Raw genomic sequence first — 55,464 nt, 5'->3', positions numbered from 1 at the left:
TGCATATCAGTTTATCGCCCTCTGTCGGATTCTTGGAATTGAGGACTGCATGGTTGGCATGGAGTCAGTGCTTTTGAACGATACGGGGCTGCGAAAGCTGGACGAGTACAAGATGGATCTCATTGCTTCTGGCCGCTATCGTCCTACTTCGGAGCGATATACAGAAACTTACATTGAAATGCCAGTCAGTACACTGGCTGTTTCGGCTGGAGTTGGTGAATTCTTGGATGAAGGCGGGTTTGAGATGATTCGCTTTCCCAAAAGTGCTGTCCCCAGTAATGCCGATTTCGGGGTTCGAGTCAATGGGGATAGCATGGAACCAGTCTATCATGACGGTCAGATTGTTTGGGTGGAAAAAAGGGATACTTTGCAGCCTGGAGAAGTAGGAGTGTTTATTTGTAATGGAGAAGGATACCTGAAGGTGTATGATCATCAAGAACCAAGCGAGGAAAGTAAAGATGATTATGTGGACAGCTATGGAATACTGCACCAACAAATCATTCTGGTTTCTTATAATAAGCTGTATTCTCCCAAGCTGATTTCGCCCAGTGACACATTTTTTGTTGTTGGGCGCGTTATTCCGGTCTAATTTAAATTGGAGAAGCGATGCTGGAAATGCCCTAGCTCCAAAAATCTACACTTCCATGTACCATAATGCACCAAAACATGAGTTCAAACTTACGCAAAATAGCGAAGTGGATGGCACACGGGCCAAAATCCTCGTATTAAACTGAAAAACCGTGTGGTGCTGTTCTGTGACGAGTTGGGCACCATGCCCGCTTTTGACATCCTGCCCCTCTTCTCTGCCGGCCGGTCCCGGAAACTGACACTGGTACCCATCATCCAAAGCCTTGCTCAGCTGGAGAAGAACTACGGCAAGGAGGGTGCGGAGATCATTCAGGATATCCTAAACAGCAGATCCAGAGACAGGCCATGACTCATGCCGGGCGCTTCAACGGACGCGAGATGCTGGCGGCTAAGGCAACGATATCAAAAGAAAAACCTGAACGATGAAAACTACCCGCTGCGGATAGGGCAGGTTTATGGAATCCATGTTATACTGAACTGAAATGGATACTCCACGAAATGAATTCAATAAAGTATCCTGTTTCAACTGGCTTTTTTTACCCTCAGCAGATATAATGAAAACGAGGTGATGCGATGTGAAGGTACGAAGAATTGCGGCGTTTTTGCTGGCAGGTATCTTGCTGGCCTACTGCTGCGCGGGCTGTTCCGACACGGCCAAAAAAGAAGAGCCGCCGACCACCATTACGGTCTGGCATGTCTATGGCGGTCAGACAGATTCCCCACTCAACGACCTCATCGATGCGTTCAACCAGACGGTGGGAAAGGAGCAGCGGATCAACGTGCAGGTCACCTCCGTGTCCAACACCAACACCATCCACGAGCTGGTGCTGGCCGCCGCCAACGGAGAGCCGGGAGCTCCGGAGCTGCCCGACCTTTTCGTATCCTATCCCAAGACGGTGATGGCGCTGCCCGACGACAGCATTCTGGTGGACTATCAGGACTACTTCAGCGAGGAAGAACTGTCCGCTTTCCTGCCGGCTTTCGTGGAAGAGGGGATCGTCAATGACCGGCTGGTGGTCCTTCCCGTGGCGAAATCCACAGAGATCATGTATATCAACCAGACGATCTTCGACCGCTTCTCCCAGGCGACCGGCGTGACGCTGGCGGACCTGGACACCTGGGAGGGGCTTTTCAAGGCAGCAGAGGTCTATGCGGACTGGACCGACGCTCAGACGCCGGATATTCCGGGCGACGCCAAGTCCATGTTCGTTCACGACTACTATTTCAACTATTTCCAGGTGGGGGCGGAATCCCTGGGCGAGGATTTCTTCCAGGGTGACAAGCTGGCCTTTGGCCCCGCATTCCAGGCGGCGTGGGAGCCGCTGGCCCGGGCCGCGCTTCGGGGGGGCGTCTGGCTCAAGGGCGGTTATGCCACAGAATCGATCCGCACCGGCGACAGCATTGTGAGCGTGGCATCCTCGGCCAGCATCCTCTATTACAGCGATGTGGTAACTTATCCGGACAATACCTCCGAGGAGATCACCATCGTTTCCCGTCCCTGCCCGGTCTTTGAAAACGGGAAAAACCTGGTCATGCAGCGGGGAGCCGGTTTCTGCACCGTACGCTCCACCCCGGAGCAGGAGCAGGCCGCCGTGACCTTCCTCAAGTGGCTGACCGAGCCGGACCACAATGTGGAGTTCGTGACCCGAACGGGCTACATGCCGGTGACCCGTGCCGCCTTTGAAAACGAACTGCCGAAGGCCATCGAGGGACTGGAGAGCGCCAAATACGCCTCCCTCTATCAGGCGTACCTGGATACCCAGGCAAACTATGAGTTTTATGTGCCGCCCCAGCTGGAGAGCTATCTGAGTCTGGAAACGACCCTGGAAGATCAGGTGCGCTCACAGCTTGCGCTGGGCCGTCAGGATTATCTGGAGGCTGGGGAAACCGGGTTGGAGCAGATCAGCGCTGAGCGGCTCCAGGCCTTCCGGGAGATCATGGAGCGATAACCAAAAGAGAGGAGGAAACACCGTGCTGAACAAATTCCGGGAGCTGCGGGCGTTGAACGCCTTTGCCAAAAAGCAGAGCGTAGGGATGCAGCGAAAGCTGATGCTCTACTGGGTGTCCATGATCCTGGTGGTCTTCGCGGCGGTGATCCTTCTGCTGTCCATCGCTGGGGCCTTCTCCCGGGATGATGAGCAGCTCCATGAGGTAATGGAGCTCCACCTGAGCAACACAGGAGATACGCTGGCCAGCCAACTGGACCATCTGACCGCCCAGAGCCTGAATCTCTCCAAAGAACTCAGCCGCGAGATCGAAGGGGAGCTGGTACGGGAGGGCATCTCGCTGCAAGAGGTCAACGATGACTCGGAGCGGCTGCTGAAACTGCAGCAGATCATGTACCCGCTGGTCAATACCACCCTCCAGACCGCCAACTGCAACGGAGCTTATGTAATTTTGAATGCCACGGCCAATACCACCCTGGAGGTGGCAGATCACTCCAGAAGCGGGCTCTACCTGCGTTACACCAACCTCAGCGCCAGTAATCCGGTAGCCCCTACCGTGGTCTACTTCCGCGGCATTCCGGATATTGCCCGGCAAAAGGATCTGGAGTTGCACAATCGGTGGAATCTGGAATTTGACACCGATCAGATCCCAGGCTGCCGGGAGCTGATGGACACGCCCTTGGACCGCCCTGCGCAGCGCTATTTCTGGTCCCGCCGGATCGATCTAAAGGACACTTGGGAATCGGCTATGCTGCTGTGTGTCCCCATTGTGGGGAGCGACGGAACGGTGTACGGCGTGTGCGGGGTAGAGCTCAGCGCCCTGTATTTCCAGTTTTCCTATCCCACCCTGGAGGGAAAGTTCGGCTCCGCCGTTACCGTTCTGGCTCCCATTCAGGACAGCCGTCTTCTGCTGTCGGAGGGGTTGGTGGGCAGCGTCAGCGGTACCTATTTGGACAGCCGGGAAACTCTTGTGATCCATCAAGGGCGATACTATAACGAATATGACACGGGCGCCGAGAGGTACATCGGCCTGCATCAGACCATCTCCATCTCCAAGGGAGAGACGGAGGACACCGTCTGGGCCGTTGCCATCCTGATCCCCCAGGAGAGCTATGCCGCCTACACAGCCGGCGTCCAGAAGACCTGGATCATTGCGGCCCTGGGACTGCTCCTGGTGCTGCTGGCCCTGTCCTTCTTCCTGTCCCGGCGATTTGTCCGGCCCATCACCGACAGTCTGAAACGGTTCCAGCAGGCGGAGGGGCCGGAACAGGGGATGTCCTCGGGCATCTCGGAGCTGGATGAGCTGGCGGAGTTCCTCAATGCCCGGGCGCGGAATCAGCGGCTGGAGCAGGGAGAGCTTCCTCCCAACATTGCGGAACTGTTCGACCAGTTTGTGGAGCGGAAGGATCTGCTGACCGAGGCGGAGCGGAATATCCTGCGCTACTACATCGACGGGCACGAGATCGCGGAGATCCCGGACCTGGCCTTTATCAGCATGAGTACGGTCCGCAAGCACAACCGGAGCATCTACGAGAAACTGGGGGTGGCCTCCCGGGATGAGCTGATGCTCTACATCGATCTGCTCCGCCGCTGCGGAAGGCTTCAGGAGCTTTTCTAAGACAAGTTTCTACATCACAGCAAAGCGCACAAAACCGGTGCTATGGTTTTGTGCGCTTTCTCTATTATCCAATGGATACCTTTGCAAAAAGGCGGGAAAAAGTATCCGACAGACCATATACGCCCGCCCCTTACTCCTGTTATAACAGGAGTAGAAACGAGGAGGTGCGGAATATGACAAATCTCTTGTCCAGCCACTTAGAGGACCGGTCTACGCCCCAGTATTTCTGCTTTTCCATCCGCTGCGAGGTGTGCGGAGAATTTTGGTACAGCAGCAGCATCCCCTTTTCCAAAGCGCTGCAGGCGGCGGAACACCGGGAGAAGAAGGAACTCTATGACGCCATCTATCAGCGGGAGAAGCAGCGGGCCATGCAGGCGGCCGGTCAGGAGGCCAGGGAGCGGTTCAGCCAATGCCCCATCTGCCGGCGGCTGGTCTGCGACGCCTGTTTCCTCATCTGCGATGAGATGGATCTGTGCCGGGAGTGTGCCGGCCGGATGGAGGAGTCCGGGGAGCCGGTGGCGCCATGAAAGGGCGTTGGCTGCCGCTCCTCCTGCTGTGCCTGATCCTGGCCGGGTGCGGCACGGTGGACACAGGGGGCCGTCTGATCGCCGGAGCGGAGGGCGCTGAGGCATACAGCGCGGCTCTCGCCCCCTTCCTCCCCGGGTATTCCCTTCAGACGGCAGAGGATACCCTCTACGCGGAGGTGAGCCGAGGCAGCGCCGTGGCCTGCTTTGATGTACAGGCCATCCCGGCGCTGGAGCGGGGCATCGGCCGGTATTGGTATCCCCATGTCACGGCCACCGTGATCCTGGCGGTGGACCGCAGCCGGACGGACGCCGCCGTCACCGGCTGGAACAGCCTTCGGGAGAGTCCGGTCCCCGTGGGCATCAGCAGCAGTTCCGTGATCCGCAATATGCTGGCTCTGGGCGCCCTGTCCTACGGGCTGGACCGGGAGGCGCCCTCCAAGCGTGACGCTCTGGAGCTGCTGGAACACCTTGGTCAGAACGGAAACTTCCGGCTGGAGGCGCCGGACGCCCCCATTCTGATCTGTCTGGACTGCGAGGCTGCCGCGTGGAACCGGAACGGAGGAAATTATGAGATCATCGTGCCGGCAGAGGGCACGCTGTCCTACCGTATGGGGCTGCTTTCGGATACTCCGCTGACCCTGGAGCCGGGGCTGGATGAAACCCTTCTGTCAGCAGGGCTGCCCCTGGCGGACGGAGAGAGACCGGCTGATTTTCCCGATGATTACCGGCCGGCCCGTACCCTGAGCGAGGAGGACTACGGCTGGTTTCTGGAGTTGACCGGGGACAGCAGCCGGGACCTGCGCCGGCAGGTGCTCCACATCCGGCGCTATACCACAGCAGATCTCCGGGAGCATATTTTATCCGCCCTGCTCCTTGCCGCCGCCATCCTGCTGTGGAAGGGGACGGTATCCCATCGGATGATCCGCCGGGATGTCCGCCGGGTAGTCGGGGTCATGGGCTGGCTGATGGTGGGATGGCTGCTGCTTCGTCTGTTCAAATACCAACTGCTGTCGGAAGGAACCCTGTGCCGGATGTGCTGGTATGGTTACTACCTCTTCCAACTGGCCCTGCCGATGGCGCTGCTGTATCTGACGGGGATTCTGGACCGGGAAGAAGGGGAAAAACGGCTGGTGTGTCCCCCGTGGCCGCCCCTTGTGGTATATGTTCTATCGGTGCTGCTGGTCATGAGCAATGACCTCCATCAGTTGGTATTTCGCTTTACACCCGGTGGGAACTGGGGTTCAGACTACCATTACGGCCCGGGCTATTGGATCGTGATGGTGTTCTCCCTCCTGTTCCTGGTATCCGCCTTCTGGAACCTGCTCCGCAAGGGACATGGGAGCTCCAGCCGGAGAGGCCGCGTCCTCCCTCTGCTGTTCTGTACCGGCCTGCTGGTCTACCTGGTTGCTTATATCAGGCGGGTGCCTCCGGCATGGGAGAGCGATCTTACGGTCAACGTCTGCATTTTGTCCGTCCTGTTTTTTGAAACGGTGCTCCACGGAGGGCTGATTCCGGTAAACATCCAATATCAGCGTCTGTTTGCGTCCGCCCCCATCAGTCTGACGCTGCTGGATGGGGATGGCCGCACCGTCCTGTCCTCCCGGGGCGCGCCTCCCGTCTCCCGCTCCATCTGGCGGAGGATCTCCATGGATATGGCCCATCCGCTGCTGCGGGACAGCGACACCCAGCTTCACGCAGTCCCCATTCACGGCGGTATGGCGGTATGGCAGGAGGACCTCTCCCAGCTCAACCGGCTGCGCAGGGAGATCCAGGCTGTGCAGGCCCGTCTGGAGGCGGCCAACGCCCTGCTGCGTGAGGAGAGCGAGGTGAAAAAGCGCCTGCTGGCCGCGGAGACAAACCGCGCCATGTTTGAACAGCTGGACCGGGACATGGAGCGCCGCATCCAGACGCTGGGACGGCTGATCGAGGCTCTGCCGGAGACCCCCCATCCCCGGGGCCTGACCGCCTATATCACTCTTTGCCTGTGCCATATCAAACGCAGATGCAATCTGTTTTTCCTGGCACGTCAGGGAGATGGACTGCCCGGAGAGGAATTGAGCATTTATCTGGATGAGCTGGCAGAACTGGCCCGCTATGCGGGGCTGCAGCTGCTCATTCGTTGCGGGCAGCGTGGAGTGCTGGAGATCCGCAGGGCGGCACTGTGCTACGACTTTGCCTTTGAAGTCATATCCTGGGCCCTGGGGGAGAACGCCTCTCCTCTGCTGGGGTATCTGGAGCCGGAGGGCGCCCATCTGGTTTTCCGCTTTCTTCCGGGCGGTGATCCCGGACAATGGCGCTTTTCGGAGGAACTGACGACGGCGGCTGCCGCGCTGGACGGTCAGATCGCCTGCAAGGATCTGGACGATGCCGTTGGGATCTGCATGACGCTGCCCCTGGGAGGTGAGTCCTGTGGCTGAATTTTACCGGTTTCCCCATTGGGCGCTGACCACATTGGTGATGGCGGCCGCCCTGTGCATCGTGTTTCAAACAAGGGCCATCTCTTACAGCATCCGACGTCTGCCCACCGGCTGGGTGCGCCGGGTGGAAAATGGGATGGAGTGCGCCATCCTCGGGGTGCTGTTCCTCTTCGCCGCCCTTCTTGCACAGGTGCAGTATGGGCTGTTCTGCGGCTTTTTGGCGCCCAGCGCCTACGGCCTTGTCCGGCAGGCGGTGTTTTTGCTGACTGCGGTGCTGGGAACCACCGCCGCGGTGGGGATGGAACTGATCTGGCCGTTTTTTGCCGTGGGCGGGGCGGCTGTCCTGCTCCCCCTGACAGAGACGGTCACAGGGCCCGCCTATCCCGTCTTTTTTCTGATGAGTATGGCGTTCTTCCTGCTGCGCAGCGTACATATCTGCCTGCTGCGCCGGCGGGAGCTCTACACCCAGCTCTCCTCCGTATCCGTCAAGGAAGCCATTGATACCCTGCATACCGGCCTGCTGTTCTTCCGGCGGTCGGGGGAGCTCCTGCTGTGCAACCGCAGCATGGAGGAGCTGGCACGGCAGATGACGGGGCAGCCGGTACAGGACGGAAGGCAGTTTCAGCGGCTGCTGGAGTGCGGCCCGCTGTGCGGCGGCTGCGCACGGGAAGTTCTGGGTGGGCAGCAGGTGTTTCGCCTCCCCGATTCCTCCGTATGGAGCTTTTCCGCCCATGAGCTCCCCATGGGGCGCCGGACCATGCTTCTGCTGACTGCCGATGATGTCACGGAGCATTGGGACGCGGTGACCTTTCTTGCCCGGCAAAACCAGGCGCTGGAGCAGCGCGGACAGGAGCTTCGCAGTACCATTGCGCATTTACAGGCCATCTGTGAAGCGGAGGAGATCGCCCGAAGCAAGGCGAGGGTGCATGACCTTTTGGGGCAGCGGATCAGCCTGCTGCTCCGGGCGCTGCGGGATGACCGACAGATGGATGAGTCGCTGCTGCTGGACTTTGCCCGCAACCTTCCCACGGCCCTCCGGGAGGACCGCACGCCCAGCCCTGCCCATCGTCTGGAGATGCTGCGGGAGACCTTCCAGGGCATGGAGGTGTCGGTGGAGTTCCAGGGCGCGCTGCCGGAGGATGGGGCGGTGGCGGACAGTTTTGCCGAGATCGCCGTGGAATGTGTCACCAACGCCGTGCGCCACGGGTATGCCACCCGCATCCAGTTCCACTTTTTCCAGAATGACTGCTGGCGCATGACGGTCACCGACAACGGCATCCCGCCCGCCGGACCCATCCGGGAGGGCGGCGGCATCGGCGGGATGCGCCGCAGGGTCCGTCAGCTTGGCGGCAGAATGGAGCTCTATACTGTCCCCCGATTCCGAATTGAACTGTCTGTTCCAAAGGAGGCTGTGGAGAAATGACAAACGTTCTGATCGTGGAGGATCACGTTTCCATGCGGGAATCGCTGACCACGGCGCTGACAGCGGCGGGAGATTTTTCCGTGGTGGGCGAAGTGTCCAACGCAGACTATGCCCTGGATTTCTATAAGCATCTGCATCCGGAACTGGTGCTGATGGATGTCTGCACCGAGGGCGGCGCCTCTGGGCTGAAGGCGGTGGAGGCCATCCGCAAAACAGATCCGGAGGTCAAGATCATCGTCATGACCGCCTTTGACGAGATCACCTATATCCCCCGGGCCAGGGCCGCCGGGGCCAACGGCTTTATTTATAAAAGCCGCAGCCTGCACGATTTTCTGGAGGTGGCCCGGACGGTGATGGCGGGGGGCAGCAGCTTCCCGGAGCCCAGGACCATTCCCATGCCCCAGGGAGAGGCTCCCCTCACCGACCGGGAGATGGAGGTACTCCGGCTGATGTGCAGGCACATGACCAACAAAGAGATCGCCCAGGAGCTGTTTATCAGCGAAAACACCGTCAAGTATCACAAGATGAACATGCTGGGCAAGACCGGCTTTTCCAAGGCGGCGGATCTGGCCTTCTACATGATCTCCAACGGCTGGATCAATCCCCTGTATTAAAAAATTGCGCTTCCTATCCACCGGCTTTGTGCCGGTGGATTTTTTGTTTCAGGGAAAAGACTACCCGCAGCGGGTAGGGTGCAAATTCGAAATAAGCTCTACAATAAATCTGTAATACAGAAGGTATGGGAGGTGGGGAGGCTGAAAACTGTGCTCCTGATCATGCGGCGGGCATCGCTGGCTCAGGGCCTGATGGCGAAAGTGCGGGACGCCCCGGGAATACAGCTGTGCTATGAGCCGGACTATGCCAACGCGGATGTGGCCATCCGCAGCCATCTGGCCTCTGGGGCACTGCTGGAGGTCTCCGAGGACGGCGATCACGGCATCGACTTCTGTCTGGCCCTGTGCGCATGGCTGCGGGAAGTCACGCCCCACTGCCGGCTCATGCTGATGTGCCCCGAAGGACAGCCGGAGGCTGTGAGCCGCGCCATCGAGGCTAAGCGTAGGGGCGAGATCGACGACTTTGTGTTTTATGATGTATCTCTGGACTATTTGGCCGCCAGTCTGCAATCCCTTTGAGATAGGCAAAGATCATTTTGAAATGGGGGTATGCCGACGCGGTCACATGGGCGGCGAACAAGGGCATCACCGGCGGGATCGGCAATGGCCTGTTCGGTTCGGATAACAACTGCACCCGCGCCCAGATTGTCACTTTCCTCTATCGGTATATGGAATAATAACAGGATATTCTTACCAAGCGGAGCGGTAAATGCCGCTCCGCTTTTTTGCGTTTTGTCCGAAATACTACCCGCTGCGGGTAGGGCGCAAAACAGCGACACCCGGTAAAATGAAACCATAGTAGAGCGCAACGGAACAAAAACAGAAAGAAAAGAGGTGTCGTCATGCAAGTAACTGCAAACAGGAAAATGATGATGTCAAGGTGTGCAGTGAGATGAAACGAGTATGGAAGTCTATGCTGGTCTTGCTGTTGGTGCTCTGCCTGACGGCCTGCGGCGGCACCCCCGGCGGCGGAGAAGAAGGGCCGCCCGAGTCTCCTGATGACACAGCGACCTCCGCCCCTCCGTCCGACCATAACTCCGACAGTTCATTGGGCGGTACCTATTGGACGGCTGTACAGCACGAGTCCTACAACGATCTCTTTGACCGCACAGAGGTGAGCCAGATGCCCACGGAGCGGTGGTGGGCCGATCTCTTTCTCAACGAGGACGGAACGGCGCAATTCCGTGAGGTCCTGGGCGACAGCTTTAACAGCTATCTGGGCAGCGGGACCTGGTGGCTCGGCGCGGATCACACCCTGCGGCTGACAAGTTCGGACGGCGATGAAGATGGTGAGATGAATGGCCGCATTGAAGATGGCCGCATCATTTTGGAATCCTTCTATGGGGATCGATTCTATTTTGAAAAAGCGGAGCGGCCGGGCCCGGGCGGCGAACTGTGTATCGCAAACCTGCATGGGACATGGCACATGACCACAGGCGAGGTGGAGGGCTGGAGCTATAACGCCCGGGAAGAAGGCCTGGCCTCCACGCTGGTTTTTGAAAGCAGGTGGAGCGACGCCATCGAGGGATATGTGCTGAGAGCGGATTATTACTTTGCGGACTTTCTGGATACGGATGAGCCGGAATACCGGCAGGAAGCCGAGCTTCGGACGGAGCTGCTGGAGGAACCGCTGTTCCACGGCCTCTCCAACGAGCTTTGGAGCGTCCGGCTCTATCATGATGATACCGGCGCGGAGTTCTTTCTCACCCTGACCGATCCGGATACGCTGTATCTCCAGGAGCATTATGAGACGGACGGCGCTCCGGCGCTCCGCACGGCGGTCTATCAGAGAGTAGACGCATTCCTGCCAGAAACGCTGCAGACGGCTTTGTATGAGGAGCCCTCTGACAGCCTGATTTTCTACTGGCCCAACCCACCGGACGATGTATCCGCATGGCTGGAGGTACTGCCGGTCACAAAGCTGGAGCCGGATGGACTGGACAGGCTGCTGGTGGTGGGGCGCTGGTATGAAACACAGATCCGGTTCTGTACGGGCGAGCCCCTGTGGGATGACAGCGGACGGCTTCTGGATTGGGTCACGGACGAGATCCTGTACGACGAAACGCTCAACATTGATGAGCCTCGGTGGTTTTCCCTGACGATCCCGGAAGGCGTACCGAACCTGTGTCTGCACATCAAGCGCTCCTGGGAGGATTTTTGGTACCTCTGGCCCATCACCGACACAAACGGGTATCTGGTGGATGGGTGGACATTCCTGACACCATAACAAAATAAAACAAGAGAGGAGATCGCATTATGGGACTGATCAAAGCTGCATTGGGAGCAGCCGGCGGCGTGATGGCCGACCAGTGGAAGGAATTCTTCTACTGCGAAGCGATTCCCGCGGATGTACTGGCCGTCAAAGGAAAAAAGAAGGTCACGGGCCGCTCCAGCAACACCAAGGGGGATGACAACATCATCACCAACGGCTCTGTCATCGCCGTGGCCGACGGCCAGTGTATGCTCATCGTGGAGCAGGGCAAGGTGGTGGATATGTGCGCCGAGCCGGGCGAGTACACCTACGATATGTCCACCGAGCCCAGCCTCTTCACCGGCGATCTGGGGGAATCCATCAAGGGCGTGTTCCAGAACATCGGCAAGCGCTTCACCTTCGGCGGCGAGGCCCCCAAGGACCAGCGCATCTACTATTTCAACACCAAGGAGCTCACCGGCAACAAGTACGGAACCCCAAGCCCCGTCCCCTTCCGGGTGGTGGACCAGCGGGCGGGCATCGACATCGATATCGCCATCCGCTGCTTCGGCGAGTACAGCATCCGCCTGAAAAACCCCATGCTGTTCTATACCAATGTCTGCGGCAACGTCAGCGAGGACTTTAAGACCGAGCAGATCGCGGGGCAGATGAAGACGGAGCTGCTCACCGCCCTGCAGCCCGCATTCGCAAAGATCTCGGAAATGGGTATCCGTTACTCCGCTCTCCCTGGTCACACCCTGGAGCTGGCAGAAGCCCTCAACGAGCAGCTCTCCTCCCGGTGGCGGGACCTGCGGGGCATGGAGATCGTTTCCTTTGGCGTCTCCAGTGTCAAGGCCAATGAGGAAGACGAGCAGATGATCAAGGAGCTGCAGCGCAACGCGGCCTTTATGGACCCCACCCGGGCGGCGGCCCATCTGGTAGGCGCACAGGCCAGCGCCATGCAGTCCGCGGCCAGCAACCCCAATGCCGGTCCCGCTATGGCTTTTATGGGCATGGGGATGGCTGGACAGATGGGCGGCATGAACGCCCAGAATCTCTATCAGATGGGCGCGCAGCAGCAGGCTCAGCCCACCCCCGCACCTGTACCCACGCCCCCGCCTGCCGCCCCTGGCTGGACCTGCGCCTGCGGACAAAGCGGCATCACCAGCAGCTTCTGCCCTAACTGCGGCAGCAAAAAGCCGGAGCCCAAGCCGGCAGCAGAGAGCTGGCAGTGTACCTGCGGTGCAGCCGTCACCGGAAAATTCTGCCCGGAGTGCGGCAAGCCCCGGCCCGCAGCGGACGGCTGGACCTGTTCCTGCGGTGCGGTGAACAAAGGGAAATTCTGCGCGGAGTGCGGGGCAAAAAAGCCCGCCGGCGTGCCCCAGTACAAATGCGACAAATGTGGCTGGGAGCCGGATGATCCCGCCCATCCGCCCAAGTTCTGCCCGGAGTGCGGCGATCCCTTTGACGATGGCGATGTGCAGGGATGACCCGTGGAAGAAAAACCGCCGTATTTTCTGTTGTAGGTCTGTTCCTGCTTCTGGCGGCTGCGGGATGTTATTTCAGAGGTCATCAGGGAGGTGATTCATCCATACAGAAGAAATCTGCCGTGCCGCCCGGCATCTTGACCGGCGTCACATACAGCCACACCAGCGGCATGGTTGCCAGAGCGGATTTTGCCATCACGCTTTCGCCGGAGGCCATTCTGGAAACAAGCTATTATCCGGCCCTTGATCCGGATACGGCGGAGGACGAGGAGTGGTATCATCCGTCCACCAAAGAGAATGTCCCCATCACCGCGGCTCAGTGGTCGGATGTGGAGCAGATCATTCTGGAGCTCTACCCGCTGATGGAGCCCATCCCGGAAAACCGGCGTGAGGTGAAGCTGCCACCGGGGATCGAAGTCATGGATGGCGGGGACTCCACCAGCCTGATCCTGACCTGGAGCACAGAAGACGGAACACGGAGCATCCGTTATAATCCGCCAAACGACCGCCGTATCCATACGCTGATCGCTCTGCTGGAGGAGCTGGCCGACCCCATTGGACGGGAGATCCCCCGCTATGCCACGCCGGAGCTGAGCGGCTTCTATATGGGTCAGTCCGGGGCTCTCTTTTCCAAGGACTATTCCTTCCAATTCGACCGGAGTCCGTCTGTTGTGTACGGAGAGGACGCCCCCTATATCCTCCGGGCCAGATTTACCCCGTCCGGTCGGAAGCAGGAGATCTGGAGTGACTGGGTCGTGTCAGATGAGGAGTGGGATGCCTTCACCGCGTTTGCGGAGGAGATCCGTCTGGAAGAACAGCCGGACGGCAGCTCGGAAAAGCCGGCCTGCACCCTCTATTACTCTGACGGCAAACAGCAGCAGAAGAAATTGGATCAGGAAACAGCGAAGCAGCTCCGGGCGTATTTTACAGAGCTGGCCCTGTGCCTGCTGGATGAACAGCCATAGTACGCAAAGCGATCCATAAAAACAGAACATAGGAGGTACTACAAATGAAAGGTCAGAAGATTTTGAAAGTCACATCCATTCTCATGATCATCGGCGGCATCATCGCCGCCATCGCCGGCGTCATCGCCATTCTCGGCGTCAGCGCCCTGGCAGCCCTGTCGGGGAGCGCGGAGGGTACCGGCCTGCTCTATGCCAGCTCCATTCTTGTGACTGTGGCCTCTGTGATCCAGTTTATCGCGGGCATCAAGGGCATCGGGGCCTGCAGCGCACCCCAGAAGGCCGCTTCCTGCGTCAAATGGGGCATTATCATTGCGATCTTAGCGATCATCTCCATTATCATCGGCCTTGTAGGCGGAGGCCAGTTCAGCATCACCAGTCTGGTGCTCAATCTTCTGCTGCCGGGATTGTATGTCTACGGCGCCATGCAGATGAAGGGCGCCGCGTAAGCGGCTTCAGAAAGGGGTGCAGATGATGGGGCTCTTTGGAAAACTATTTGATAAAAAGGAATGCTCGGTCTGCGGCGGCGAGATCGGGCTGCTGGGCAACCGCAAGCTGGAGGACGGCAATCTGTGCAAGGAATGCGCCGCCAAGCTCTCCCCCTGGTTCAGCGACCGCCGCCAGAGCACGGTGGCGGAGATCCAGGAGCAGCTGGCCTACCGGGAGGCCAATCAAGCCAGGGTATCCTCTTTCCGCACCACCCGTACTCTGGGTGAGCGTACCAAGGTGCTGCTGGACGAGGATGCGGGTCTGTTTATGGTCACCTCCGCCAGAAATTGGGAGGAGGCCAATCCGGATGTGCTGTCCTTCTCCGATGTGACCGGCTGCAAGTTGGACATCGACGAGCGCAGGACGGAGATCGAATACAGGGATAAGGATGGAGAGCGGCAGAGCTTCAATCCCAAACGGTATGCCTATTCCTACGATTTCTACATCGTGATCAACGTCAACAATCCCTATTTCAGCGAGATCCGCTTCCAACTCAACAGCAGCTCAGTAGATAACGATGAGGAAACACTGCTGGATGGGCCCGACGCCATGCGCAGACCCCGCGGGGGTCTCCGGGCTAAAGCCGGCGGAATGGGCGGCGGCTCCCTGACCTCCAACGCGGAGGAGGTGCGCTCCAGCGTGGAATACCGGCAATATGAGGAAATGGGCTGTGAGATCCGGGATGCGCTGCTGCAGGTCCGGCAGCAGGCGCGGGAGGAAGCGGCCGCGGCAGCAGCACCCAAGGCGGCGGTGACCTGTCCGTACTGCGGGGCGACCACCACACCGGATGCCAGCGGCTGCTGCGAGTTTTGCGGCGGCGCAATCAACGGATAAGAATATCTTGGAGCAATAGAAAACAACGAAAATGAAAGGAGCTTCACCATGAAGAAGTATGAAATTTTAGGAGAAAATCTGCCGGTCGTCGTATGTGAATTGTCCCCAGGCGAATCCATGATCACGGAGAGCGGCAGCATGAGCTGGATGAGCCCAAATATGAAAATGGAAACCACCACCGGAGGCGGTATGAAGAAGATGCTGGGGCGGCTGGTGTCCGGTGATTCCGCATTCCAGAACAAGTTCACCGCAGAGGGTGGGGACGGGTTCATCGCCTTCGCTTCCAGCTTTCCCGGGGCCATCAAGGCTCTGAACATCAGTGCCGGCCGGTCCATGATTGTGCAGAAAAGCGCGTTTCTTGCATCTGAGGAGGGTGTGGAACTATCCATGCACTTCCAGAAAAAACTGGGCTCCGGCATCTTTGGCGGCGAGGGCTTCATCATGCAGAAACTGAGCGGAAACGGGATCGCCTTTATTGAGATCGACGGTCACGCGGCAGAGTATGACCTGAGCGCCGGACAGGAGCTTCTGGTCAGCACAGGGTACCTGGCGGCTATGGAGGAGAGCTGCACCATGGATGTGGTTGCGGTCAAGGGCGCAAAGAACATGCTCCTGGGCGGAGAGGGTATTTTCAATACCGTTGTCCGGGGACCCGGCAAGGTGATCCTGCAGACCATGCCCATCAGCAAGGTAGCCGAGCTGCTGACGCCGTTTTTCAGCAACAAAAAATAAGAAAGGACAGAGAGGAGAATGGCCATGAAAACCAAGTTCAAGCTGTCGTGCCTGTTCCTTGCGGCGCTGATGCTGTTCAGCCTCACTGCCTGCGGCAAGGACAACCCGGAGCCCAGCTCGACATCGGAAGGAACCGAGCAGACAAAGCCTCCTGTGGAAGCGGGAAGCGGAACAACGATCCATACAAATCTGTGGGATCTTACTTACGATGAGGCGGACGGCTGGGTCTATGAGGAGGACGACCTTCATGACGATGAAACATCCTCCAAGATCATCCTGACGCTTCCCAAGGAAGGCGAGGATGGAAGCATCGTCGATGCGGAGATCCGCGTTTCTGTGGAAGATCCGTATACCTTCCGGGACTATCTCACCAGCTACGGCTTTGACGAGTACGAATATGCAGTCGATCAGGCCTATGATCTTACTCCCGTCGGCGGCATCGATTGCCTCAAAGCAGAAGGAAACTATTGGGGTTCCCCCTGCCTGCGGTATATGAACCGGGTGGAGGGCGCGGGAGCCACCGTATTTATGGAGATCATCGGCGAGTACGAGGATGAGCGTGTAGACAAGCTGCTCTCCGGCCTGACGATCCATCTGGAGGATACCGGAAACGAGGATGGCCCCTGGTACTGGGAGGGTGAGCCCTTTTCTGCCCAGCCCCGCAGCGTCATGGTGGGTACGCACACGCTCAGCAGCCAGTGGCTGCCTATCACAGACTGCATCATCACAAAGGAGACCTTCAATCACGCAGCTGCTGTCACAGGAGATCAGGCTTACCTTCTGGTGGACGGAGAATTGAAGCGCTTCGATTACGACGGCGCATCTCTGAACTTTGCGGAGGATATTGTGCTGGACGCGGAATATGAGGATATTTCCGCCGACACCACAGGGACCCTCTGGCTGGCGAATTTTATGGAGCCGCTGATCAGCTGGAAGGACGGCGCACAGACGGCGTCCTATGAGGGCCCGGATCACGTCACCATGCACCCATCCGGGACCTGGGGCGTCAGCTGGTTCTCCGGCCCGGAATGTGAAAAGATCACGCTCTCCGGCGGAGCCCTCAAGACGGAGCCCATGGTATTCCAGGAAGTGGACATCCTCAGTCACCTGCTGATCGACGACAGCCACATCTATGTCTGCGGGTCTGCCGTGGATGGCAGCGGTCACAAGGTGTTTATCTATGACAGCAATGGCGCGCTGCAAATGACTTTGGCAGATTCCGACGGAAGCGGCCTGGGAAGCATTACCTTTATTACGCAGACCGCAAATGGCTATCTGGCCCTGGACGGAAATATGCGTGAGGTGGTGCTCTGGACCAAGGACGGCACCTATCTCGGCGAGGCGGATGACGGCGACCTGTTCGGCACGGACTATCCCTGGTTCTGCGGCGGCGCGAAGCTGGCTGACGGCAGCATCCTTGCCATTATGACCGAAGACAGAGCAGACGAGTCCGCAATGGAACTGGTGGCATTCAAACTCAGCGGCTTTTAAGGAGGATCTGACATGAAACGCACGAGGTTATTCTGCGTCCTGCTTGCGGCGGCGATGCTGCTCAGTCTGGCCGCCTGCGGCAAGGACGACCCGAAAGAGTCCAATTCGCTCCAGATCGGGGACTATGCGCTGCTCTACAAGGGGGCCAGCATCATGGAGGACTCAGATGGAAACGACGCGCTGGTCCTGACGCTGGATTTTACCAACAACAGCAAGGACAGCGGCTCCTATGTATGGTCCATCTCTGAAACAGCGATACAGAACGGCGCAGAATTGGCTATCGCCACCGTCTTTGCGAACAGCGACTCCTACGACACGGTGATCGACAGTCAATTTACGGATGTCGCGCCGGGTGAAACCCTTGAACTCCGCACCGCCTTTGTGCTGGCGGATACCACCAGCAAGGTCGAGGTGACCTTTGAGGAGGCGTTCGGCGACAAAACCGGTAAGATCACCGTCGATCCGTCCACACTCAGCCGGGAAGCGGCGGGAAGCGGTACGGGTCAGGATACTGGAACCGGAGATATACTGCTGGACTGGTGGAACGGCGACTGGTACGGCTGGTGGATCATGACCGGCTGCTCGGGCGACTACGAGGATCTGGAGGGCGCCTGGTGGGACATCTGCGGCGCCATTGACATCGGCGGGGACGGCACGGGCACTGTCACCCTCTGGGATGAGGACTACACGAAGTCGGAACCGATGGTCTCCGCGTCGGTCAGCCTCAGTGATGATGGGACCAGCATATATGGCACCATGACATCCGAGGGCGGCGCCTTCACGGATATTGCGCTGGAGCACGGGGACTGGATCGTTGACCCGGGACTGGTGGACTATGGGGACATGATCCACATTGACGGTGATTACGAAAACGGCGGAGATGCGTTCCACTATGATATCTACCTGCGCCCGTGGGGGACCTATTGGGTGGATGTGGACGAGGAGGATCTGCCCAATCTCTATGACAGCTGGTATCTGCCTCTGATCGATGCGGAGGAGCCTATGCCGGACAGCATCGGATGACACCAGAATGGGGATCGTTCCCGCCCCATTTGGGGCGGAGCGATCCCCGTTTGCGCAATGGTATGGAGCAGTGACGTTTGAAAGGAGCAGTTATGAAAAGGACATCAAACCGAGTGATCGCATTTTTTCTAATACTGGTTCTGGTGCTGTCTCTCTGTGCCTGCGCGCAAAAACAGCAAGCGGGAACAGACGAACCAAATCGAAGCGCCGATGGTGAGAAGCTGTCTGGTATGCCCGATCAGAAACTGCCGGAAAAGCTGCGCCCGGGGGCCGGGGGATCGGATATGCAGCCGACACCGACCGGATTCTCCGCGGAAGCGGAACAATCTCTTGTTTGGCTGCGGGAGAGAATGGCTTTTCCGCAGACCATGTTCGGCGCGGCCTTCCTGGGCTATACCGGAGAAGCGTCTGATGGAGATTGGCTGTCAGAAACAGACCAAGCGACGCTGCAGAAATACCCTTTTATTTCCGAAATCGATACGGGGCATACCATCGGGGACGATGATTATCTGTATTGTCTCGTGCCGCTTGATGAAAATGCCACGGTTTCCGTCAATCTCATGCGGTGGGATTCGAAATCAGATACTGAAGAGGTCATCGAGGTTCTCTACCGGTCTGAAGTTGGAGATCCGCTGCTGATCTTTGCAGCCGGCGGGGACGATGCATACGCATACCTGTCCTACATACAGGTCCAGATCGTAGACAACGCAGGCAACAGCTGCGTGTGGGAGCCGCAGCTCTATACATCAACGGGGCACATCGTGCCATGTTTCTCGGAAAACGGAGACTACCTCTCCTTCGACTTTACGGAATACGGCTGGCAGGGCGTTCCTTCCGAGCTTGCACCGTGGCTGGCAGACGGCTGGAGCGGCGTCTATGCCTCCGGGCTTGGCGGCAGCTGGACAACGCAGGCAGCGGCATGGGATACGGACCGTATCGCAAATTACTACCTGTGGTTCTTTCCCGAGGATGAGATGGGAGGAACGGTCGAACTGTATTGGGAATACGAGGGTGCCGATCCTTCTAAAACGACGTGGGAAGAGGTGTGGAGCGGTTTCTGGACGACCACATCCGTCATGGATGGGCCCAGTTATGTGACCGTCAGCCTGTCCCTTGTTGGCGGTGATAACTATGGCGTCACAGACGGCCCGTATTATATCTCGGAGACTTATCCGATTTTGATGAGTCCCAGCGGCGAGGAGATGGTGATCGGCGCTGGGGAGAACGAAGTCAGCCTGCCGTTTATGCCGAAGTACGACGCACAGCTGTGCGTCCTGACGCTGGACAGCTTGCTCACCGACCCGCTCGGCTGATCTTCTGCGGATTACGGCCTGTTTCGGTATAGACCGTTACAGCGCCGGCATGGGAAGGAGGAATTTCAGATGCCAACACAGGTAACAAATTATCAATGCCCCAGCTGCACGGGACCGCTGCATTTCTCCGGTGCGTCCGGCCGGTTGGAGTGCGAATACTGCGGCGCCAGTTATGATGTGGCGGAGATCGAGGCGCTCTACGCAGAGAAAGAAAAAAAGGCGGCAGAAGCCCAGCAGGCGACGGAGGAAGGCGGCGCCGGGCAGGGCGCGCCAGCCGCGGATGGAGGCGCATGGGACACCTCTGACTTTTGCGAGGATTGGGGGGCTGAGGGCGACGGTATGCGGGCCTACGGCTGCCCCAGCTGCGGCGCGGAGCTCATCTGCGAGGAGAGTACGGCGGCGACCTCCTGCCCCTATTGCGGGAACCCCACCGTGGTGCCGGGCCAGTTCTCCGGGGCACTGCGGCCGGATTTCATCGTTCCGTTCAAGCTGAGCAAGGAGGATGCGGTAAAGGCCCTCAAGTCCCACTACAAAGGGAAATTTTTCCTGCCGAAAAGCTTTACCGGTGAAAATCATGTGCAGGAGATCCGGGGGATCTATGTTCCCTTCTGGATGTTCGACGGCGAGGCGGAGGGCGATGCCCATTATGAGGCTGCCCGCTCCCGTACATACCGCTCCGGCGACTACGAGATCACGGAGACGAAACACTACGATGTCTACCGGGCCGGAACCGTCACCTTTGAGAAGGTGCCGGTGGACGCCTCCAGCAAGATGCCGGACGGCCACATGGACTCCATTGAACCCTATGACTACAAGGAGCTGAAGCCCTTTTCCACCGCGTATCTCCCCGGCTTCCTGGCCGATAAGTTCGATGTGACGGTGGAACAGAGCCGGCAGCGGGCGGATCAGCGCTGTGAGGGGACCCTTGCCTCCGCGCTGCGCGGCACAGTGAAGCGTTATGACCTCTGCGTTCTCAGAGAAAGCAGCGTTCACCTGCGCAGGGGCAAGGTGCATTACGCCCTGATGCCCGTCTGGATGCTGAATACCAAGTGGCATGGGAAGGACTTCCTCTTTGCCATGAATGGACAGACCGGAAAGCTGGTGGGCGACCTGCCGGTCAGCTGGGGGAAGTTCTGGGGGCTGTTTGCCGCCATCGCCGTCCCCCTGTCTGTGATCAGTTCGGCGCTGGTCCTATTGCCGTGAGAAAGGAGGCGGACCGGATATGAAGAAAGCATATACTGCTCTCGCGCTGGCGTTCCTGTTGGCGCTGTCCCTCTGCACTCCCGCAATGGCGGCAATGGAGTACGGCGTGATCTATGACGAAACGGAATCCTTGGGATCGCAGGAGCTGACCATGCAAGGAGAACAGGCCCTCCCCCAGCTCTCCCAGACGCTGGGCCTTGATCTGCGGGTGGATGTATTGACCCAAAACAGCTATGACAGACTTGGCGACGCCGCCGCGGGGATCTATGAGGAATATGATTATGGCTATGGCGAGCACAAGGAGGGCGTTACGCTGACCATTCTGCTGGAACCGCAGGATGGGGATACCTACAGGATGGTTGACGAAAATGACTGGTGTGTCTACGCCAGACTGAGCGATGAGCGGGGCAACGGCCAGGAATTGTCCGGCGCCGTCTACGATGCGGTACAGCCCTATATGGCGGCGCGGGCGTGGAACGGCGAGGACATGACCATGAGCGCCGTGGCGCTGACCCAGGCAGTGGACGCCATGGCAGAAACGGCGGAGGATTACATCCTCACAAATTGCCCGCCGGCCGGCTCCGGCGAGGATGTCGGCGTGGAAGAACCGGTGCAGGACAGTGCCACGATGCGGTATGTATTTGATGCGGCAGACCTTCTTCCCTATGAGAAGTGGGAAAAGCTGGAGGCTCGGGCCGAAGCTATTTCCCAAAAGCAGGATTGCGGCGTTTATTTTGCTCTTGTAGATGATTACACGGAATACGGAAACGGCAGCGTCTATGAGGTCACCTATCAGCTCTATCACGGCAGTGAGCTCGGTATGGGCAGCGGGCGGGACGGCATCATCGTGCTCCTGAGCATGGCCGAGCAGAACTATGCCATGTTCGTCTACGGCGAATACGCCGAGTATGCCTTTGATGAATATGGGCAGGAGAAGCTGGAGGAGCAATTCCTGGGCGATTTTGGGGAAAACGACTGGTATGGCGGCATTTCCAATTACTTAGACGCCTGCGAGGAATATCTGACGAAGGCCGACGCCGGCAAGCCGGTGCGCCGTCCTTACTGGATCTGGTTCGTCATTTCAGCAGGATGCTCCTGTCTGGCCGCGGGGACGGTTTGCCTGTGGCTGCTGCGTAAGATGAAGTCCGTCCATCAAAAGGCGGAAGCCGATGCGTACCTCACCGCTGGCGGCTTACACCTGACAAAGCAGTACGACCGGTACACCCATACCACTGAAACACGCACCAAGATCCAGAAAGAGAGCTCGGGCGGCAGCGGCGGCAGCACCTACAGCGAAAGCGGGGGCGGCGGCAGCGGCCGCAGCGGGAAATTCTGAGAAGGAGGCCGGATGATGAAGAATTTGCTCCGGCGCCGCTTTCTCCCGGCGATTTTGTGCATGGCACTGGCCCTTGGCCTGTCCGCCTGCGGAGGAGAAGACACACCGCCCGTTGAAACGAACGGTGCGATAGGCACCCTTTCCGGCAGCAAGGGAGAAAAAGATTCCGGGGTGGGTGTGTTCTCCGGCAGCGGGGAAGAAACAGCGGAGGCGGAATTGGCGGAGGAGTCCCTGAACCTGTTGTATGACGCCATGGCATACGATGACCAGTACGCCGGCGCGGTCGCCTATCTGGGATACAGGAAGCAGGGGGACTCCACCCCACTGTCGGACTGGCTGGTGGAGAATTGTGCCGGATTGGTGGAGGCCATGCCGTTTCTGCTGCATATACCGGCCGAATGTATCCTCGGCGCAGGTTGGGGTGATTTATTCTGCATCGTTCCCCGGGATGAGAATACCAGCCTTGCCGTGAACCATATCACCTGGGAATCTCTCGGTAACGGCGTTTGGCCTGTACCGGGTGAGGTGCTCTACCGGGAAGAGTGTGCCCAGCCTGTACTGATATTCGTAAATTATGAGCAATGGCGGGATGAACCGGACACGGAGATCATCCTTGTGACAAACGATGGCGTGGAGATGAAGTGGCTCCCACTGACCGATGAATACGGCATTCCCATCGTGCCCACCGGGGAGAACTACCTTCCCATGCTGATGGATTTCGGCATCTGGGGCTATGTGACCGGGTTGGACTACCCCGAGGACTGGGAGCCGTCCGGGGACGACTGGTGGCTGCCGCCCACAGACTGGGGGCTGGCTTACACAAATTGGACCTGCGAGCACTGGTACATGGAGTTCGGCTGGGGCGACAGCGACCCGGACTATTCCGGACGCATCGATCTCTACCATCAGCCGGAGGATGGGCAGGAGTATGCGTACTCGTATTCCGGCATCTGGCGTATGGAGGGCGACTGCCTGTATCTGGACCTCTCGGACGGCGCGGGCACCCGCATGAGCGGCAGCTTCCCGGTGCTGATCGACCCATCCGGCGAATCTCTCCATATCCAGCAGGATCGTGAAACCGGTGTGTGTCCACCCTTTTTTGGCGAGGGCATGACCTGTATGGATCTGATACGCGCCTATGGCTGAGAGAACATCAGGCGCACGAGTGTGGGACAGGCGTGAAAGGAGTATTTGTATGAGTATTTTTGACAGGCTAAAGCAGTCCGCCGTGGATGCCGCGGCGACGGCAGCCACAGCCATTGGAAACAAGCGGGAAACCTTTACCTTTGCGGCCCTCCCTGAGAGCCTTGCCCAGCTGCAGGCTCTCCCGGAGGCGGCCCTTGACACCCCCTTTCAGGCGGCGGCGCTGACCGTGCTGGCCCTGTGCGCCTATGCCGCTGACCGGCAGATCGGCACGGATATGCTGAATTGGCTGCGGGGGCCCCGTCCTTTGAGCGGACAGGAGATCTCCTTCTTAAACGACCGCTTCCGTGACGGAAAGACCTACCTTCCCTTCACCTACTTTGCCGGCTCTACCCCCGACAACAATTACACACCCAACCAGCCCTATACCATCCGGGTGGAAAGCAACCATGTTTCCGGTGAGGAGCAGGGCTATATGAAACTGTTTATCCCCTGCGGCGGCGCGGACAGCCCTCGCCCCATCAAACTCCGACAGCGGGGCAGCGATGGGAAATGGTTCCTCTGGGAGCAATATCTGCTCACCGGTGTCCGCACCCCTAAGTCCGCCGACCCCTGGGCTTGAGTCAGGCGGCGCGGCTGTGGAGGCTCGGCTCATGGAAGCCGGAGCAGGCGGGAGCGATCAGAAAACCATCTGTATTTATCGGATTGGATAGAGGGTGCCGATCATGAAAACAGTGCTGTTTATATCATCCAATAAGGTGCTGGGACAGGGGTTGTCAGCGGCCATCCAGGCAAAGCCGGAGCTTGACTTCCTGTGGGCGGCCCAGCTCCATTATCCGCAGGCTGTGGTCGGCGTTGATATCTTTCATGCGGATGTGGTGATATTGGATATTGTGGATCAGGCGGATATGGATCAGGCGGTCGGGATCTGCCAACCTCTTCGGCAGGTTGAACAGGACCTCAAGATCCTGCTTCTGGTCAGGCCGGAACAGTCCGCCGTATGCAGCCGTGTCATAGATGCAAAAAATGCCGGACTGATCGATGATTTCGTCTTCTATGATAGTTCTCTGGCATATCTGCTGGCGAAATTGGCGGCGTTTTCATAGAATGATTGGGTATCAATGAAGAAAAACCAACTGCAATTATCTAACTTGTAACTACGAATAAATGGGTGATTGCTATGCGGCATGAGTCAAAATGGATCTGCTGTCCTCAGTGCGTGTGTTTGTCAAACGAAAATGTGAGCAAAAGGGCCCCAAAAAAGTGAGCACCTTCAGCACCAGATTTCATGTCGTGAGCAATGTTTTTCCCAAGTACCAAATGCTCACCTTTTGAGTACCCGGAAAGATGAGGGCCTTTTGCAAGAGTGAGTGCCCTGGGGGCCTAATGCTCACATCGGTCCCCCGGAGGCCAAACGCTCGCATCGGTGCCAATAGGGGCCAAGTGCTCACATCGGTGCCCAAAGCCCTTTTGCACTAATTTTGAGTACCCTAAGTGTATGCCCTCTGGCGGTTCAGGGACTGGGTAAGCCGGTAGCTTTCCCCAGAGAAAATCACAATATGGCTGTGGTGGATAAGCCGGTCAACGAGCGCCGCAGTCAGGCGGTTGTCCCCAAAGGCAGTGTTCCACTGAGAGAACTCCAGGTTTGAAGTAATAATCAGGCTCTTGCGCTCGTAGCAATCGGAAATCACTTGGAACAGCAGTTCAGCGGCGTCCTTGTGCAGAGGGACGAAACCAATCTCGTCAATCACAACAAGCTCTACCTTTTTCAGCGTACCCAGGTAATTGTTCAAGGTTCCCTTGGTGTTCTTTTCCAGCAGTATGTTTGCCAACTCAGCCGCAGTAAAGAAACGGACACGCCGCCCCTCCTGGCAGGCTTTCAAAGCAATAGCCGTAGCCAGATGGGTCTTTCCCGTCCCAACGCTCCCCATAAAAATCAGGTTCTCTTTTGGGGCAAGGAACTGGAGGTCGGTCATGTATTCCTGTGGCAAGCCGCCAGGAAGTTCAATGGCGGAGTTCCACACAAAATCATCCAGTGTCTTCATCACCCGGAAACCAGCCGTCTTTACCATGCGGTTAATCCGGTTGGTTTCTCGTTCCTGCAATTCCAGTGTCAAGAGATCGGTCACATACTGCTCGGTATTTTCGTAGGGGACGCTCCGCCAGCCTTTCGCCATGCCGCCCAGCTTCACTTGCCGCATGAGCTGTTCAATCTGTTCAGCCATGAGCCTCACCTCCCATCAGGCCATCATAGGCTGAGAGGTTTGGATTGTAGTTCAGCAATGGGGCTCCGGAGAGTTTAAGCGGATCTGGGCGGTACTCCTTCTTGGCAATCATGTAATAACACTGCCGCAGGCTGTCCACATCGACCCGGCCATTGGCGGCTGCCATTTCCAGAGCATCATCACAGAACTCAGAGTTTCCGTCAGCAACGATTTCGCTGAGAAGTTGCAGGGCGCTCTTCCGCTCTTTTCCCTTGGTGGAAGCAAGATAATCCTGCCACCGTTGCGGCATTTGGTGGAAGAAACGGGTATGCTCAATCGCTCCTGGCTTTTTGCAGAGGGTGGACACATACTGCGTCCAGTCGTAGACCTCATCATTGGTCTTGTAGCTTCTGGGAAAGCGTCCAACCGGTCTGTGGTCGTGGTAAAACTCTACATGGTCTAGAAGATTTTGGCCTGTACTTTTTCGCCGGCCAGCATGGGAGATAGCCCGTATTTATTCGTCTCAATCGTTGCAAAGCCTGTTTTACTCACGGTAAGCGTCGTGTAAGAGCCACCACTATATCATCAGTTTTGACCCACGGGACGCAGCCGACAATGTCCTGACCGTTGACCGGGCGCAGGCGTTGGGGCTGGCCTACTGCAAAGAGCATTTTCCCGGACACCAAGCCCTTGTCTGCACCCACCCGGACGGACACAACCACAGCGGCAATATCCATGTGCATATTGTCATCAACAGTCTGCGGATTGCCGAAGTGGAGCGCAAGCCCTACATGGACAGGGCAAGCGACACCAGAGCCGGGGACAAACACCGCTGCACCGCAGCAGCCATGCGGTATTTCCGCAGCGAAGTCATGGAGATGTGCCACCGGGAGGGACTTTACCAGATCGGCCTCTTGGAATATCAGCGCCCAAAGATGCCCTGACTTCTCCTGTGCGATTTTGCTTGGTATGGAATGTGCCATTTTGAGGCGGCAATCCGCAAATGGATTGCCGCCTTTTCTATCCTTGTATTGCTTGATTATATCATTGTATTGCTATAAATAACAATTACGCTCCATAAATATTTTCTCATTTTAATGATACCCTTTTAATAAAAGGGGTGCATTATGGAGACAGCATATCGGGAACAATTCATACGGTTTGGCCTGAAAGTGCAATACTACCGAAAATTGCATGGCATGACCCAGGAAGCCTTTGCTGATGCAATCGGCAAATCATGGTCATTTGTGGCAAAAGTCGAGAGTCCAACAAGACCGTTCGGCGTATCTATGGAAACCATATTTAAGATCGCGGAAGTGCTGGAGATCCCAGTTTCCAAACTGTTTGAAGATTAAAAAATCTCACGGCGAGACCTTATTCCGAAAGGAATTTCGTCTCACCGTGAGATTTATTTTATTCCCCATAATACAGTGGACGTCCAATGGAGGTAAAGCCCTCCAGGCCGGTGATCACCACATTATTTTGGCTGAACGCACAGTGGATGATGAGCAGGTTTCCTCTTTCATCTCTGCCGCCTACGATCCCCACATGCTCGTCACCGGGATAGAATACCAGATCACCTGGCTGGGCCTCATTCCAAGAGATGGGGATACAGTAGGTGTGCTGCATGTGAGCGCCGCCGCCGTGGCCTATGACGTACTCTCCATCAGTGACATTGTAAAATACCCAATCGATAAATCCACTGCAATCTAGCCCGTAAGGCAGGTAGGTTCCGGTAGTCGAACTGCCGTCTGCCCATACCTTGGTGAGTTGGCCCCAGCGGGAGTCCCAGCCAATTACCAAAGATTTACCTCCCCAGAAGTAGTTGACCTTGCCTACCAGTCTGCAGGCGGTCTCAACCACAGCCCGGCGTTCTGGGTCTAGATCAGCGGGCAGGTCAGCCAGCAGCTTCTTTGCTGTGGCGTCTGAGATCGTGAGATCCCCGGCCAAGGCAGCCAGCATGTCGGAATTTTCCAGCAGTTCATCCAGAGCTTTGTTCTGTTCCTCTGTGAAAGAATAAAATACCCGCATATCATCCGGCGTCCTTGCGGTGATCGTCACAGTGAGTATTTGCTCTGTCCAGGCCGGAGTGTCTCCGGAGGCGGGATGTTCCACCTCTCTGGAGGAGGAGGTCAGCTTTGTCATGTCCCAGAAAACTGTGCGCAGGGCCTCCACATTGGCCGCATCCAATATCGCCACAGTCGTTCCATCAGAAGCGCCCGCCGTTTTGGCGGCAAACACCGCCAAAATATCAGACCAGAGGGGCGGCTGTCCCTGGATCTCCAGCGTGTCATATCCACCCTCCGCCTGCATACTGGAGATCTTCTCTCCCAATTCGCCATTGATCTGTGCCACCGCCTGGGCGGGAGAGATGGCTCCGGTTGTTTCATCAGGCCCGGCAAAAAAGATGCCCAGCGGTGAGGCGAGGATGATGCCGCACAGACAGATGACAACCACCACCGCAATCACTACTCCACCGCCTGCTGTGGCCGCGGCGGCCAGAGCCTTAGCTGCCCCGATCACGGCGCGGAGCGCACGATTTGCCGCCTGTGCGGCCTGCCTGGCGGTCACACGGGTTGCCTTTGCGGCCTTTTGAGTTCGCGCCAGTCTGGCTCCCGCCTCCGCCGCACGGCGGGCCTGTCGGGCCGAGAATGCCTTTGATGGCGGTTTCCCACCTGGCTTTCCGATCCCAGCTGTCTTGCGAACGGGATGGGCAGCTTGCTTGACCGGCGCGCCCCGTTCTTTCACTGCTGTTTTGGCGGTACCGCCCATGGCCTGTCTGGGGGTCTCCCTGTGAGGCTTGGACTGCACACGAGAACCGCCCGCCTGCCCTGACACCTGCCGTGGCTGTTTGTGGATGTCCATACCTTGTGGCCGTTTTCCCGAGGGAGGAGCTGCGGAGGGAACGTCCTCTCCTGCGGGCAAGCGCCGACCCAGTTTTCCGCTGCGGAGAAGGGTACCCTGGCGCTCCCGCACAAAGGACGCTTTTCCCTGCTGCAAGGCGCTTGGCGGTGTGACAGGCGCGGGATCGGCTTGCATCTTCAGATAGGCGTCCTTGGTCTTGATATTTCTTTTTTGAGGCGTGTGGAGTGCGGACTGCGGCTGGGGGCGGCTTCTGCCCGCACTCTGCGCCCGGAGCGGATCTCCCGCTTCCCTCCCATGAAGACGGTCCCTTGGAGGCAGAATACTGTCATCTCTTGGCTTTGCGGCTTCCGGAGTATCATGACTGCCAGGGTAGCTGTCCGGGCCTGCATCCGGGGTGTGCTTTGCACCTTTCTTTCGTTTTCCCAGCAGACGCTCGGCCAGCTGCTTCGCCCGTTTGACACCGCTCACCTCGGCATCGCCCAGCTGGTCACCGCCGAAGTTATCCCGTTGGCCGTGTTGGGCCGTGTCCCGCAGCTGGCCCCGCAGGCGCTCTGTGCCGTCATCCAGCCCCCGCCGGATCAATTCCTTCGGCGCGGACTTGACCCGTTCTTTCAAAGTGTGCTGCACCTGGGGTTTCTCTTTGATTTTATCGATATATCTCACCTCGATCCAGGAGGGAGGGGCCTTGGCCCCTCCCTGGTTTTATTACGCGGCCAAGTCAGAGGGCTTGGTGGTCATCAGTTTATAGAGCTGCGTATGACGGGGGAAATTGTCCATGAAGGGCACAATGGCGCTGCCGCACTTGATGAGACCCCGTCCAAAGTCCACATTGGTGATGTAGGAGAGCTGGTTGTCGGAGATGTTCAGCAGCCGGGCCAGCTCCAGCCGGTCGGTGCTGGCCTGGTTGAGCATGACCAGGAATTCACTGTTGGCCAGCATGGTCCGGGCTGTGTGGGACTGGAGCAGATCGTCCACATTCTGGGTCAGGCCGGTACAGCAGGCACCGTACTTCCGCACCCGCTTCCAAAGGGTGAACAGAAAGTTGGCGCTGTACTCATGCTGGAACAGCAGATAAATCTCATCGATATAGATCCAGGTATTCCGCCCCAGGCGGCGGTTGCGGGTGATTCGGTTGAGAAAGCTGTCCAGGATCACCAGCATGCCCATGGAGAGCAGCTGTTTGCCAAGCTTCCGGATGTCATAACAGGCGATGCGGGAGCTCATGTCCACATTGGTGGGTTTGGCAAAGGTGTTGAGACTGCCCTCCGTGAACAGTTCCAGGGCCAGAGCCACATCCCGCGCCTCTGCCTCCGGCTGGCGCAGCAGTTCGGCGTGAAAGTCCTGGAGTGTGGGGGCCTGGCCCAGGCAGCCGTCCCGCACATAGTCGTGGTAGCACTGTGCTGTACAGCGGTCGATGATAGACTTCTCCTTGGCAGACAGCTTTCCGGCCCCCACAGACTGCTCACAGAGAGAAAGCAGGAACTCCGATTTCAGCACCACGGGGTTTTCCCCCTCGCCGTAGCCCTGCTCCATGTCCATGGCGTTGATGTGGTTGCTGGAGGTGGCGGAGATCTCCACCACCTCGCCCCCCAGCCCTTCTACCAGAGGACGGTATTCCGACTCCGGATCGATGATCAGGATGTCATCCTGGGTAGAGAGAGCCAGGGCGGTAATCTCCCGCTTGGCAGTAAAGGATTTACCGGAGCCGGACACCCCCAGAACAAATCCGTTGCCGTTGAGGAGCTGCTTGCGGTCGGCAATGATGAGATTTTTGCTGATGACATTCTGGCCGTAGTAGATGCCGCCCCGGTCCCGGATCTCCTGGGCTTTGAAGGGCATGAGGACGGCCAGGGCCTCGGTGGTCAGGGTCCGCAGGGCGTCGATCCGCCGCAGTCCCATGGGGAGAGCGGTAACAAGGCCCACGTCCTGCTGCCAGTTCAGAGTAGTTAGCTGACACAAATGCTTGCGTGCGATGGATTGGAGGGTCTCTGTATCGCTGTCCAGCTCCTCCTTGCTGTCGGCCAAATGCACCAGAGTCACCACAGCGAACATCATCCGCTGATCCCGTGTGGTCAGGTCATCCAGCATTTCCCGCGTCTCTTTCCGCTGCTGCTCCAGGTCGTAGGGCACCACCGCGGAGAAGTTATTGTTGCTGTTCTGCCGCCTCTGCCAGTTGGTGACATTGGTCTCCACCCCCAGCAGGCGGTTCTGCATCTCCCGCACAGCCTCATCGGTGGGGACGGGGATCACATCTATGGACAGCATCATGGTGCGGTTCAGGCTGGTAAGCTCATTGATCATGGAGTCCTTGATATAGCTGGCATACTCCTTGAGGAACATGGCCCGGCCATATTTATCGCCCATGATGAAGTGATCCTTCCGAAACTCCATGCTGTCCGGGCAGATGGCGTCCTTAAAGGAACGGCCTGTTTTCATGCACTCCCGCAGATCGATATGGAACCGGGACTCCTCGCCCACCCGGTAAAAATCATGGAGCACACGCAGCCGCTCCACCGCGTCCAGCTCCTCACAGTGGGAATCCAGGTGATTGAGCCGGGTAGTCACATCATTCATGACCCGGTCAAAGAAGGTGCGTGCCTCCTCGGGCGTTTTCTTATGGGCGGATACTGTGACATATCGCTCCTGCACCATGCTGTTGGAGGAGTCGGTGACCTTGTCCAGCAGCATGGCGTTGTACTCCGAACGGCCCCCGTCCAAATGGTCCCCCTGGGGCGGGATCAGGATTTCCTGCTCAAAGTTGCGGCGGTTGAGCCGTTTGTTGTTAATGGTGATTTTGGTGGTAGAGCCGGTGTCCAGGGCATTGAGCAGTTCCGAGTAGCCCAGGAACATGGAGGTCTTGTCCTCTTTGGAAGCGATGGCGTAATTGATGTCGGAAAAGCGGACGGTTTTCGAGAATTTCCCGCCAAACTGAAAAAGCCCATCCGGCCAGAGACGGCGGATGGGGATGGTATCCTGTACGGACTTGGGCACCGAAAGGTGCTCTTTGTCCTGCTTCAGTGTATTTTGAAGGGTCTTAATCAAGTCGGATGGCCTCCTTTATTGATGCGTGTTCCATGAGTTTGACATAGAGATCCTCCGTTCGGAATAAGAGCCGTTTGGGCATGAGAAATTCCGAGCGGATATAAGCCATGAGAAAGCGTTCCAGGGTCATGCCGTTGTAGGTGAAAAAACCGCCCAGGGCAAAGGGGAACGCGGCTAGGATGCACACCCAGCCGATCTCGCCTGTCCCAAGAACCGGACGCAGGCAAAAGTACATGGCCAGCGCCACCAGAACGGCCAGAAGGGCAAACAAAAATTGCCGCAGGGACAGGCCGAAGAATAGGCTTTCCTGATAATTGCGTACCTCTTTATTGATACGGACCTCCAAGGTCTCACCTCCTACATTTCTGTTTGGTTTTCATGGACAGACCGTTGCAAAGTCTGCCTGGCTATGGTACCATTTGCTCAACTTAGAAAGGGAGTGGAGCGTATGGCATACTTGATGCTCGGGATTGTAATGATTTTTCTCTCCATTGTGTTCCGGTTGGCAGCCGTGTTTCGCCTGACCATTCCACTGCTATATGCGCTGGTCGTCCCCACCGTGTTCCATGAATGGTATTATGCCCACCAGACTCTGGCCAACGTCATCTGGTATGCGCTGCTGGCGGTGGTAGTCCTATCCTGGGTAGTTTCCCTGATTCGGAAGGTTCGTGGCATTCTGCTTCGGCGGAGGGAGGACAAGATGCTGGAGCTTATCGTGCTCAACCGTATGCGGGAGGCACAAATGTATGGGAAACCAGAACCGGATGGAGGATATAAGATCCAGGTGGATGACCTGTTTGACGATAACTAACCAAGCCCCATCAATTCCCGGATGATCCGGTCGCTCATCTTGATCGAGCCTACCAGCACCAGCATATTGAAGATCAATTCTCCAATGTAGTTCCAGACCAGTGTGGCCGGTGCTGTGGAAGCGTCGCCCACAGCAGGTGGGGCGGAGGCAAACTGCGAAAAAATGACGCAGGCCAGCACAATGATACAGCCCTCCAGGCAGATGGCGGCATAGCTTTTGAGGAAAGCGACGCCGATGCTGCTGGAGGGCTGTCCCGCAAAACTAGACAGAGGGATGGGTGCGATAGCGGTTGCCATATAGAGCTTGAAAAAGCGGGAGTAAACGGTTAGGATCATAATGAGGGAGAGAACCCAGATAAACAGAGACCCCAGCAGGGTGACCGCCCAGAGGGGGATGGATTCCAACAGTCCCACGCTTTCAATGGCAGTAATGAGTTCCTCCGGCAGTGTGGTGGGTGACATGGCAGTCATGCCGGATGCGTCCATGATGGTGGATACTGCACCCTGGGCTATTCGGAACAGGGCGTTCATCAGTTCCATGCCATAGGTCACTGCCGCCTGGGCCAATACAAAGCGGATAAAGCACTTGAAGGCCACCTCCGGGCGCTTGATCTCGGTAAAGCTGCCGCAGGTCTTGACTACGCCCATCACGAAAAAGAGCACCAGCAGAGCGTAGCCGATGGCTTGGAGCGCGCCGTTGATGCTGACGATCACGTTCCAGATCCCGCCGCCTTTGAATTCCTCCGGGGTGGTGCTGATCAAAGTCCAGATCTCCGCAAGTTTGTCGTTCCAGGTCTGCAGGGCGGAATTCAGATTGTCTACGATCCAGTTTCCACTGCCCAATTACATCACCTCCCGTACAGGCTGTACTTCATGTTGCAGCCACTCCTTTCTCACCCACGGCCCGCAAAATGGGCCGTGGGTGTTCATATGTTTCTGTCTCATCAGCCGGTAATGAGGGTGAGGATCTCCTTGGTAAAGGTGATTACGATGCCACCAGCGATGGTAAGCATACCATTGGCCCGCTGAGAGGGGTCGTGGCTCTTGAGGGACAGGCCCAGCTGGAGGACGCCGAAGCCCAGCAGGATCAGGCCGATGGCCCGGATCAGGGAGAAGATGAACTCGGAAAGGTTGTTGACGACCGTCAGCGGATCGTCCGCGGCAAAAGCCGGGACAACCATAACGGTCAGCGCCAGAACGAGGCAGGAAAACAGGGCGTACAGTTTCCGTGCGCGGCGCTCATACTTACGGGTGGTCAGATTGTGTTTCATTCTGCAATCTCCTTTTCTTTGTTGGTTTCATCGGCAGAAATAACCTGGAAAAACGGTGTGCCTGGAATGGCCGGTGTGGTGTGATGTCCATGGTGAATATACGGCGCTCCGCCTCCATCCACAGTGTGACGGATTGCGGGGTGCTCGGTCAGTTCATACTTCAGATCCATGATGGGTTTTGCGCCTCGGATGAACAAGATGCAATAGCGATTATCCAGCGCACGGACCTCATCGGGGGTAAGCAGTTCCCGTCCACTCATCTGGAAATTGGTGGAGTAGGAGCCCGACTTGCCCTTGGTCTGTCCATGGGTTTTTGTGTCGATAGTGGCTTTACCCAGCGACTCAGAGATGTACTTGTGGGTGCTCTGCTCATTGCCGCCCAAGTAGAGGATGCTGTCTGAGTTACCAGGGATAGTTTCCCAGGAATCCTTATACAATTCCTTGATCTGAGCCATGTTCTGGATGATGGTGCTGGCAGAGATATTGCGTGAGCGCATGGTAGCCAGTTCTCGGGTAAAGCCAGGCAAAGGCATGGCCGCGAACTCATCCAATACAAAGTGGACGTGCTGGGGCAGCGCCCCATGATGGATCTGGTCCGCGCTGTAATAAAGCGTCTGAAACGCCTGGGAATAGAGCAGGGACACCAAAAAATTGAAGGTGTTGTCATTGTCCGGGATCACGGCGTAAAGAGCGCATTTCTTTTCTCCAAGAGTATAGAGGTCCATTTCGTCGTGATCCGTGATGGCCCGGATCTGGGGTAGGTTAAAGGGGGCCAGACGAACCGCAGCGGAGACCAAAATACTCTTGGCTGTCTTGCCCGCGCTCTGCTTGAATACTTTGTACTGCCTGAGAGCCACGCTCTCCGGGTTCTCCCGTTCCATGGCCTGAAACAGTAAATCCAGGGGGGAGAGATACTCGTCATCCTCCTCTCGGACCTCCGCGTATTCCAGCACCCGCATGACCATGGAGAAGTTCTGCTCATACTCCGGGGCCTCCTGGAACAGCATGAGGATGATGGCTTGGAGGAGCGCCGTCTCGGCTTTGGTCCAAAACGGATCAGATTCATGGCTGCCCTTTGGTGTGGTAGCTTGAATGAGGTTATTGACCAGCTTGAGGACATCTTTTTCATCTCTCAGATAGCGGAATGGGTTGTATCCGTCCGAATCCTCCAGGTTGACCAGGTTGAGTACCCGGATGTCATATCCCTTGCTTTTCAGCCACCCTCCGGTGGCTGTGAGCACCTCCATTTTCGGGTCGGTAATGACATAATTGGTGTTGGCCTCCAGAATGTTTGGTTTCACATAGCTGCGGGTCTTGGCCGCGCCGCTGCCGCCAATAACCAGGACGTTGAGGGAGCGGCGGTGTTTGTGGGTGTCCAGGCCCAAGCGGACATGGCGGGTCAGGATCTTGTTCTCTTTTTGGCGGAACATGGCGTTGACCTGCCGGGGAGAACCCCAGGCGGCGGAGCCGTGCTCCTCGCCGTCCCGCGTGCGCCGCTGTTCCGAGGCGTAGACGCATAGACCCATGATATAGAGGCCGGTGCAGATCAGGATGGACAGCAGGCTTTTGTCTGTCCAATGGATATCCAGCGGGTGCTGAAGCGCCGCTGTCAGGTTGGTAAGAAGTTCCGGCAATCCACGCCCCAAGGATTGAGCAATGAGCAATGCGCCCCAGACCACCGGAACATAGAAAAACAGGGCCAGGATAATGTCCCCGGCCCTGGAGCTTTGTTTCAGGAAAATTCACCTCCTGATAATTCTCGTGTGTCATAAAGTAACACACAGAAATTTGACAGGCAACTACTTACTATCTCGTATATTTTTATGTCTTTATTTTGAATTATGCGTATACCAAACATTAAATATTTTTCTAAACAGTCGATAATATTTTATAGAAAGAATTTTGTGACAATTGAAAAGCTTTTCTTGTTGCTTTTTATACTGTTTAAGGACAAAGAGGAGGAATCGAAAATGAATGTGTCCACAGCATTTATTCCTGGTACATATCATAACTCGAACACTCACAATGTCGCTGCAAAAGGTATGTCACAGGCAACCAGCACCAAGTTCAGCAGAGAGGACACCGTGGAAATCAGTGGGAAAAAAGCTGTCAAGGATACCTCTGATACTACAGAGATTGAGAACAATACCTCGTTGCCGGACACAGTTGTTGAAAATATTCGAAGAATGGCGAGAGAAGATGCCAAAAAGGGCGTTTATATGGATGAAGAATATGTTGCATATCGGTACGCCTATAAAAATCAGCATATTTCTCCAGACCGTCCCAAACTTTTAATGGGGTTAAATAAAATTCTTTCTACCTTGCCCCGTATCGTCAATCGGTTTCAGACTTTTTCTTTGATGGGCTGCCGGGCGACTGTCGATTTTTATAGCTCTTTTTCCACGTTTTATAACAGTAATGGAGAAAAAATTATGACTTGTGATTCCGATGGCGATGTTATGGAATTTCCAACAAAGGCGGAAAGCAAGTATTACAGTGAAACGACAGCCGTCTATGCCGAAGCCTATGATGCGGCCCGTGCGGAGATGAAAGCTCAGGCTGCTGGTAGTACTGAAGCATCGCTGGCCAGTGTGGATGTTAAAGCCTGATTGTGTATCGGAATAACCTCGGGTAGTTTAGAGGCGCTATGAGCACATGAGAGTTTGGATAATTACGGCTAACTTTGGACACTCCTATTACTTTTTTCATACAGAAGCAAAGACGAAGAGGACTCAGCAGTTGGATTCCACTGCTGAGTCCTCTTTTCTTATGGCATAATCATAACACATGGAATGTGCTGTTGTTTGGCATAAGCGATGGTATTTCTGGTTCCACCACGCTCACCCGTATAAACCGCAATCACCCGTCCGGAGTGATCTACCATCCATTCATTGCGACGCTGGTATGCGGAATAGGAGAACTCCCTACTAATGCAGCGCACCATATCTGCGTGCCGTATCACCTCCACATAACGATCAGTCCACGACGCACTCCAATGAAGTCCGAAATTTTCATACGGAAGTGCGCAGAGCAGCTTCAGTCGGGCATCTGATACTCTGCGTTTAAGAACCAGCTCTGCCGCGCAAATATCTACCCCCTTTGCCATCCCTGAAATAAATGTAGTAAACCCATCCTCTATCGCTCGGTCGATTTCCAGTCCTAATCGTACACATAACTGTTCTTCTGAGATGTTCAGCTTTTCTGGTCTGTGTCCCGTAAAGCAGCAACGATGCTGCCGTAGTTCTTGCTCATGCATAAACCACCCCTCCCTTGGTATAGACTATAACATTATCTAATGCAATAGTCTATATCCTCAAGTGAGCAATTCCTTATTATCTAACCATAACATTAGATAATAGGAGCATAAGATATGGTGAAACTGAATGTGTTGGAATTGCTGGAGAAACAGGGCAGGACAAAATATTGGCTCTATAAGCAACTTGGAATGAGCTATCAGAATTTCAACCGTATGGTGAACAATGAAACTCAGTCTATCAAATTGGAGCGAATTGAAACCCTGTGTTTATTGCTAAACTGCACACCAAATGATTTGTTTTTAATTGATTGTGAGTGTGAACATACGCCCCAACCGTAGGGGCATTATCTCTGCTTGGGGCGTCCTTTTTGTTTGCTTCTGGCCGGAGCCGCTTTGTGCTGCCGATTTAGCTGTTCCCGGTATCCCTTCAGCTGTGCCAGAACAGAGGGGCGCTCATGAGTCGTCTCCGTACTGATTTCGCTCTTGGATATACTGGAGCTGTCGCTGATACCGGCCAAGTCGAACTCCGACCGAGACTCTTTTTTTGGCGTTCTTTCCTCCCGGATCACGGAATCCCGCATGGGGGCTTGCTCCTTGGTTGGTGTACTCTGGCGATCCTGCGGAAGGTATCGAATGCGCTCAAAAATGAGATTGGCTCGCTCCAGCTCTGTGACTGGCATGGCCACATCTACCACCTTGCCCCGCCCATCTGAATCCCGGATGACAGAAAACAGGATCTTCTGTTTGACCGCTCTCTGCTTGAATGCCTGATACTGTTCCGGCGACATGGGGAACATTCGGATATCCCGTGTCTCCCGGAGCATTTTTCCCATGTTGACCTTCCCGGACAGGGTCTTGTGATGCTTTGCCAAAGCCAGCGTGATGGCCAGTAGATTTTTGAGAGCGGATGCACCCAGCCGAACCGTCACTTCTGTGCCGGTCAACATCATGCGAACCATTTGGTCGGCAGCCTCACCGCCTCCGATGTTCATCGTGTTCCACCTCTTTTCCTCTTGTTTCGGTTTTGCGGATATCTTCTTCCATCTGCTTGCTTGCCGTCTGGATCTCCCGACACAGAGCCAGCTTTTTGCGTTCTGCGCGGATCTGCCGGTTCAGATCGGCAAGTTGGTTATACACCTCCGTTTTTTCTTTTGTCAGATGCTCTAAAGGGATGCCGCACTGTTCCAATAGGCGTACGGCTTGCATGTAGCGGGCAAACTCATCTTCCATGCCGGACAGCCCGTTCTCATAGAGTGCCTTGGCCGGTGCCAGGGCCTCCACATCCGCCAGGGCGTCGTACAGCGCCTGCCGCTTCTTTTTGCGCACATTGAGGATGGTGCGCTGCTTCATCAGATTGGCCAGAGTTTCCTCTGTGCGGCTTTGGTAGGCGGTCATTTCGTCAGTGGTGGAAATGTTGTTCTCTCGCAGGAAAGCGAACTGTGTTCGGTACTGCTCAAACTTCATGACTTCCTGCCGCAGGTGCGGCGTCATCCTGGGGGGATACTGTCGCTGTTCGATTTTTCCCAGCAGGTAGAGATAATGAACGTACAGGGCCAAAAAGCCCGTGTATTTGGGGTGTCTGCGGTAGGGACGAAACATGGGCCTGTCAGAAAATGCGGCCCGTTGACCCGTCTCGATTTCCTCCAAATTGCCCAGGATGGCGGCACGGATACCGTTCTCTGTGAAGGTGGCATTTTTTCTGCCTGGATACTGAAACCGCTCCTGGCCCCGCAGACGGAATCCCAGACGGTTTCCGTGGCGGATCTCGTAGCCCTTGTGCTCCATGAGCAGGAAGAAGTGCCCCAGGTCATTGGCGTCCTCAATGGACTCCCGGAGATCCGCCTCCAGCATGGAGCGGAAGGTGGGTTGACCTTTGGATTGACGCAGCCACTCCACATAGCTCATGGATTTGGAGGTCTCTCCGGATAGGATCACAGAGAGGCCGTGCTCCCGGCACAGCCGGTCTGAGATGGCCCGGATCTGGCAGTAATAGCTTCTGGCATTGCTATGATATTTCTCGCCGGTGTCCGCGTTCACAGAGTTGAACACAATGTGCGAATGGATATGCCCCCGATCCACATGGGTGGCAATTACCGCCTCGTAACCGTCCAGATGCTCCGCAGCGAAAGTCTTGGCAATTTTCAGAGCCAGCTCGGGAGAGATTTCACCGGGCTTGAAGGACTGGACAATATGGTAATACTGGACGCCCCCCATGTTTTCGGTGTCCCGTTTAGTCTCCAGCATCTGACGGCATTCCCGGCCTGGCTCACAGCCCTGATGGGCGGTGAGGATCTTCTGCTCCGTCTTATCGCCGTTGAGGATGTAGTCGATCCCGATATCCAGCCGACCTTTTCGGGCCAGGATCTTGGTGACAGCCATTACGGATTGGCCACCTGGTACATCAACTCATAGACTTTATCCAGCAGGAACAGTCCACGCCTGGCATCCTCTGCCGTGGCGATACCGGCATTGACGCTGCGGGCGATCTGGTTGATGTTATTGCCGATGTGATGGATCTCCGTGCGGAGGTCTTTGATTTCCTGGGAGGGTCTGGCCCGGATCGGAGTCCCGTCGATGAGCCGGACGATATAAGCTCGTTTACACAGCCCGCAGAGTTTGGCCTGACGGCAGAGCTGCTGATACTGCTCCGCCGTCAGCTCAATGTGCAGATGGTGTTTTTCTTTTGGGAGCCCCAAGCGTTCCTCCTTTCTGCGGCTCTGCCGCAAACCTTCCGCCCGCAGGCGGCATTGGGGTCAGGGGTTTCCCCTGCAAGCGCGCAAAATGTACATTTGCGCTATGCTTGCCCAACGCCGCCCAGGCGGCGTTGGCTCGGCCCCGCCGAAGCGGGGCCTGCCTTCAAGCGGTAGGTGGATTATGATCATGGCAGGCCGGGCCTGCCAACTCCATAGAAAAGAAAAATTACCGCTCTGGACCGGAGCGGCGATGCTTACTTTGTGGCCTGGCATACTCGATATCCTTCAGTTCCAGTGCGGAACGGCGGGGGATGTAGGCGGCATATCTGGCGTAACTGTATCCATCACTGTTCACAAGGATGCCGTCCTGCTGCTCTCGACAGCATATCAACAGGCAGCGAAGCGCACCGTTATGCGGATCTACGCCGGTGAGTGCCGTGTTGTCTCTCAGAAAGGGGACATCCTCCTGTAAATTGGCGGAAAAACAGCGGTATTGCTGTTCGGTCAGATGGATGACTTTCACGACCTGGAAGGGTGTGAAGCCTACCATGCTGTTGTCCTCCTGCAACGCCCGAACATGGTTTGGCTTCCGGTAGAATTTTGCAGAAGCTATTTTCTCTGTCATAATCATCTCCATTTCGATGCAAGGGTGTCTACTGAAACACCCTGAAGGTAAAAAAATCCAAGCAGGGTGTCTGTTGTGACACCCTGCTTGGATTTTCCTGTTCAATTATCGTTCCGGGGAACGGCTCTTTTTCCGTGTTGTCCGTGATCCCGTTGGAGGATTTGGTCGCTCGATCTTGGGCAGTGGCTCCAAGGATATCTCGCTTAGATCCACGTCCAAAGGTTTGGACGCATTTTCCAAGACATGCTTGAGGCTGTGCTGGACTCCGATATTGGTCACGTCAATCTCATTGACACACTGACTCAACCAGGGAAACTGTTCCGCCAATTGCTCCATCAGACCGATCACATCCAATGTAGTCAGTTTTTCTGCTGAGACATACACAGAATACTGGCGATGTTCAAATCCGTTGGCCGTCATAAATCGGCGGATATCTTGATACGCCTTTTTATAGTATTGCGCATTTTGAGGCGGCTCCGTATGCGGGTAGAGCTGTTTCAATGACTCCTGGTGCAGATCAAATGTAATCTGCTTTCTACTGCCGGTGTTGGACATATTAGGCCATCTTCCGTCTTTGGATCTTCCACGCTTGGGACAGCACATCCTCCTGAGTGCCATCATCATCATGCCAAGTGCAGGAAGCTGCAAACTTGGGGAACCAATCTGTCCGAAGCAATGCCATCAAAATGGCCCACATATTGGAGAAATCTTCTTCACCGCCACAGCCCGCAAAGGACAGCCTCTCTCCATTGGAAATGCAGTGCAATCCTTTTGCTGCAAAGCTTTTCTGGATCGTCTGCCGCACAGCCTCCACAGTATATCCGTATTGCTGGATCTGTTCCTTGTCAAAGGTGAACTCGACTTTCATGTGCGTACCTCCTCCTATTGTCTCATTATACCTGCCTACTGGGAAGTTATCAAGGGCAATCGGCAGACAGTGGGCCGTCACGCGCTCTGGGCCAGCTCCCGCACAATCCGTTCCTTAGACAAAGCAGCATAGGCATCGGTGACCTCGATGCCGGTGGCAGAATATCCTTCCAGCACAGCGGCCAGCACCGTGCTACCGGAACCGGCAAAGGGGTCCAGGATACGTCCACCCGGTTCGGTGATCTTCACCACATCCCGCATGAGCTGCAAGGGCTTTTCCGTCAGATGGATGCGGTTCTGGGGATTGCCGTACTTGAATACGCCGGGCAGACAGGGGACGGGTCTGCTGATAGGCATATCCCCATTGGAACCCCAGACAATGTACTCGGCCTGCTGGCGGAAACGGCCCTTCTGGGGACGGCTGTTACCTTTGTCCCAGACAGCTGTGCCGCGCCAGATCCACCCCGCCCACTGGAGCGCATCGGTGGCTGCGGGGAGTTGACGCCAATCGATGAACATGCACACAGGGGCACCGGGTTTACAGACCTTGCGGGCGTCATAGAGCCATTCAGCGGCCCAACGGGTCCAGGATCGCTGATCCTTGGAGTCGCCGTCAAAGGGAGGGGGCGCGCTTTCTCCCATGCTGGAATATTTCTTGTCGGTGGACTTGTTTTTCTCAGCCTGGGTTCGGCCCCCGGAGGCATAGGGGGGATCGGTGATAACCGCATCGAAGGTGTTAGGGGCGAACTCGCGCAGAACCTTCAGCGCGTCGCCGTGGATGATCTCCCATTTATCGTTCATGAGAATCCCTACCTTTCTTTTTGTTGGATTTTTTTGGGGGTTGTTCAGCGGAGAGCTCCGTCTCCACATACTCGCTGATGATATGCAGCGCCTGATCATAGTCACGGCAGGAGGTGACTCGATCAATCATCTCCTTGTTCTGATCATGCATGCCTGCCATTTGGAGCAGTTGGGAGGCAGTACCCATAATAGAGAAGATATTGCCATCTCGGCCCAACAGCTCCATTTTGGGCTTTACGAGCTTCTGCTCCTGGATAAACCCGCCCAGCCGGTTGGGTACATAATCACTGAGCCAAGTGCCGCCAAATTGACTGTGCGTCTGAATCCGCCACAGCGCAAGCTTTCCCACATTCAGCTGTACCCCCTCAAAAGAGAACATCAGGTTTGTGAGACCGTCGTGCTGAAATGTGGCTGCATGTTCAAATTTGGTCCCATTCAGCAGGATTCCTTCCTGGGTGAGCAGATCATTGATGCCGTCCACCCATTCCTGAAGGTCGCCGCCGCAGCCCTGGAGGATCAGCCCCTCCTCGTTGGTCATGTGCCGCAGGTCCTCCGTGGTCTTTTCTTGGATCATTTGACCTCCTCGCGCTTGGCGCTTTTCTTTCTTCTGGGCGAAGTGCGTCCCTTCGGTTTGGAATCTGTCACAACGGGGATGTCCAGTTTATTGGCACGATGGATCTCCGCCCACATCCCTTCCGTGACCGGCCCATAGACATTGACTTGCTGGCACTTTTCTACCAGCCGCAGACCCATCTCCCGTGCGGCCAGGTCCTGCGCCGGATCGCCCGGATCTGCGATGGTCGGGAACATGAGATGGGGGCAGACCGGGATGTCGCCCGCCTGAAAGACTTCCTGGGCTTTCTGTCTGGCAAACTCAATGTTTTTCTCCACCTCACCTCGGAGGGGGGCGCAGATGTACACCAATTTGGGGCCGTGGTCTTTTGCCGGGACTTGAATGCGAAAGGTCTCCACATAGTCGCTGGCCATTTGCCGGAGCTGCCGGTAGTCCTCCTTGGTAGGATGATAGGCATACCAATCGATCCGGTTACCATCTACCCAAATATGCGGGTCAACGCCATCCCGCAGGTAGGGGTTGTTGGGGATCTTCTGTTTCCCCCATACATCCTTGAACCGAAGAGTCAGCTTGTCCAACACACCCTGGTCGTTGTCCAGCAGCGTCAGGCGGAGAGCCGCATAGTGATCCGCATGACCCAGTGTAACAAATTCAGCCCTCACCTGACGGTTTCTGTCCAAGCCACCCAGGCAGGCACGGCCTACAAAGACCGGATCATGGATCACAGACCCATCCGCAAACAGTTTGCGGAGTTCCTGCTCAAAAAAGTTGCTCACTTAGTCACTCCTCTCGTGGTTTTGATGTGCAGAGACTTATCTGGAAATACTGTCCCGCTGTTTTCTCTTGGGCGACGATGGATGGATTTTGACCGGCTCCAGGGATGGCTCACGAAACATATTCAAGTATTGTGCCACGGTGCTTCGGATGGCGGCTCGGTCTGCAGCATTTGGTTTATACCCATACCACTCAACTGTTCCATTGTAGATCCAAATATGAGGAGCGACTCCATCCGGAAAATTAGGATTGTCAGGTATCATTTTGCGCCCAATGAGATCGACAATGGGAAGATCGATGTGGTCGACCAATCCGCTCAAACGGTTGATCACCTTCACAGAAAGCGAATCATAATTGCGCAGGACGGCGGGGTCATCGAATTCGATTCTTACTCGTAAATCTCCGCCCAGCGTGCCAAAGCAGGTACGCCCGATAAAAATAGGCTTATGGACGATTGTCCCATCTCCAAACAGATCCCGTAGTTCCTGTTCAAAAAGCGTGTTCATCGGCTCATTTCACGCCCTTTCTGTTTTTGGGGCGTGGGAGGGGGCGGTTGTTGAGGAGCTAGTTCGTCTCGGGACGAATCCCGGATCACAGAACGGCTTTTTCCATCCATGACCAAGGTGTCAAGAGAATCGTTACAAATCTCCTCACCACTGATGACCAGGGCAGTGTCGGTTAAATGCACATCGCCACACACCCTGCCATATACAGCGCAGGTGCCGGATAGAATAGGCGCACGTCCTGTGTCCGGTGAGTCCAAAACCATCCCGCAGTCGGACACTCTGGCGTGGCCGCATAGATTGCTACCTCGAATATAGGCATCATCCTCCGCGCGGGCATGGCCACTCAGAGCAGAACCTTGGGAAACATAGGCATTTCCGCAAACAATGGATTCTCCATATAGGGCCGAGCCCTTATCCACATAGGCGTCATTACACGCAATCGCGTCGCCAAAGATCCAGGCATCATCTCCCGTTTCAAATGACAGGTTGCTCTCGCTCTCAACAAAGCCGCCCAGCTCCCCAGCCTTTACCTTTTTCCCAATATCCCTTAAGGCCCGAATACGATGAAGGAAGGGATACCTTTCGTGTGAGATCTCCGTGATTTCATATTTCTGATTGCTCGTTGTTCTCATCTCCTTTTTTATGCAGCATTTTGGAACAGGCTCTCCTGCGCATCTTCCAGACGGAACTCCGCGTCAATGTCGGAGAAGGTCTCGCTGCGATTGAATTTCTCGCTTACCTTGTTGGGCAAGGCCTGCAGCTCCAACATCCGTTCCCACAGGTTTGGGTGGTAGTCATAGAGATGGCGCAGTTCTTTTCTTTTGGCGTTAGGGCAGAACCAGCAGCCCCCGCGGGTTGTAAATGTGTAGACAGGCGAAAGCAGCCCTGCCCGCTGGCAGAGCTGCTTTGCATCTTCCTCTGTACAGTTGTACTTGTCCAGTAAGGAGACCCGGTTTCCGGCCAATCGAAGCAGCCGTTCCTGCTCGTCCTTGGCGATCCCAATATACTGAACTGTGTCGGGCGGCAGCGATTTTTGGTATCGCAGGATCGGTTTCAGCTTGCAATCTCTCTGAACAGCACACCGTCCGCAGATGGGAAAAGAACGCAGAAGGCCCTTCTTAGGACCGCGGGTGATTTTGCCTGTGAAGAGATCCACATACGTTTTCTCACTGCGCAGGACAGTTACCTTCACACCCCTGCGTTCTAAAGCCGGAATGGCGGTGGTGTAAATAAAATCTCGGTGTTCCGGCACCTCGCCGGAGATCTCCTTGTCGAACATGACCTCACAGTATACTGCCTCATCCAGAGGCTCCCCATGTTCCAGAGCCAGTAATATGGTGGCAAGACTGTCCTTACCAAAGGAACAGGAGGCAACATGTTTCAACGGTCCGACACACCTGCTTCCTTGATGCGACAGGCGTTGCACAGTACCTCCACTTTGTCCGTCTGCTCCCAGGGAGCGTCCGGATGGGTAAAGTGGCCATAGTTGCAGAACTGAGCGAAGATGGGCTTGTCCAGTCCGAGGGTGTGGCGCATCCCGGCGGGGGTCAGGTCAAAGACCGCCTGGACGGCCTGTTCCAGCACATCATCCCGGTATTCGCCGGTTCCTTCGGTATCCACGTTGACCGCCACAGGCTCTGCCTTTCCGATGGCATAGGCCAGAGTGACGGTACAGCGATCCGCCAGACCGGCAGATACAATGTTTTTTGCTATATAGCGGGCCATGTAGGCTCCGCTGCGGTCCACCTTGGTGGAGTCTTTACCAGACAGTGCGCCGCCGCCGTGAGGGGCCAGTCCGCCATAGGTATCCACCATCAGCTTGCGGCCCGTAAGGCCGGTATCCGCCTCAAATCCGCCATAGACAAACCGCCCCGATGGATTGATCAGGATCTCCGTTTCCCCATCGAGCGGCAACTCCCGCAGTGCGGGATGGATCACATGGTCCATGAGTTCCTCCCGCAGTTGGTCCAGGTCTTTCTCCGGGTCATGCTGGCAGGACAGAACCACCGATGCAAGACGCACGGGGATATCGAAGTTGTACTCCACAGACACCTGCGCCTTGCCGTCCGGACGCAGGCCCTGGATCATCCCGGTTTTTCTGGCGTTGGTCAGCAGCCGGGTGAGCCGGTGGGCCAGGATGACCGGCAGAGGAAGATAGGATTCTGTCTCATCACAGGCAAATCCATACATGATCCCCTGGTCGCCAGCCCCAGTCTGGACTCCTTCCCGCACAGCGTGAGCAATATCGTCGCTCTGATCGTGGGTGATGACCTCGATCTCATAGTCCAGCCCAGTGTACCCAGCTTCCCGGATGGTCCGGCAGACAATGGAGGGGATATCCGGCATGACCTTTGCCGAGATTTCTCCGGCCACCAGCACTTTGCCAGCTGTGGCCAGTACTTCGCAGGCCACATGGGCGGAGGAGTCACCCTTGAGACAGGCATCCAGAACAGAATCCGCGATGGTGTCGCAGAGTTTGTCAGGGTGGCCCTCGGTAACAGACTCTGCGGTCAAAATGTATTTATCTCTCATGGTCGATTTTCCCTTTCTTTTTTATGTGTTGGTCGCCAACGATCCGTCCCTGTTCTCCGGCTGCCGTTCGCACAGGAAGGATCTGCATGTTGTCGTACAGGGACTTGTATCGCTGAATCTGCTCATCCGTCAGGGAAATAAACTCCTCCTGGCCAAGTCCAGCGACGAAGAAGGTGCCGCGGATGATGTCATAGGGCAGATAGTCCTTATCCAACAGCGGACGATTCATCGGCAGACCAAGGAGCTTTCCCTCAGAATTGCACACCAGGGCAACCGGCTCTTGGAACGGATACACAGCTTCAATATCTCCTCCTACGAGCTGCTGCATATCCGGGAGGCTTTCAATCTCCTGCACACGGCAGGGCTTTTGCGGTTCTACCACTAATACTTTCATGTGCGATCATTCCCCCGATTCCTTTTTTTCTTTTTGCTGCCATATAGCGCATTGAAATCCGGTCTGGGGCGGTCTGCCCGCATCCGGTCCGTTCGATAACAGAAGATGTAGAATTTCTGCACTTGCGGGAAAAGCCGAAGGTGGTATCGATATTGGCTGCTGTCCATGCGGAATGCGTAGAAGGTCTGCCGATCAGACATTCGTGCCTCTGGATGCGCTTTGCAATACGTTTCCATGGCGGGAAAACTGTTCAAAGTACCATTGTTTCGCAGTTCATCCAGCAGTTCATTTAACTCTGCAAGAAAACCTGGAGACTCCAGATCACGGTTTTGCCGCATCCAGGTCACCGTGACACCGTCACCAATCTCTCGCCCTGTGAACACGCCTCGCAGGCAACCTACGCAGGCTGTCTCCTGCAATTTTGTTGTAAACAGTGGATTGAGGTCCCCGTTTGATGCATCATAGATAGAAAACTTTTTATCCGGCATCTTATCTCTCTTTTCCGTGCTGCTTTTTGGGGGATTTGGTCTGTTCTATATAGCCGCGATTGCGTTTGACTGTCTCCAGATCCAGTTCTTTGGCACAATGCTGCCACGCCTGTTTTAATTTGGACAGTGGCAGTCCGTTCTGCCGGTAGCCCTCCCGAATGCCCTGGTAATAATATTCCGAGGGCAGAGCAGGAGAGCGCCACCGATCCCCATCCGTCATCACGTAGGCCATGACAGTCAGCTGCCGCCCCGCATGATCCCGCACAGCAACAGACTCTTTTTCGTATAGGTGGGGATATCCCTCATAGAGATCAAGAGACCGCTCACAGCCCGGTGTGATCCGCCAAAGCAGGCCATGTACCTGCTGCCCTTCCTTGGGCTTGATGGTGGCAACGCCATTTCCGCTTGCATTGCCGCGAAACAGCAGTTCATATCCCTCCAGCACGACCGGCCCCACCACCTGGGCCGCGGGACAGCGGTAGGCCATCTGATCCAGGTTAATGTTGCTGCCGTAGGCGAAATACAATTTATCTTCAGCTATGGTCCAACACCTCCAGTGCGCCGATCTTCGCCAGCGCCATAATCATGGTCTGCGCCTGCGCCTCTACACCACGATCCGGCAGGGGACAGTCCTGATCCGTCATGCGGATGAAATTGCTGCGAAGCTGCCAGATATAGCTCTCTGTGTCCGGAAACTCCGTGGGGTCAAAGGCAGCTTTCCGAAGCTGGTCCATGATTTCTGTCCCGGTACCCTCGTACACGGTATCTTCAATGCGTATTTTCATCGTGCCACCTCACTGCTTCGGTTTTTCTTTTTCTTATTGACATCGTAACTGTCCTTGTCATAGCGCCATGCCCGATCCCCGTCCAAGTTGGCCAGAAGATGATCCCGCGTGTGCTTGAACTCGGGTCCATTCAACCCAAGGCGTACCAGCCATACCCGAAAGGTGAACAGCTCATTATCGCTTTGCGTCTTGCGCATGACGGTGCTGCGCTGGGCGATAGCCTGGGCCGACATGGCAAGGCACAAATTCACATAGGCAGCAGCGCGGCCTGCGTGGAGGGTGGAATTAAAACAGCGGAATTCGACGGTCCCCCGGAAAAACACGGAATGGAGATTGAGCGCATAGTACCGTGTCCAGTTGTAGTGCTCCGTGCTGCCGTTATCCCCCTCATACCAGATGGTTTCCAGCTGTGTCAGATTTTTGGTTTCTTCGGATGAAAGCTTGCGTGCCTTTTGCAGCATGGGTTCCCGTACTTTCTGGCAATAGTTCGCTATGCGATAGGAGTTAACCTGGAGTGCCTTGAACAGAATATCTTCTTTGGAATACATAATGCCCAACAGGTTTTTCAGGCTCTGGCGATTATGGTTTGCGGCATCCACATGGACATGGATACCGCAGGAGGAATTGACTTTTCCCCCTGCAGTGCGGACGCGGCGGACGCATTCCTGAAATTTGGGCAATTCCGCATAGGTCAGTTTGGGCGTGACCATTTCCACACGATACCTCGGATCTGAGGTGGAGGTGTATCTGGCACCCACTTTCTGTTCACCACGGATGCTGCTGTCGCTCATCAGCCGCCACTCTTTTCCCTCACCATCCCGCACATACCAGCTGTCGTAGTAGTCATCCCCACGGCGAGGCTCCGTCCCAAAATAATCTGCCAAGGCTTGTGCCGCCTGTTCACGTGTAATTCCGGTCAGTTCCACTTCCACGCCGAAGCACTGATCTTTTAGTCCTACTTCATTCATGTCACTGCTCCCTTCTAAAAGATATTTCAAAACCTTGTAAACACTGTATCCGTTCGAAAACCGCTGATCCCGGCGAACATATCAAAATGGCGTATCAGGTGATCTCATCTCCTTCCTGCTGCAGGGCAAGAAGAAAGCCGAGGACATTCTCATCCATGTCCTCGGCCTGTGCCTGCTGGCTTTTTTCTGTTGTCAGATCCAAATTGCGCAACTCTTCCCGAATCAGCCCACGGATGGCAGACAGGAGGGCATCCTGTTCATGGGCTTTACACACCATCCGACACACAGCGTCTGTCCGTTTCCCGGCAGGAATGGAGCTGAGAATGTGCCATGCATCACGCTGTTGGGGTGATGTCAGAGAAAAAGAAAGGTTGAGCCGCCGCTTACCTGCCATTGCCGACACCCCGCGACATCTGCCCCACAAGGCGCTCATATCCTTTAGCGTTCAGGGATACGTCATCCAGGATAAGCGGGCGGCACAGGCCGTCTGTGGCCGAAAGGTGGCGCTTTAAGAGCGCCGCTCCGCCGCCCAGGAAAATGGCGGGCATGGCTCGGATGTCCAGGCCGCTCTCTGTGACTGCCGAGAGCAGGTTTCGGGCGTACTTGCCTGCCTGGGCGTGGATAACCGCCCTGATCCGCTCGTCCATCCCGCCGGAGCTGCCCCGCAGGGCGCTTTCGATCTGAGCGGTAGTCATGGACAGCCCAAACAACCGGCGCACCTGTTCGCTGATTTCATCGATACAGCGGATCATGCCCAGTTCCAGACTCCGGCAGGAGGCAGCGTTGGGGATGCGGTTGTCCAGACGCATCAGATCCACCGTCCAGCCGCCTATGTCAGCTACGATGACGGACGGCTCGTCCAGCAGCTCCGTCTGGGTCAGTACGGCGGCATAGCCCTGGGGAAACAGGGACACCTCTTGGATGGTGATGGTATAGTCCTGCCCCTCATAGCGAAAAGGAATGGCGCTCCCATCCCGGTACAGATACGAACGGAAGGACTTCTTGTCCCTGCCAAAGCTGGTCAGGGGCAGACCTGCCGCCAGGTGGATGCTGGCGGTGTGCTCCGCACCCCGGTGCTCCAGCTCCTTGGCGATGGCTGCCAGGGTAAGCAGATAGTAGTCCTCCGTCTGGGTCTTATCCCTCTGAAGGGGCTGACGACCGCTGCCCACCACATAGTATCTGCCGCCGCACTCCAGTACATCTTTCTGGGTGTACGGCTCGTGTTCGTACTCTACTAACCCGGTGGGAAAGGAGAAGTGGACAGTTTTCATGGCTGCATAGCCATGATCCACGCCGATCACAATTGCATCATTCATCTGGTATCGTGCTCCTTCCGATCATGTTGTTTCTGAGGATTTAGATGGTAGTTTTGCAGTATTGCTGTGTACAGCTTTTGCTCAAATGCCCGATATGCCGGTGTGGTGTGGTCGATAGGGAGAAGGACAGCCCGTTCGTAGCAGGTTCCAGGTACGATCTCCCAGCGGATGACCTGGAACTGATCCGCCAGCAGATAGCGCATGAGCTGATGGCCGTTCATCATTTCAAACATCCCGCGGGAGTCCTCATAAGGGAACTGCTTATATAGCTCAAAGCCTGTCAGTCTTTGGGCCGTGAAGTACAGCTTGAAGCCCCCTGGGTCCAGTTCTGGGGCGAGCTGCTCATAGAATGTCTTTGCGTCCATCTCAACCAGCCCTTCTCCACTTTTGGGTCAGCCGTTCCAGAACAGTCAGCCTGCCGGACACTTTCCGCGCCGAGAGATCCAGTCCTTTCATCTGGTTTTGGATACGGCGGTGGATCTGCTTGAGCTGCCGCCTGTCGCCGCAGCCCTCCAGCACTACATAGCTGCCTTTTCCGTTGGCCAGCACCTCACGCCGCCCGGTATCATCCCGGAGACTGGCCATGAGACGCTGGCCCAGGCGCTTGCGGTAGCCGTCCTGGAGGGCCTCCACATCCCCGCACACGCCATGCTTTTTCAGGATCGCAGCGATCTCGCTGGAGTGGATCTCCATCCCCTCGAACAACGCCTCCAGGATCTCCTGCTCAGCCTCTGGCGGCAGTCTGGGCGGAGCAGTCGGCTTGGCACCCGCGTTTTCCCGGTTCATCGTTCTGCCTCCTTTCGCTTCTTTTGAGGGGAATGCGGCGCTTTTGCAGGCTGCGGATCACCGCGCCAGGTTTCCGGGGCCATGGTGTTGATATGGCGGAGCATATCCCGCACGTTTGCACAGGTGAATTCCGGCTGTTCAAATCCATGGCGCTCCGTGTAGATGGTCCACTTATGGGTCTCATGGGGACTGTCCCGGATGACCACAAAATATCTCCCGTTGCGGTCACCATGCAGAGGTTCAAACCGCACGTCATCATAGAGCGGGCCGGACAGCGGGCAGTTGTTCTTGAACCAGACATAGTAGTTGTCCAGGATATACGGGTCGGTGATCCCCATGACCACCTTGCTCAACTTCTGGAGCCGTCCGGCCAGCGCGTCATCCTGACAGAACCAGTCATACCACCCGGCCTCACACTGAACGGCACGATCTTTCGAGGAAAAATCCCCGGCACGGAACCGCTCCTGCCACTGGCGGACACTCATTTCCGTCATAGCGTCCCCCTTTCCGGCAGGAGGCGCTCCATGAGGTCGGCAATGGTCCGAAACACCTCCGCCAATTCACGGGATTCTTTCACCGTATCTTCCATCTCGTCCCTGGTCATGCGGGTGCATTTAGCCCAGATCCGGACATTTTCCTCTGTGGGGTCCAGCAGGACCGCCTTTTCATACGCCTTGCAGAAGACTCCGGCGATCTTCCCCTCACGGTCGATCTCCGCGTCCTTTTCCTGGATTTCCTTTTTTGCTCTCAGGATGTCCAACGCCTCCTGAGCGGCCTGCTCCCGCTGCTCCTCCGGCAGATCCTCCACCTGCTTGGTGATCTGGTAGCCCTGGTTGATGGACAGTTCCTTCTTGTCCAGCGCCTCCTTGACCGCTGCAGGGGCGTGCTCGTCGATCTGCATCACTTTGCCCATGGTCCGCTCACCCAGGCCAACGGAGTCTGCCAGTTCTTTGCGGGTGTCAACAGGAACGGAACTTTCCGGCAATGTTGCCGAAAGGTCAGTTCGCGTACCCTGGTTTGCCTTGGCCCTGGCTTCGATCTCCGGCTTGAGCTTCAGGGCGATCTTGCCCAGTTCCCACTTGTCCAGGTTACGGCGGCCTTTCTGGGTATCCAGCGCCCACTGCTTGGCCTCCAGCAGATCGTCAAAGGCGAACACCAGCATCTGATAGGGCAGGCCGTGCTTGTCGCACAGGGATTTTCGGTTATGCCCGTCAATGACGACCAGATCCTCATTGACGATGATGGAGGTATAGCACCCATTTTTCAGGAGGTCCGTCTCCAGCGCGCCGAGCTGCTCCTCGCTCAAAGGCGGGAGCAGCTCGGCCATCTCAGGCAGCACAACAGGGGTGCGCTCTGTGCTGCTGTAAATGATCCCAGTGTTCTTCATCAGGCGGCCTCACACTCGGCCTGGTTCTGCTCGGCAGCGGTTGCCTCCTCTGCCCGACGGGGGGAGAGGAGCTCCACCTCCGTAGCCTTGATCAGGAAGCCGGGCTGGCGGGTGGGATCGTCAGAAAAAGTGATGGTCTCGAAGTCGCCGGAGGCGGCCAGCTTGCAGCCCTTCCAGGCATAGGCAGCACAGAACTCGGCCAGGGGGCCGCGCACCTTGATGGAGATGAAGTCGGTGAGCCGGTTGCCCTCCTGATCCCGATAGCGGCGGTCCGAGGCGATGCGCAGGATGGCATAGGGCTTGCCCGTGGTTTCGTTCATCTTCAGCTCCACATCATTGGTCAGATTTCCAGTGGCAGTGATCTTCAACATCGTTCATTTCTCCTTTTTCTGTTAGAATAGTTGGTTGTAAGAAAGAGGGGGACTCACAGCTTCTGTGAGTCCCCCAAGGGCTTAATACCCCGTCCGGGGCAGGGTGGGAATGGCAGGTTTGCCGTACACCGTGGTCACCCAGCGGCTGACAGCCTGCACCCACTGGCCGTTGTAGACGCCGCCCACGTCGGCCACATTGACAAACGAGGTGGAGGCCAGGTTGGCCACGGCGGTGCAGTGGAGGTACGGCTTTTCTACCTGGGCAAAGCCAGCAGGGGCCTGTCCAAAGACGAACATGACCTCTGTGACCCGTTCATTGCTGGCAAGGCCCAGTGCGGTGGCCGAGGCAGCCAGGGTGTAGTTCTTGCTGGTGGACAGGTTGTCTGCCAGGGTCCGATACTCGCCACCGTTCACACGGTAGGTGATCTTATAGGTGCCGGGGAAGTTATAGGTTCCGGTGACCACCGTATCCAGCCGCACCTCTGCGGGGAGGGTATCGCGCCAATAAAAGTTGTCCAGCCGGACATTGGAGCTATTGGCGATGCCGGAGAAGGTATAGCGTACCGGCTGGCCTGCGATGATCTCCTTGGGGCCGGTTTTGGTGATGGATACGCCGGTGGTCAGGCTCTTGTTGGTCACCTCAAATTTGACGATCTGTCCCTCATGCTCCAGATAGGCAGTGAGTTCCGTTTCGTTTACGCCGTAATTGGCCGGAGCCTTGACCTCCCGGATGGTATAGCGGGAGAGAGGCAAAGGTTTGGACACGGCCAGCCCACGGCTGTCAGAGCGGATGGTGTCTACCAGATTACCCGCCTTATCGTAAATCTCAAATACGGCCCCCTCCAGCAGCGTTCCGGCAGGCAGGCCGTTGGTGGGGTTGTAGTCGGCGGACTTCTTGACAATCTGGATCTGGCCTGTGATGGCCCGATTTTCCCAGGTGATTTCCGTGGTCTCTCCGGGCTTTACATAGACAGTCTTGAGCTGTTCGTCTACGATGTAGCCCTCGTTCTCCAGCTCCCGCAGATACACCTTGCCGGACAGCTCCAGGGTGTCAATGTAGGCGTATCCGTTCTGGTCGGTGGTGAACTGATCCACGGGATTCATATTGCCGTCGTAAAGGAGGAAGGTCACACCATAGATTCCCTTTCGGGTGGCGGCGTCGATTTTGTGTAACAGAATACCCGAAAACGCCTTGTTGGTTACGGTCTTGCGGGTGGTCTCCCCATCCTTTACGGTGAAGTAGATGGGTGTGGGGTCCAATTTGAAGGTATCCGGGCAATCGGTTTCCACTGCATAGTAGTTGTCAGCCTCCAGGGGCAGAAACACTTTTCCATCCTTCCCGGTGGTCACGGTATCCACCAGAGCGTCATCGCTGACGCGGCGGATTTCAAAGGTGACGCCGGAGATGGTTTCTGTTTTATCTGCCTCATTGACTTTGGTAAACTCCACACCGCCCACCGGCGCATTGTAGAAATAGAGCTGCTGGGTATCGTCCGGGTTTACCACCAGCGTCTGGCTCTGGGTGTTGGGGTCAATGGTGTATCCAGGGATGCTTTCCACTTCAGTTACTACCACTGTACCGGTGATGCCGGAGAGGATGATCTGCCCCTCCGCATTGGTCCAGTACAGCCCGTTGGAGGACAGCTTGCCGCCCTCGTCCGGCAGATAGGTGCCGTCCGCGTAGGTGATCTTGAACTGCACCCCCTTCAGCGGGGTCTTGTCCTTGCTGGACAGCTTGTGGATGATGAGGTTTCCCATAGGCTGGTTGCGGAACTCCACTGTGACGGTCTGGCCCTCCTTGACCTGGACGGTCTGGGGGGTGTCGTCCAGCAGGAAGCCGTCCTTAGCCCTGGTCTCCTTGATGACCAGTGTGGTTCCCGGCTCCACTCCCTCCACCAGGAAAGTGCCGGTGCTGTCTGTCACGAACTTGCCGTTGGCGTCGCCCACCACAGAGCCGTCCGATTTTGTCACCAGGAACTCCACATCGGAGAGCGGCGTGTTATCTGCCGCCGATACCTTCTTGACCAAGACAGCTCCCTTGGGGGCATTGGAGAAGTAGAGGGTTACGATGTCTTGGTCCTCGCCGCTGATATAGAAGGACTGGGGCGCGGCGTCGATCACATGGCCGCTGTCGCTCTCCAGCTCCTCGCAGATGTAGTAGCCCTCTTTGAGTCCAGTGACAGTGAAGGAACCGTTGGCCGAGGTCGTGTAAGTGCCGATCACGGTGCCGCCGCTGCCGCTGACCTCGCCGCCCAGGTATTTCAGCTGGAACCGAGCGCCGGAGATGGCTTCCCCGGTCACGCTGTCCTGCTTGTAGACCACCAACGCCGACAGGGGGATGTTGGAGATGGTGACGGTCTTGTTTTCACCGCCCTTGACATAGACCTCCGTGATGGGATCGTCGGGGAGCTGGTAGCCGAGGGCGGGCGTGGTCTCCTCGATCTTCAGCCAGCCGTCCTCGATGCCCTCCAGGACGATCTGGCCCGCCTCGTCTGTCTGGAAGGTGCCCAGGTCCCGCTGCTCCCCGGTGTCTGTTTTGTTGCTGGCCCAGGTGATATGAAATTCGGCGGCTTCAATGGGATCATGGGTGACGGAGTTTTCCTTCTGGATGGTGACGGTGGGCCGCTTGTGGTTCTCAAAATACACATCCCGGTCCCGATTGGGATAGAGCGTGACCAGTTGGGGATCGGCGTCCGGGAGATAGGGGGACGGCACCGACTTTTCAGAAATTTCATAGACGCCGGGCAGCAGGTTCTCCACCATGGCGGAGCCGTCCGCCCCGGTGGTCACTTCCGTCACGCTATGGCCGTCC

At 56.5% G+C, this 55,464-nt stretch carries 62 protein-coding genes and 2 pseudogenes (1 of these 64 only partly in view); 29 read left to right on the top strand and 35 right to left on the bottom strand.

Annotated features, from left to right (window positions below; genetic code table 11):
• The 24 genes and pseudogenes from ACTQ3R_RS12860 to ACTQ3R_RS12745 form a co-directional block, all read left to right on the top strand.
• Positions 1 to 589, top strand: partial view of an XRE family transcriptional regulator gene (locus ACTQ3R_RS12860; RefSeq protein WP_441779614.1) — the 3' portion only. Its footprint begins 239 nt before the window's first position; the window shows 589 of its 828 coding nt (coding positions 240–828); the start codon falls outside the window, past its left edge; its stop codon occupies positions 587 to 589.
• A 138-nt stretch (positions 590 to 727) separates the two neighbouring features.
• Positions 728 to 904 (top strand): annotated as a pseudogene (locus tag ACTQ3R_RS12855) (TraM recognition domain-containing protein); the annotation flags it as partial.
• Positions 905 to 1,163: 259 nt separating this feature from the next.
• Complete coding sequence (locus ACTQ3R_RS12850) at positions 1,164 to 2,537, top strand: ABC transporter substrate-binding protein (RefSeq protein WP_441779613.1); 1,374 nt, start codon at positions 1,164 to 1,166, stop codon at positions 2,535 to 2,537.
• Between the two features lie 22 nt (positions 2,538 to 2,559).
• On the top strand, positions 2,560 to 4,152 hold the full coding sequence (locus ACTQ3R_RS12845) for a response regulator transcription factor (protein ID WP_441779612.1): 1,593 nt from the start codon (positions 2,560 to 2,562) through the stop codon (positions 4,150 to 4,152).
• 173 nt (positions 4,153 to 4,325) lie between these two features.
• A complete protein-coding gene (locus ACTQ3R_RS12840) occupies positions 4,326 to 4,679 on the top strand; it encodes a hypothetical protein (RefSeq protein WP_075705368.1) in 354 nt (117 codons plus the stop codon).
• On the top strand, positions 4,676 to 7,096 hold the full coding sequence (locus tag ACTQ3R_RS12835) for a histidine kinase N-terminal 7TM domain-containing protein (protein ID WP_441779611.1): 2,421 nt from the start codon (positions 4,676 to 4,678) through the stop codon (positions 7,094 to 7,096). Before ACTQ3R_RS12840 ends, ACTQ3R_RS12835 begins: the two co-directional genes overlap by 4 nt.
• Positions 7,089 to 8,519, top strand: a complete 1,431-nt coding sequence (locus tag ACTQ3R_RS12830; RefSeq protein ID WP_441779610.1) for a hypothetical protein — start codon at positions 7,089 to 7,091, stop codon at positions 8,517 to 8,519. The genes ACTQ3R_RS12835 and ACTQ3R_RS12830 overlap by 8 nt, the downstream gene beginning before the upstream one ends.
• Positions 8,516 to 9,133 (top strand): response regulator, encoded by a 618-nt coding sequence (locus ACTQ3R_RS12825; protein ID WP_441779609.1) that lies wholly within the window; start codon positions 8,516 to 8,518, stop codon positions 9,131 to 9,133. The genes ACTQ3R_RS12830 and ACTQ3R_RS12825 overlap by 4 nt, the downstream gene beginning before the upstream one ends.
• A gap of 150 nt (positions 9,134 to 9,283) precedes the next feature.
• On the top strand, positions 9,284 to 9,652 hold the full coding sequence (locus ACTQ3R_RS12820; protein ID WP_075705364.1) for a hypothetical protein: 369 nt from the start codon (positions 9,284 to 9,286) through the stop codon (positions 9,650 to 9,652).
• 17 nt (positions 9,653 to 9,669) lie between these two features.
• Complete coding sequence (locus ACTQ3R_RS12815) at positions 9,670 to 9,810, top strand: S-layer homology domain-containing protein (RefSeq protein WP_441779608.1); 141 nt, start codon at positions 9,670 to 9,672, stop codon at positions 9,808 to 9,810.
• Positions 9,811 to 10,025: 215 nt separating this feature from the next.
• Positions 10,026 to 11,360, top strand: a complete 1,335-nt coding sequence (locus ACTQ3R_RS12810; RefSeq protein WP_441779607.1) for a hypothetical protein — start codon at positions 10,026 to 10,028, stop codon at positions 11,358 to 11,360.
• A gap of 29 nt (positions 11,361 to 11,389) precedes the next feature.
• Positions 11,390 to 12,814, top strand: a complete 1,425-nt coding sequence (locus tag ACTQ3R_RS12805; RefSeq protein WP_441779606.1) for an SPFH domain-containing protein — start codon at positions 11,390 to 11,392, stop codon at positions 12,812 to 12,814.
• 119 nt (positions 12,815 to 12,933) lie between these two features.
• Positions 12,934 to 13,776: a hypothetical protein gene (locus ACTQ3R_RS12800; protein WP_441779605.1), complete on the top strand. Its 843-nt coding sequence runs from the start codon at positions 12,934 to 12,936 to the stop codon at positions 13,774 to 13,776.
• A 44-nt stretch (positions 13,777 to 13,820) separates the two neighbouring features.
• Entirely contained in the window at positions 13,821 to 14,222 is a 402-nt protein-coding gene (locus ACTQ3R_RS12795) for a hypothetical protein (RefSeq protein WP_441779604.1), read from the top strand.
• Positions 14,223 to 14,244: 22 nt separating this feature from the next.
• On the top strand, positions 14,245 to 15,096 hold the full coding sequence (locus tag ACTQ3R_RS12790; RefSeq protein WP_441779603.1) for a DUF4428 domain-containing protein: 852 nt from the start codon (positions 14,245 to 14,247) through the stop codon (positions 15,094 to 15,096).
• Positions 15,097 to 15,144: 48 nt separating this feature from the next.
• Entirely contained in the window at positions 15,145 to 15,828 is a 684-nt protein-coding gene (locus tag ACTQ3R_RS12785; protein WP_116721478.1) for a TIGR00266 family protein, read from the top strand.
• Between the two features lie 24 nt (positions 15,829 to 15,852).
• Positions 15,853 to 17,319, top strand: coding sequence for a hypothetical protein (locus ACTQ3R_RS12780; protein WP_441779602.1), 1,467 nt, complete (start codon positions 15,853 to 15,855; stop codon positions 17,317 to 17,319).
• Positions 17,320 to 17,331: 12 nt separating this feature from the next.
• Entirely contained in the window at positions 17,332 to 18,342 is a 1,011-nt protein-coding gene (locus ACTQ3R_RS12775) for a DUF5067 domain-containing protein (RefSeq protein ID WP_116721480.1), read from the top strand.
• 77 nt (positions 18,343 to 18,419) lie between these two features.
• Positions 18,420 to 19,655 (top strand): hypothetical protein, encoded by a 1,236-nt coding sequence (locus ACTQ3R_RS12770; RefSeq protein WP_441779601.1) that lies wholly within the window; start codon positions 18,420 to 18,422, stop codon positions 19,653 to 19,655.
• A gap of 69 nt (positions 19,656 to 19,724) precedes the next feature.
• On the top strand, positions 19,725 to 20,858 hold the full coding sequence (locus ACTQ3R_RS12765) for a hypothetical protein (protein ID WP_295717349.1): 1,134 nt from the start codon (positions 19,725 to 19,727) through the stop codon (positions 20,856 to 20,858).
• A 19-nt stretch (positions 20,859 to 20,877) separates the two neighbouring features.
• On the top strand, positions 20,878 to 22,194 hold the full coding sequence (locus ACTQ3R_RS12760; RefSeq protein ID WP_441779600.1) for a TPM domain-containing protein: 1,317 nt from the start codon (positions 20,878 to 20,880) through the stop codon (positions 22,192 to 22,194).
• Positions 22,195 to 22,209: 15 nt separating this feature from the next.
• A complete protein-coding gene (locus tag ACTQ3R_RS12755; protein WP_441779599.1) occupies positions 22,210 to 23,340 on the top strand; it encodes a hypothetical protein in 1,131 nt (376 codons plus the stop codon).
• A 49-nt stretch (positions 23,341 to 23,389) separates the two neighbouring features.
• Positions 23,390 to 23,959 (top strand): DUF6935 domain-containing protein, encoded by a 570-nt coding sequence (locus tag ACTQ3R_RS12750; protein ID WP_087347534.1) that lies wholly within the window; start codon positions 23,390 to 23,392, stop codon positions 23,957 to 23,959.
• Positions 23,960 to 24,062: 103 nt separating this feature from the next.
• On the top strand, positions 24,063 to 24,443 hold the full coding sequence (locus ACTQ3R_RS12745; protein WP_075705351.1) for a hypothetical protein: 381 nt from the start codon (positions 24,063 to 24,065) through the stop codon (positions 24,441 to 24,443).
• A 384-nt stretch (positions 24,444 to 24,827) separates the two neighbouring features.
• Here ACTQ3R_RS12745 and istB read toward each other — a convergent pair whose 3' ends face one another.
• Together istB and ACTQ3R_RS12735 are read right to left on the bottom strand one after the other, a co-directional pair.
• On the bottom strand, positions 24,828 to 25,562 hold the full coding sequence (gene istB / locus ACTQ3R_RS12740) for an IS21-like element helper ATPase IstB (RefSeq protein WP_441779598.1): 735 nt from the start codon (positions 25,560 to 25,562) through the stop codon (positions 24,828 to 24,830).
• Complete coding sequence (locus ACTQ3R_RS12735) at positions 25,555 to 25,908, bottom strand: hypothetical protein (protein WP_441779597.1); 354 nt, start codon at positions 25,906 to 25,908, stop codon at positions 25,555 to 25,557. The genes istB and ACTQ3R_RS12735 overlap by 8 nt, the downstream gene beginning before the upstream one ends.
• 199 nt (positions 25,909 to 26,107) lie before the next feature.
• Here ACTQ3R_RS12735 and ACTQ3R_RS12730 point away from each other — a divergent pair.
• Positions 26,108 to 26,458 (top strand): annotated as a pseudogene (locus tag ACTQ3R_RS12730) (relaxase/mobilization nuclease domain-containing protein); the annotation flags it as partial.
• A gap of 210 nt (positions 26,459 to 26,668) precedes the next feature.
• On the top strand, positions 26,669 to 26,896 hold the full coding sequence (locus tag ACTQ3R_RS12725) for a helix-turn-helix domain-containing protein (RefSeq protein ID WP_008979978.1): 228 nt from the start codon (positions 26,669 to 26,671) through the stop codon (positions 26,894 to 26,896).
• A gap of 58 nt (positions 26,897 to 26,954) precedes the next feature.
• On the opposite strand, the gene ACTQ3R_RS12720 is transcribed toward ACTQ3R_RS12725, so the two are convergent.
• The 3 genes from ACTQ3R_RS12720 to ACTQ3R_RS12710 all read right to left on the bottom strand — a co-directional run bounded on the left by ACTQ3R_RS12720 (position 26,955) and on the right by ACTQ3R_RS12710 (position 31,794).
• A complete protein-coding gene (locus tag ACTQ3R_RS12720) occupies positions 26,955 to 29,021 on the bottom strand; it encodes an NlpC/P60 family protein (protein ID WP_441779596.1) in 2,067 nt (688 codons plus the stop codon).
• Between the two features lie 90 nt (positions 29,022 to 29,111).
• Complete coding sequence (locus ACTQ3R_RS12715) at positions 29,112 to 31,448, bottom strand: VirB4-like conjugal transfer ATPase, CD1110 family (protein ID WP_441779595.1); 2,337 nt, start codon at positions 31,446 to 31,448, stop codon at positions 29,112 to 29,114.
• A complete protein-coding gene (locus tag ACTQ3R_RS12710; RefSeq protein ID WP_441779594.1) occupies positions 31,441 to 31,794 on the bottom strand; it encodes a PrgI family protein in 354 nt (117 codons plus the stop codon). Before ACTQ3R_RS12710 ends, ACTQ3R_RS12715 begins: the two co-directional genes overlap by 8 nt.
• Before the next feature lie 102 nt (positions 31,795 to 31,896).
• Between ACTQ3R_RS12710 and ACTQ3R_RS12705 the strand changes: the two genes are divergently transcribed.
• Complete coding sequence (locus tag ACTQ3R_RS12705) at positions 31,897 to 32,259, top strand: molecular chaperone GrpE (protein ID WP_441779593.1); 363 nt, start codon at positions 31,897 to 31,899, stop codon at positions 32,257 to 32,259.
• Here the strand turns inward: ACTQ3R_RS12705 and ACTQ3R_RS12700 are convergent.
• The 3 genes from ACTQ3R_RS12700 to ACTQ3R_RS12690 form a co-directional block, all read right to left on the bottom strand.
• The gene (locus ACTQ3R_RS12700) at positions 32,256 to 33,101 is read right to left on the bottom strand and encodes a hypothetical protein (protein ID WP_130848157.1); all 846 of its coding nucleotides are present in this window, start codon (positions 33,099 to 33,101) and stop codon (positions 32,256 to 32,258) included. The genes ACTQ3R_RS12705 and ACTQ3R_RS12700 overlap by 4 nt on opposite strands.
• A gap of 101 nt (positions 33,102 to 33,202) precedes the next feature.
• A complete protein-coding gene (locus ACTQ3R_RS12695) occupies positions 33,203 to 33,529 on the bottom strand; it encodes a formate hydrogenlyase (RefSeq protein WP_087348174.1) in 327 nt (108 codons plus the stop codon).
• Positions 33,526 to 35,163 carry a VirD4-like conjugal transfer protein, CD1115 family gene (locus ACTQ3R_RS12690; protein ID WP_441779592.1) on the bottom strand — a complete coding sequence of 546 codons (1,638 nt, stop codon included), beginning with the start codon at positions 35,161 to 35,163 and terminating at the stop codon, positions 33,526 to 33,528. The genes ACTQ3R_RS12695 and ACTQ3R_RS12690 overlap by 4 nt, the downstream gene beginning before the upstream one ends.
• Before the next feature lie 336 nt (positions 35,164 to 35,499).
• Here ACTQ3R_RS12690 and ACTQ3R_RS12685 point away from each other — a divergent pair, with 336 nt between their 5' ends.
• Entirely contained in the window at positions 35,500 to 36,138 is a 639-nt protein-coding gene (locus tag ACTQ3R_RS12685) for a hypothetical protein (RefSeq protein ID WP_020989462.1), read from the top strand.
• Between the two features lie 158 nt (positions 36,139 to 36,296).
• On the opposite strand, the gene ACTQ3R_RS12680 is transcribed toward ACTQ3R_RS12685, so the two are convergent.
• On the bottom strand, positions 36,297 to 36,785 hold the full coding sequence (locus ACTQ3R_RS12680; protein WP_441779591.1) for an SLOG family protein: 489 nt from the start codon (positions 36,783 to 36,785) through the stop codon (positions 36,297 to 36,299).
• A 114-nt stretch (positions 36,786 to 36,899) separates the two neighbouring features.
• Between ACTQ3R_RS12680 and ACTQ3R_RS12675 the strand changes: the two genes are divergently transcribed.
• Complete coding sequence (locus ACTQ3R_RS12675) at positions 36,900 to 37,124, top strand: helix-turn-helix domain-containing protein (RefSeq protein WP_441779590.1); 225 nt, start codon at positions 36,900 to 36,902, stop codon at positions 37,122 to 37,124.
• Between the two features lie 5 nt (positions 37,125 to 37,129).
• Here the strand turns inward: ACTQ3R_RS12675 and ACTQ3R_RS12670 are convergent, their stop codons facing one another.
• The 26 genes from ACTQ3R_RS12670 to ACTQ3R_RS12545 all read right to left on the bottom strand — a co-directional run.
• Positions 37,130 to 37,777, bottom strand: coding sequence for a DUF3801 domain-containing protein (locus ACTQ3R_RS12670; protein WP_441779589.1), 648 nt, complete (start codon positions 37,775 to 37,777; stop codon positions 37,130 to 37,132).
• Positions 37,758 to 39,164, bottom strand: coding sequence for a relaxase/mobilization nuclease domain-containing protein (locus ACTQ3R_RS12665; RefSeq protein ID WP_441779588.1), 1,407 nt, complete (start codon positions 39,162 to 39,164; stop codon positions 37,758 to 37,760). Before ACTQ3R_RS12665 ends, ACTQ3R_RS12670 begins: the two co-directional genes overlap by 20 nt.
• Entirely contained in the window at positions 39,164 to 39,481 is a 318-nt protein-coding gene (locus ACTQ3R_RS12660) for a plasmid mobilization protein (RefSeq protein ID WP_087378833.1), read from the bottom strand. The genes ACTQ3R_RS12665 and ACTQ3R_RS12660 overlap by 1 nt, the downstream gene beginning before the upstream one ends.
• Before the next feature lie 223 nt (positions 39,482 to 39,704).
• A complete protein-coding gene (locus ACTQ3R_RS12655) occupies positions 39,705 to 40,028 on the bottom strand; it encodes a DUF6329 domain-containing protein (protein ID WP_441779587.1) in 324 nt (107 codons plus the stop codon).
• Positions 40,029 to 40,208: 180 nt separating this feature from the next.
• Positions 40,209 to 40,658: a VapD family protein gene (gene vapD / locus ACTQ3R_RS12650; protein ID WP_441779586.1), complete on the bottom strand. Its 450-nt coding sequence runs from the start codon at positions 40,656 to 40,658 to the stop codon at positions 40,209 to 40,211.
• Position 40,659: 1 nt separating this feature from the next.
• On the bottom strand, positions 40,660 to 40,971 hold the full coding sequence (locus ACTQ3R_RS12645) for a hypothetical protein (protein ID WP_087187549.1): 312 nt from the start codon (positions 40,969 to 40,971) through the stop codon (positions 40,660 to 40,662).
• A 77-nt stretch (positions 40,972 to 41,048) separates the two neighbouring features.
• Positions 41,049 to 41,771 (bottom strand): DNA-methyltransferase, encoded by a 723-nt coding sequence (locus tag ACTQ3R_RS12640; RefSeq protein WP_140399766.1) that lies wholly within the window; start codon positions 41,769 to 41,771, stop codon positions 41,049 to 41,051.
• Positions 41,761 to 42,345 (bottom strand): hypothetical protein, encoded by a 585-nt coding sequence (locus ACTQ3R_RS12635; RefSeq protein ID WP_441779585.1) that lies wholly within the window; start codon positions 42,343 to 42,345, stop codon positions 41,761 to 41,763. The genes ACTQ3R_RS12640 and ACTQ3R_RS12635 overlap by 11 nt, the downstream gene beginning before the upstream one ends.
• The gene (locus ACTQ3R_RS12630) at positions 42,342 to 43,121 is read right to left on the bottom strand and encodes a DUF7768 domain-containing protein (protein WP_441779584.1); all 780 of its coding nucleotides are present in this window, start codon (positions 43,119 to 43,121) and stop codon (positions 42,342 to 42,344) included. Before ACTQ3R_RS12630 ends, ACTQ3R_RS12635 begins: the two co-directional genes overlap by 4 nt.
• Before the next feature lie 36 nt (positions 43,122 to 43,157).
• A complete protein-coding gene (locus tag ACTQ3R_RS12625; protein ID WP_147382247.1) occupies positions 43,158 to 43,625 on the bottom strand; it encodes a hypothetical protein in 468 nt (155 codons plus the stop codon).
• Positions 43,622 to 44,257 carry a hypothetical protein gene (locus ACTQ3R_RS12620; RefSeq protein ID WP_441779583.1) on the bottom strand — a complete coding sequence of 212 codons (636 nt, stop codon included), beginning with the start codon at positions 44,255 to 44,257 and terminating at the stop codon, positions 43,622 to 43,624. Before ACTQ3R_RS12620 ends, ACTQ3R_RS12625 begins: the two co-directional genes overlap by 4 nt.
• Before the next feature lie 8 nt (positions 44,258 to 44,265).
• Entirely contained in the window at positions 44,266 to 45,009 is a 744-nt protein-coding gene (locus tag ACTQ3R_RS12615) for a phosphoadenosine phosphosulfate reductase (protein ID WP_118642357.1), read from the bottom strand.
• Positions 45,006 to 46,157 (bottom strand): methionine adenosyltransferase, encoded by a 1,152-nt coding sequence (gene metK, locus ACTQ3R_RS12610; RefSeq protein ID WP_441779582.1) that lies wholly within the window; start codon positions 46,155 to 46,157, stop codon positions 45,006 to 45,008. Before metK ends, ACTQ3R_RS12615 begins: the two co-directional genes overlap by 4 nt.
• Positions 46,147 to 46,551, bottom strand: coding sequence for a DUF3846 domain-containing protein (locus ACTQ3R_RS12605; RefSeq protein WP_317323650.1), 405 nt, complete (start codon positions 46,549 to 46,551; stop codon positions 46,147 to 46,149). Before ACTQ3R_RS12605 ends, metK begins: the two co-directional genes overlap by 11 nt.
• Positions 46,548 to 47,039, bottom strand: a complete 492-nt coding sequence (locus ACTQ3R_RS12600) for a hypothetical protein (RefSeq protein ID WP_008980746.1) — start codon at positions 47,037 to 47,039, stop codon at positions 46,548 to 46,550. Before ACTQ3R_RS12600 ends, ACTQ3R_RS12605 begins: the two co-directional genes overlap by 4 nt.
• A 1-nt stretch (position 47,040) precedes the next feature.
• Complete coding sequence (locus ACTQ3R_RS12595; protein ID WP_118642349.1) at positions 47,041 to 47,565, bottom strand: gamma-glutamylcyclotransferase family protein; 525 nt, start codon at positions 47,563 to 47,565, stop codon at positions 47,041 to 47,043.
• A 7-nt stretch (positions 47,566 to 47,572) separates the two neighbouring features.
• Positions 47,573 to 47,824, bottom strand: a complete 252-nt coding sequence (locus ACTQ3R_RS12590; RefSeq protein WP_008980748.1) for a hypothetical protein — start codon at positions 47,822 to 47,824, stop codon at positions 47,573 to 47,575.
• Positions 47,821 to 48,792 carry an amidoligase family protein gene (locus ACTQ3R_RS12585; protein ID WP_008980749.1) on the bottom strand — a complete coding sequence of 324 codons (972 nt, stop codon included), beginning with the start codon at positions 48,790 to 48,792 and terminating at the stop codon, positions 47,821 to 47,823. The genes ACTQ3R_RS12590 and ACTQ3R_RS12585 overlap by 4 nt, the downstream gene beginning before the upstream one ends.
• A gap of 94 nt (positions 48,793 to 48,886) precedes the next feature.
• A complete protein-coding gene (locus ACTQ3R_RS12580; RefSeq protein WP_242622319.1) occupies positions 48,887 to 49,186 on the bottom strand; it encodes a hypothetical protein in 300 nt (99 codons plus the stop codon).
• On the bottom strand, positions 49,176 to 50,108 hold the full coding sequence (locus ACTQ3R_RS12575) for a ParM/StbA family protein (RefSeq protein WP_087265903.1): 933 nt from the start codon (positions 50,106 to 50,108) through the stop codon (positions 49,176 to 49,178). Before ACTQ3R_RS12575 ends, ACTQ3R_RS12580 begins: the two co-directional genes overlap by 11 nt.
• On the bottom strand, positions 50,105 to 50,473 hold the full coding sequence (locus tag ACTQ3R_RS12570) for a hypothetical protein (protein ID WP_441779581.1): 369 nt from the start codon (positions 50,471 to 50,473) through the stop codon (positions 50,105 to 50,107). Before ACTQ3R_RS12570 ends, ACTQ3R_RS12575 begins: the two co-directional genes overlap by 4 nt.
• 1 nt (position 50,474) lies before the next feature.
• Positions 50,475 to 50,894, bottom strand: coding sequence for a synapsin-1 (Synapsin I) (locus ACTQ3R_RS12565; RefSeq protein WP_441779580.1), 420 nt, complete (start codon positions 50,892 to 50,894; stop codon positions 50,475 to 50,477).
• Positions 50,891 to 51,388, bottom strand: a complete 498-nt coding sequence (locus ACTQ3R_RS12560) for a hypothetical protein (protein WP_441779579.1) — start codon at positions 51,386 to 51,388, stop codon at positions 50,891 to 50,893. The genes ACTQ3R_RS12565 and ACTQ3R_RS12560 overlap by 4 nt, the downstream gene beginning before the upstream one ends.
• Entirely contained in the window at positions 51,385 to 52,281 is an 897-nt protein-coding gene (locus tag ACTQ3R_RS12555) for a hypothetical protein (RefSeq protein ID WP_087265911.1), read from the bottom strand. The genes ACTQ3R_RS12560 and ACTQ3R_RS12555 overlap by 4 nt, the downstream gene beginning before the upstream one ends.
• Entirely contained in the window at positions 52,281 to 52,652 is a 372-nt protein-coding gene (locus ACTQ3R_RS12550) for a single-stranded DNA-binding protein (protein ID WP_007491221.1), read from the bottom strand. The genes ACTQ3R_RS12555 and ACTQ3R_RS12550 overlap by 1 nt, the downstream gene beginning before the upstream one ends.
• An 81-nt stretch (positions 52,653 to 52,733) precedes the next feature.
• On the bottom strand, positions 52,734 to 55,464 hold a 2,731-nt coding region (locus tag ACTQ3R_RS12545; RefSeq protein ID WP_441779578.1), incomplete at its 5' end, for an MSCRAMM family protein.

Source organism: Lawsonibacter sp. LCP25S3_E2 (genome assembly GCF_052117285.1).
GTDB lineage: Bacteria > Bacillota > Clostridia > Oscillospirales > Oscillospiraceae > Lawsonibacter.
The sequence above is the reverse complement of the archived record's forward strand: the minus strand, read 5'-3'. Positions and strand labels throughout refer to the sequence as shown.

Coding starts and splice junctions, on each gene's coding strand:
- ACTQ3R_RS12835 (WP_441779611.1), top strand. CDS start 4,676: ATGAAAGGGCGTTGGCTGCCGCTCCTCCTGCTGTGCCTGATCCTGGCC.
- ACTQ3R_RS12685 (WP_020989462.1), top strand. CDS start 35,500: ATGAATGTGTCCACAGCATTTATTCCTGGTACATATCATAACTCGAAC.
- ACTQ3R_RS12785 (WP_116721478.1), top strand. CDS start 15,145: ATGAAGAAGTATGAAATTTTAGGAGAAAATCTGCCGGTCGTCGTATGT.
- ACTQ3R_RS12580 (WP_242622319.1), bottom strand. CDS start 49,186: ATGGCAGGTAAGCGGCGGCTCAACCTTTCTTTTTCTCTGACATCACCC.
- istB (WP_441779598.1), bottom strand. CDS start 25,562: ATGGCTGAACAGATTGAACAGCTCATGCGGCAAGTGAAGCTGGGCGGC.
- ACTQ3R_RS12625 (WP_147382247.1), bottom strand. CDS start 43,625: ATGAACACGCTTTTTGAACAGGAACTACGGGATCTGTTTGGAGATGGG.
- ACTQ3R_RS12775 (WP_116721480.1), top strand. CDS start 17,332: ATGAAACGCACGAGGTTATTCTGCGTCCTGCTTGCGGCGGCGATGCTG.
- ACTQ3R_RS12705 (WP_441779593.1), top strand. CDS start 31,897: ATGGCATACTTGATGCTCGGGATTGTAATGATTTTTCTCTCCATTGTG.
- ACTQ3R_RS12560 (WP_441779579.1), bottom strand. CDS start 51,388: ATGACGGAAATGAGTGTCCGCCAGTGGCAGGAGCGGTTCCGTGCCGGG.
- ACTQ3R_RS12760 (WP_441779600.1), top strand. CDS start 20,878: ATGAAGAAAGCATATACTGCTCTCGCGCTGGCGTTCCTGTTGGCGCTG.
- ACTQ3R_RS12550 (WP_007491221.1), bottom strand. CDS start 52,652: ATGTTGAAGATCACTGCCACTGGAAATCTGACCAATGATGTGGAGCTG.
- ACTQ3R_RS12585 (WP_008980749.1), bottom strand. CDS start 48,792: ATGAATGAAGTAGGACTAAAAGATCAGTGCTTCGGCGTGGAAGTGGAA.
- ACTQ3R_RS12645 (WP_087187549.1), bottom strand. CDS start 40,971: ATGAAAGTCGAGTTCACCTTTGACAAGGAACAGATCCAGCAATACGGA.
- ACTQ3R_RS12665 (WP_441779588.1), bottom strand. CDS start 39,164: ATGGCTGTCACCAAGATCCTGGCCCGAAAAGGTCGGCTGGATATCGGG.
- ACTQ3R_RS12655 (WP_441779587.1), bottom strand. CDS start 40,028: ATGGTAGGCTTCACACCCTTCCAGGTCGTGAAAGTCATCCATCTGACC.
- ACTQ3R_RS12780 (WP_441779602.1), top strand. CDS start 15,853: ATGAAAACCAAGTTCAAGCTGTCGTGCCTGTTCCTTGCGGCGCTGATG.
- ACTQ3R_RS12575 (WP_087265903.1), bottom strand. CDS start 50,108: ATGAATGATGCAATTGTGATCGGCGTGGATCATGGCTATGCAGCCATG.
- ACTQ3R_RS12825 (WP_441779609.1), top strand. CDS start 8,516: ATGACAAACGTTCTGATCGTGGAGGATCACGTTTCCATGCGGGAATCG.
- vapD (WP_441779586.1), bottom strand. CDS start 40,658: ATGTCCAACACCGGCAGTAGAAAGCAGATTACATTTGATCTGCACCAG.
- ACTQ3R_RS12725 (WP_008979978.1), top strand. CDS start 26,669: ATGGAGACAGCATATCGGGAACAATTCATACGGTTTGGCCTGAAAGTG.
- ACTQ3R_RS12795 (WP_441779604.1), top strand. CDS start 13,821: ATGAAAGGTCAGAAGATTTTGAAAGTCACATCCATTCTCATGATCATC.
- ACTQ3R_RS12810 (WP_441779607.1), top strand. CDS start 10,026: ATGAAACGAGTATGGAAGTCTATGCTGGTCTTGCTGTTGGTGCTCTGC.
- ACTQ3R_RS12565 (WP_441779580.1), bottom strand. CDS start 50,894: ATGAACCGGGAAAACGCGGGTGCCAAGCCGACTGCTCCGCCCAGACTG.
- ACTQ3R_RS12680 (WP_441779591.1), bottom strand. CDS start 36,785: ATGCATGAGCAAGAACTACGGCAGCATCGTTGCTGCTTTACGGGACAC.
- ACTQ3R_RS12605 (WP_317323650.1), bottom strand. CDS start 46,551: ATGAAAGTATTAGTGGTAGAACCGCAAAAGCCCTGCCGTGTGCAGGAG.
- ACTQ3R_RS12635 (WP_441779585.1), bottom strand. CDS start 42,345: ATGATCCAAGAAAAGACCACGGAGGACCTGCGGCACATGACCAACGAG.
- ACTQ3R_RS12570 (WP_441779581.1), bottom strand. CDS start 50,473: ATGGACGCAAAGACATTCTATGAGCAGCTCGCCCCAGAACTGGACCCA.
- ACTQ3R_RS12600 (WP_008980746.1), bottom strand. CDS start 47,039: ATGCCGGATAAAAAGTTTTCTATCTATGATGCATCAAACGGGGACCTC.
- ACTQ3R_RS12765 (WP_295717349.1), top strand. CDS start 19,725: ATGCCAACACAGGTAACAAATTATCAATGCCCCAGCTGCACGGGACCG.
- ACTQ3R_RS12695 (WP_087348174.1), bottom strand. CDS start 33,529: ATGAAACACAATCTGACCACCCGTAAGTATGAGCGCCGCGCACGGAAA.
- ACTQ3R_RS12790 (WP_441779603.1), top strand. CDS start 14,245: ATGATGGGGCTCTTTGGAAAACTATTTGATAAAAAGGAATGCTCGGTC.
- ACTQ3R_RS12805 (WP_441779606.1), top strand. CDS start 11,390: ATGGGACTGATCAAAGCTGCATTGGGAGCAGCCGGCGGCGTGATGGCC.
- ACTQ3R_RS12840 (WP_075705368.1), top strand. CDS start 4,326: ATGACAAATCTCTTGTCCAGCCACTTAGAGGACCGGTCTACGCCCCAG.
- ACTQ3R_RS12670 (WP_441779589.1), bottom strand. CDS start 37,777: ATGAACATCGGAGGCGGTGAGGCTGCCGACCAAATGGTTCGCATGATG.
- ACTQ3R_RS12620 (WP_441779583.1), bottom strand. CDS start 44,257: ATGAGAACAACGAGCAATCAGAAATATGAAATCACGGAGATCTCACAC.
- ACTQ3R_RS12745 (WP_075705351.1), top strand. CDS start 24,063: ATGAAAACAGTGCTGTTTATATCATCCAATAAGGTGCTGGGACAGGGG.
- ACTQ3R_RS12755 (WP_441779599.1), top strand. CDS start 22,210: ATGAAGAATTTGCTCCGGCGCCGCTTTCTCCCGGCGATTTTGTGCATG.
- ACTQ3R_RS12750 (WP_087347534.1), top strand. CDS start 23,390: ATGAGTATTTTTGACAGGCTAAAGCAGTCCGCCGTGGATGCCGCGGCG.
- ACTQ3R_RS12590 (WP_008980748.1), bottom strand. CDS start 47,824: ATGAAAATACGCATTGAAGATACCGTGTACGAGGGTACCGGGACAGAA.
- metK (WP_441779582.1), bottom strand. CDS start 46,157: ATGAGAGATAAATACATTTTGACCGCAGAGTCTGTTACCGAGGGCCAC.
- ACTQ3R_RS12675 (WP_441779590.1), top strand. CDS start 36,900: ATGGTGAAACTGAATGTGTTGGAATTGCTGGAGAAACAGGGCAGGACA.
- ACTQ3R_RS12640 (WP_140399766.1), bottom strand. CDS start 41,771: ATGAACGATAAATGGGAGATCATCCACGGCGACGCGCTGAAGGTTCTG.
- ACTQ3R_RS12555 (WP_087265911.1), bottom strand. CDS start 52,281: ATGAAGAACACTGGGATCATTTACAGCAGCACAGAGCGCACCCCTGTT.